A 57,671-nucleotide genomic window follows, 5' to 3' on the forward strand; every position below is an offset into this window, starting at 1 on the left:
AAAATTGATCCGCAGTTCAACCGCAACCAGACTGTTTACGTGGCGGACGCGTCCCGCGCGGTGGGTGTGGCCAGCAACCTGCTGTCTGACGAGCTGCGTCCGGCATTCGTCAAAGGCATTCAGGAAGAGTACGACAAGGTGCGCGAGCGCACCGCAAACCGCAAGCGCAATGACCCGCGCCTCACCTACAAGAATGCCCTGCAGGCGGGACCGCAATTAGACTGGGACAGCTTCGAACCCAAAGTGCCGAACAACCCTGGTCTCACCGTGCTGGATGACTTCCCACTGGAAAAACTGGTCGACACCATCGACTGGACCCCGTTCTTCATTTCCTGGGATCTGGCCGGCAAGTACCCGGCCATCCTGAACGATAAAGTGGTCGGTGAAGCAGCCACGGATCTGTTCAAAAATGCCCAGACCATGCTCGCCGACATCATCGACAACAAACGCCTTACCGCGCGCGCGGTGTTTGGCCTGTGGCCGGCAAATGCCGACGGTGACGATATTATTGTCTACACGGACGAAAGCCGTAGCGAAGAACTCGCGCGCCTGCACCAGATGCGTCAGCAGGTACAGAAGCGCGGTGGCGATGGCCTGTGTCGCTCCCTGGCCGATTTTATCGCCCCGGTGGGCTCAGGCGTGGCCGACTATATCGGTGGCTTTGCCGTAACTACCGGGATCGGCGCCGACGAGCTGGCCGCGGAGTACGAGGCCAAGCACGACGATTACAGTGCAATCATGGTCAAGGCGCTCGCCGATCGCCTCGCAGAATCGTTCGCCGAATACCTGCACCGCGAGGTGCGCCGCAACTACTGGGGATACCAGCCAGCGGAAACCCTCAGCAACGAAGAGCTGATCAAGGAAGCCTACTCCGGCATCCGCCCGGCCCCGGGATACCCGGCCTGCCCGGATCACACCGAGAAGGCCACCCTGTTCAAGCTGCTGAACGCTGAAGAAAATGCGGGGATCGAGCTGACATCGAGCTTTGCCATGATGCCGGCCGCCGCAGTCAGTGGCTGGTACTTCGCCCACCCGGAATCCAAGTACTTCAATGTGGGCAAGATCAGCCGCGATCAGCTGGAGAGCCTTGCGGAGCGTAAAGGCATGACCGCAGAGGAACTGGAACGCTGGTTGCGCCCGAACCTGGAGGATTGATCGCGGCGCATCCCAACTGGCAGGTGCCTGCCTTGCAGGCGAACCGTTATTCAGGTTCACTTCGACTGTGAAGTTCGCCTGCAAGACAGGCTCCTACTAATGGGGATTCGGAATGGACGAAGAGAAAAAACAGAAACCGTCTTTCGGCCAGGTAGTACTCAGCACCCTGGCCGCCGCAATCGGCGTACAGTCGAACAAGAATCGGGAAAGGGACTTCAAGGGCGGCAGCATCAAGACGTACGTGGCTGCAGGGCTGATTTTCACCGCCCTTTTTGTGATCACGCTTGTGCTGGTGGTCAAGACCGTATTGAGCAATATGGGCTAGCGCCCAGTTTCCATAGGGATCCTGGGGCGAGCTTTTGATCCGCTTTTGATGAAAAGCGGATCAGCAGGACCTACCCTACGCACTCCAGCCTGTTACAGACAGAGCCCGCAGGCTTTATTCAGCCCTGTGAGGCAACCCAGAAAATACAGGTGGCGACGAAAATTGCCACCAGAGCAACCGCCGCAATGGCGTCTACTGCATTATCGCTATCGTCTGATACAACTACTACATCTCGTGCTACTTGATCGTTCATCGGAATACTCCGTCACTCAAGAAATCATTATTGTTTTTAAAGGTAGCAGTACCGCTTGAAAACGCGGTTTCTCAAGTAGATCAAATCCCCGCAGGAGGCGCAATAGCACAGCAAATCGCCATTTCTCAGTCTGCCTCGCTCTTATAACCGTCGGTTACTAAGGTAGCGAAAAAAATTGTTATTTTTTGTATAAGGCGGCTGGTATGTTATGCGCCACTCAGGGTATCAGGTAGGGTCCAAAGCACCCTTCTAACGCCCCGTAGCGGCGTAAAAAAAGCAATGGAATCAAGCTCTTATGTATCGATACGACGAACAGGACCGCAAACTGGTTCGGGAACGGGTGGCCCAGTTTCGGGGTCAGACCGAACGCTATCTCGCCGGTGAGCTGAAAGAAGAAGAATTTTTGCCCCTGCGCCTACAGAACGGCCTGTATGTGCAGCGGTTGGCACCGATGCTGCGTATCGCTGTGCCCTACGGCCTGATGAATAGCGCGCAAGTGCGCCGCCTGGCCCATATCACCCGCAAGTACGACAAGGGCTATGCCCACTTCACCACCCGCCAGAACGTACAGCTGAACTGGCCAAACCTTGAGGATGTGCCGGACATTCTGGCCGAGCTCGCTGAAGTGGAGATGCACGCCGTACAGACCAGCGGTAACTGTATCCGCAATACCACCACCGACCAGTTTGCCGGCGTCGCCCGGGACGAACTGATCGACCCGCGTCCCTACTGCGAGCTGATCCGTCAGTGGTCTACCTTCCACCCGGAATTCGCCTTCCTGCCGCGCAAGTTCAAGATCGCCGTGTGCGGTGCAGAGCAAGACCGCGCAGCCATTCGCGCCCACGATATCGGCGTGCAGATCGTAAAGAATGACCAGGGCGAGACCGGCTTCCAGATACTGGTGGGCGGCGGCCTGGGCCGCACTCCGATTCTCGGTGTCGCGATCCGCAATTTCCTGCCGGAAAAACACCTGCTCTCCTACCTGGAAGCCATCGTGCGCGTATACAACCAGCTGGGCCGCCGCGACAACAAGTTCAAGGCGCGCATCAAGATTCTGGTGAAAGCACTGGGTCCGGAAGAGTTTGCCCGTCGCGTGGAAGCGGAATGGGAGCAGATTAAAGATGGCGCCGACCAACTGACACCGGAAGCAATCAGCTGGGCCCAGCGTTTCTTCCCGGAGCCCGCCTACAAAACTATCGACAGCGGGCACAGCGAAGCCGTGCTGCGCGACCAGGCCGGCGAAGATAAGGCTTTTGCCCGCTGGCTCGAGCGCAACACTTTCCCGCACCGGGTGCCCGGCTATCAGGCGGTCACCCTCAGCACCAAACCCACCGGTATTCCGCCCGGCGACGTGACTGACCGCCAACTCGAGGCAATTGCCGACCTGGCAGACCAGTACAGCTTCGGTGAAGTGCGGGTTACCCACGAGCAGAACGTGGTTCTGGCCGACGTAGAGCAGGAAAAGCTGTTCGAACTCTGGCAGGCGGCGCGCAAGCAGGGCTTTGCCACGCCGAATATCGGCACACTGACCGATATGATCTGCTGCCCCGGCGGCGATTACTGCTCCCTGGCCAATGCGAAATCCATCCCGGTTGCGGAGGCAATTCAGCGCAAGTTTGACGACCTGGATTACCTGTACGACCTGGGCGACCTGGACCTGAACATCTCCGGCTGTATGAACGCCTGCGGCCACCACCACATCGGCCATATCGGCATTCTTGGCGTGGACAAAAAAGGCGAGGAGTTCTACCAAGTACAGCTGGGCGGCAGCTCAAACGAAAAAGCCAGCCTCGGCAAGGTACTGGGCCCGAGCTTCTCCCGCGAGGAAATGCCGGAGACCATTGGCAAGATCCTCGATGTGTTCGCGGAAAACCGTCAGCCCGAAGAACTGTTTATCGACACCTACAACCGCATCGGGCTTCAGCCTTTCAAGGAGCGAGTATATGCCAAAGCCAGCTAAGTCCTCTGTAAAGAAGCCGGTGGGCGCGCAACCGGAGAACCCGGCGCAACTGATACTCGATGGTGCCGTTGCAGACAACGAATGGAACCTGTTGCCCCTGGGTGACGAAGCCGAAATCACAGCCGACAACCTGGCCCCAGGCAAGGTTATTCTGCCGCTCAGTGTATGGCTGGAATTGCGCGAAGACTTGCAGGAACGCAAGGAAGAGATCGGTGTATGGCTGGACAGCGATGAAACCGCAGACCTGGTCGGCGAATATGCCGCAGAGCTGCCGTTGATCGCCGCACACTTTCCCGCATTCACCGACGGCCGCGGCTTTACCGTGGGTCGACTGTTGCGTGAACGCTATGGCTTTACCGGTGAGATTCGCGCGGTAGGCAACTTTATCCGCGACCAGCTGACCTACCTGACCCGCTGCGGCTTCAACGCCTTTGCCTACCAGGGAGATCAACCACTGGAAGGCTTGCTGGAATCCCTGAGCGATTTCACCGACAGCTATCAGGCTGCCGTGGACCAGCCCCTTCCCATCTTCCGTCGTCGCGCACTGGCCTGAGCCACACCGCCAACGGATACGATCAATGCCCGGCAGGCTCCCTGCCGGGCTTTTTTTGTTTGTGGGCCGCAGGTTTCGCCGCAGCTGCCATCACATCCGCCATCTGCTGCAACCCTTCCATCCCCTGAATCAGGCCCCCGCGCATGGGAATTTGAATTTGCGGCAATGCGGACAGCTGCTCTGCAACCTGCGAAAGCACCACACCCTGCTGTCGATAGACACCACGCAAGAACGGCACCTGTTCAGCCTCCACAGGCAGAATGCGATTCAGCACCAGCCCGGCGACCGGAACCTGATGGCTATCCAGCGCCGCTACCGCCCTGCGGGTTTCCTGCAGGGGCAGAAGCTCCGGGGTCATGACGAAGAGAAAGCCGGTAAGCTCCGAGTCCTTCAATACGCTCGCGGCGTCGCGAAAGCGGGCCTGACGCTCAACCAGCGGCGCCAGGGCGGCTGGTGTCGCATCACTATTTCCTGGTTTTGCACCATCTTTTGCGGGCTCAAGACGAGACAAAATACCCCGGAATCGTTCCGCGTGTTTTTTCTGTTGTAGCAGGCCCGTGGCCCAGGTATTCATCAGCCCTGGCAGTGACATCAGGCGCAGAGTGTGTCCGGTGGGCGCGGTATCGAAGACAATCAGGTCGTAGTTTTCGCGCTGTTTTATCAAACGGGTAAGTGCGTCGAGTAACGCGGCCTCTTCCGCCCCGGGCGCGTGACGGGTCAGGTGTAATTGCTTTTCCAGCGGGCCGCGCATATTGAGAGAGATATGCGGCAGCATCTGCTTGCGTACGGATTCCAGGTAATCGTCCAGTACGGTATCCGGATTCAGTTCCAGCACTCGCAGGGCAATGTCTTGCCACGGCAATCGCCCTTCTCCGCCGTCACATTGACACCCGAATATGTCCGCAAGGTTGTGCGCAGGATCCGTAGAAACCAGCAGGGTTTTCTGGCCGCGCTGTGCGGCCATCAATGCGAGGGTTGCAGCGACCGAGCTCTTGCCGACGCCACCCTTGCCGCCGACCAGCAGTAGACGTCGCTTGAAAAGCGTATCGAGATCCAGTTGCTGCGCCGTTTTTTCGGCCATTTTCTGAGCCATTAGCAACACCGCATCTCATCGAGCGGAGAGCGCTCCATTCCCATTCGCTGGTGCCACTCGTGGAAGCGCTCCAGCATAAGCGGCTGCAACTCCAGGGTATAAAGACTCACCGGGTTCGGGATTCCGAGGGATTCGGCGTACACGAGCAGCATGAACAGGTCTTCTTCATCCCGCTCGGCGCGCGCCAGGGCACTGCGATAAGGGCCACTGTAATAGGCTTCCAGCTGCTCACCAATCCTGCGAAAAACCAGCTTCAGGTTTCTCGGTAATACCGCCTTGTTCGATGGTTCCATCCACGCATCCTCAACTCCGTTTATCCGACTTCAGGTTGGTCCCGACGCTTTACCCGAAGCTGTACAAGCAGGGACAGGCGAAACTACAACTCCTCGCCCACTGGCTGTTTTTCGGTTTTGCGAAAGGCGGCAACGCACTCTAGTGTCACCAGGATCGCAGCCACCAGCACAACCAGATCCAGGCTCAGCAGGAACCAGTCTTCCTTACGGTAAAACTCGTTCAGCTGGATCAGCAATGCGGCCAGAGTCATCATCAACAGAAATACCAGTGGTACCAGCGTGATCCACACCGGTCTTTTCAACCGCACCAGCATCACCGTAATCACCAGCAAAGTAAGCCCCGCCAGCAACTGATTGGTGGTACCGAACAGCGGCCAGATCAGCAGGCCACCACTGCCATCGGCACCTCCGGCACCGAAGGCGAGCAATACGCAACACCCCACGGCCATCAGCGTGGCGGGCAGCGGCTTGCCAAGCCAGCGGATACCGTAGATTTCACCAAATTCCTGGAAGATGTAGCGCTGCAGGCGCAGGCCGGTATCCATGGTGGTACCGGCAAACAGGGCCGCCATAACCGTCAATATGGTGCCGGATATCGCCGTATCGATGCCGACACCGCGATTCAGGATAACCGCACCACCGTCGACAAATGCCTGCACCCCGCCCTGTCCGAATGCGCTGTACACTGACTGCCATTCTTCAAGAGTGGCGAAGCCCGCACAGGCGGCGATGATTGCCGCCAGGGCCAGGGCGCCCTCGCCCACCGAGCCAAAATATCCCACAAAGCGGGCATCGGTTTCCCGGTTCAGCTGCTTGGAGGTCGTCCCCGAGGCAACCAGCCCGTGAAAGCCCGATATCGCGCCGCACGCAATAGTGACGAACAACAGCGGAATCAGTGGTGGCGCCCCCGCCGGCACATTGTGATTGAACATTGGCGCCACCACTTGCGGACTTCCGATCAGCACCGCGGCATACAACAGGATCAGGCCCACAAACAGCTGCAGCCCGTTGATGTAATCGCGTGGCTGAAGCAGCACCCATACCGGTAACAGGGATGCGATGGCGGCGTAGGCAAACAGAATAAGGATCCAGGCGGCGCTGGCGGAAAGCCCGGCCACCGTTTCCGGCAGGGAAACGGGCACGGAGGGGCCGATAAAGATCAGCCCGTAGAGCGCCGCCACACCAAACAGGGAGACCAGCCCGAGATTGAATTTGAAACGGTAAATAAGTTGCCCGATCACCAGCGCAACCGCAATCGCGCCCCAAATCGGAACCACGGAACCGGGGTTTTTGATCAGCAATCCTGCGATCACCACACCGAAAACCGCATTGACCATCAGCAGGACCAGGAAGATGACAATCATGAAAATACTGCGGGCGCGCTTGCCCACGACATGACCGGTCAGCGAGCCGATCGACAGACCGCGATTGCGCACACTGGCCCAGATGGCCCCGCTATCGTGTACGCCGGCGAAAAAGACAGTGCCGAATACCACCCACAAAAATGCAGGCAGCCAACCCCAGATAACGGCGATGGCGGGCCCCACAATGGGTGCAGCTCCGGCAACAGAAGTGAAGTGGTGCCCCCAGAGCACAAATTTGCTGGTGGGCACATAGTCCACCCCGTCCTCAAACTCGTGGGCCGGGGTAATGAACTCGGGATCAAAGCGATAGATACGGTCGGCAATAAACCGCGAATAGAAAAAATACCCGGCAGCCATACCCCCAAGACCGAGCACCATCAGAAGGATCGCATTCATGCCAACATTCCCTGTTATGCATTATTTCGCGGGCGCTGCGCCTTAAAGACCACGGGACAAGCCGCGCTTACAGGAGTGATACTAGCCCAGACGCGTTATACATCGCGGCAATTTGGCGCGACTCCCCCCTTCTTGGCGTGCAAATGTTCGGCTATCAGCTGCGAACTTTACACTGCATTTCTATACCGTCCGCACCCCAGGTAATTTTTGCCTCTCCCTGATGCTCCCAGATACTTTCGTTGCGACCGCGATAGAGGCTGCCACTGGCCGTGGGCTCGATGAACATCAGCGACTCCTCCCCCTTGTATTGCGCCATCGCGGCAGGTGGCTCAGTGGGATAGTAGGTCGCGGTCACTTCGCTGCCATCGCAGAGATAGGTGACGGGCCCGCGACCGGGGAGCAGCGCGTACCGCGCCTGTAAAGTCGCGATCTGTCGCTTGTAGCTGTCTTCGGTACAGGCGCGCTTGTCCTGCGCTTTCCAGCAGTCGTTGCGCCCTTTGATCCAGCCCCGCTGGCGCGCCTTGAAATAGCGGTCCTGCTGGGCTTTTTCCGTCTTGGCCGCCGCCGCAAACACCTCGGCCATCTGCTGATCCAGCAGCGCAAGGCCACTGTCTCTACATATCAGCTGCTCGATGGAACTGCTGAGCTGCTGATCGCAGTCGTAGGTCGGCTTGACGTCTTCTGGCGGAGGCGCATTTTCAGATCCAGTGGCAACCGGCTGTAGCTGTTCTGAAGCCCGACCTTCCGACGCCCCGCTTCCTGAAGTCCCGTTTTCAGAAAACTCGGGCTCGGAAGCCTGCGGTGGTACCGAGTCGCCCTTGCTGCACCCTGTCGCGGTCACCGCCGAAATCAGCGAAAGCAGGATTGCTCGTCGCAAATTGAACATGCCAGGCCTCCTGAAGAAATGAAATCAGATCACGCCGTCTCGTCTCAGTTGCGCAATATCGTCGGCACTGAGCGACAGCATGGTCTCCAGCGTTTCGTCGGTATGCGCCCCCAGTGTGGGCGGCGCGTTTTGATATTCCAGCGCGGATTCGGAAAAACCGACAGGATTGCGCACGGTTTTCACGCTGCCCGCAGTGGGGTGCTTCTGTTCAACCACCATGCCCCTCGCCAGCACCTGTGGATCGGCGAAAACCTGTTCCAGATTATTGATCGGCCCGCAGGGTACGTGGGCATCGCTCAGCTTCTCCAGCCACCAGGCCGCGGGCTTTTCCTGGGTCGCCCGCTCTATGACCGGAACCAGAGTCTCCCGCGCCCCCACCCTCGCGGAATTGGTGGCATAGGCAGGGTCCTCGGCAATGCTATCGAGCCCGGCAATACTGCAAAACTTCTTGAACTGGGCATCGTTACCCACCGCAAGCATGAAATAGCCATCACTGGCGGGCACCGCCTGGTAGGGAACAATATTCGGGTGGGCGGTTCCCTGGCGCTCCGGGCTCACCCCGGAAGTGAGAAAATTCTGGGCCTGGTTGGCCAGCCAGGCGACCTGGGTATCCAGCAGGGCAAGGTCGATCTGCTGGCCCTCACCGGTTCTGTCCCGATGAATAACTGCCGCCAGCACTCCGGAAACCGCATACATACCGGTCATCAGGTCGGCCACCGCCACGCCCACTTTCTGCGGGCCGGCTCCGGGCTGCCCCTCGGGCACGCCGGTCAGGCTCATCAGTCCGCCCATCCCCTGAATCATCGCATCGTAGCCCGCGCGCGCGGCGTAGGGCCCGGTCTGCCCGAAGCCGGTAATGGAGCAGTAGATGATTTTCGGGTTGATCGCCTTGATCGACGGGTAGTCCAGGCCGTACTTCTTGAGCCCACCCACCTTGTAGTTTTCCAGCACTATGTCGCATTGCGCTGCGAGTTGCTTGATCAGCTCCTGCCCTCGCGGTTGGGTGATATCCACGGTGATCGATTTTTTACCGCGATTGGCACTCAGGTAATAGGCAGCCTCGCCGGTATCGTTGCCATCGGCATCCTTGAGAAAGGGAGGCCCCCAATGCCGGGTATCATCCCCTTTTCCGGGGCGCTCAACCTTGATGACTTCCGCCCCAAAGTCCGCCAGTACCTGGCTCGCCCAGGGGCCTGCGAGTATGCGGCTGAGATCCAAGACTTTTAAATGTGCGAGAGGGCCGGCCATAGTTTTACCCTGCGTATGCCTGCGTGTAAGAATGAAAACGTGATCACAAATCACGAGGCGCAAACATTAACAGATTTGGAACTGATTGGTCTAAATTCGCTGGCCACTTACACTGCCAGACCACGGCCAGACAAGTGTCCTGTGTAAACCAGTGTAGGCCGCCGATGCCGCATACAATGGGACGACGCCACAATACGAACAACGAGCAGAAGAACAATCAATAGAGACAGCGATGAACAATCCCGAAACCGAATCCAGCATCCAATCCGGGGATACCCCAAAGTTCGATTCCTTCAAGGCGTTTTATCCGTTTTATCTGAAAGAACACAGCAACCTGACCTGTAGACGCCTGCACTTCATCGGCACTGCCCTGGTGATCACCCTGCTTATTGCGGCACTGGTCACACAGCGCTGGGGCCTGCTGGCCGTAATGCCCATTGCGGGCTATGGATTTGCCTGGGTGGGTCATTTTTTCTTTGAGCACAATCGCCCGGCCACCTTCAAAAACCCCTTTTATTCCCTGTGGGGCGATTTCGTCATGTTCAAGGACATACTGCTGGGCCGGATTGAACGCTAGCGCGCAGCCTGGCCCAGGCTAAGGCCAAATTTGCGTAATTTATTGGCAACGGCGGTGTGGGAAATTCCCAGCCGCTGTGCCAGCTCCCGGGTAGAGTGTCGGCCTGGACCCAGTGTTTCCAGCAGCTCTACAAGAATGGCCCGCTCCACCTTTTCCATCTGTTCCGGCAGGGTCAGACCACGCCCCCAATCCCGCCAGGGCAACTGCTCATTTGCCGGCGCCAGGGGCAAATCCTCGATACGCAGGGTAGCGCCACCACGACCCTGCACATGGGCAAGCGCCGCACTAAGACAGTCCGACAACCCCGCGAAATTCGTCGGCCAATCCTGTAACGCCAGGGCGTGGACCGCAGCGGAATCCAGGGCGACAGCCGAGTCCTCGAGTATCAATTGGATAAACCCTGCGAGTGCCGGACGCATGGCCCGGAGTGGTGGCAAGGTAATTTGCTGGGGCTCCAGCAGCTGGCGCAATGGCAACGCCAGAGCCGCAAGTGAAGTGGCGGAAAAAACCAGGCGCGGGCGAATTCTTCCCCGCAAAATACAGTCCGCAAGTGCCTGCTGCTGCGGCGCGGGCGCAAGGTCCACATCATCCAGCAACACCATGGTGTCATCGGGCATGGCCTGTAATTCTTCTAGCTGGCGCTGGCTGAAATCCATACCGGCATATTCGCGAAGCTGTCCCCGGGCCGCGATCGGGCTCAGGTAGTACGCCGCTCTCGAGAAGGTGCTCTTTCCGGTGCCCTTCTCACCGCAGATCAGCATCGGCTCATCCAGCGGCGCCATCTGCTGAAGCCGCAGGCAGCTGTCCCGGCGCCTGTCGAGATCCCACAAGATCTGTTGCGGCGGCGCCTCCTGCGCGGAGGAGTCCCCCCGCGCCTGCATAGTGAGCACCGCTCCGGCCAGGGAGGCCACCGCACCCGGGGCCTCTGCCAACGCGATGGGCGACCAATCCACTACAAATTCCTGTCCCCGCACCGTGACCGGGAACCCGTATCGCGGCGCAGTAATCCCCCGCAGCAGTTCTGCCAGCTGCAGGCGCGGTAGAAAACGCTGCAGAGCCATTCCGGCCACCTGGCTGTGACTCACCCCGAAGGCCCGTGCCGCCGCCTGATTGGCCGCCACGATAAGACCATCCCTATCCACTGACAGCACCGGGTAGGACACATGGCGGAGCAGCGTATCCAGCTCAAAGTGGCGTCGCTCCGACGGAATCAGCTCGATTCGACGCACCTGCCGCACGCCCCGCACCCGGTGCAGGGACTTCTCGATGGACTGGTACTGGGCCACCAGCAGACCGGGTGCAGACAGGTAGACCTTGTCTCCACTGTCGCCACCAATCTCACCAGATCGCACATTAACGCGGTAATCCGAGAATATTGACATTATTTCTTGCAATATTCCCACACGATCACTGCAGGTTATCTCTATTCTCATACCCGAAATGTAAACTTTAATTTACAAAAAGTGTAGCTCCAACCCCGAGGCGACATCGCATTCTGCGTCCCGCCCCCTGCCATCCAACGCCGGGAGTGTCTAAGAATAGAGAGAAGATAAAAACAGACGAGGCGGCATCTGAACCGCCCGCGCACTCAGGAGATCCTCATGAGCAGTGATAAAAAGCCCAGCAAGTACGTCGCCCGTGAACCGGACGCCAACGGCTTTATCGAGTACACCGACCTGGAGCACGACACCTGGCGACGCCTGATCGAACGCCAGCTGGAAGTGGTGCCAGGCCGCGCCTGTGACGAGTATCTGCACGGCCTTGAGCTACTCGACCTCCCCCGCGATCGCATCCCGCAACTGGCCGAGGTCAGCGATGTATTGCGCAGAGAAACGGGCTGGGAGTGCGCCCGGGTCCCCGCCCTGATCGGATTCGAAACTTTCTTCCGCTTGCTGTCCGAGCGCAAATTCCCGGTAGCTACCTTCATCCGCACGCCCGAGGAATTCGACTACCTGCAAGAACCGGACATCTTCCACGAGATCTTTGGCCACTGCGCCATGCTCACCAACCCATCGTTTGCCAATTTCACCCAGAAATACGGAGAACTAGGCCTCAAAGCCTCGCCCAAAGAGCGCGCCTACCTGGCCCGCCTCTACTGGTTTACCGTGGAATTTGGCCTGATGAACACCGAAGACGGCTTGCGTATCTACGGTGGCGGCATCCTGTCCTCCCCCAAGGAGACGCTGTACGCGCTCAGCGATGCGCCCATTCGCGCGCCCTTCGAGGTGGTCGACGCCCTGCGCACTCCATACCGGATCGACATAGTGCAGCCCATCTACTATGTGCTCGACCAACTGGAAACACTGCAGCAGCTCACCGAGATTGACCTGATGGCGCGCGTGCGCGAGGCCATGGCCGCGGGCCTCTACGAACCGCTGTTCCCACCGAAGGAAGCCGCATAAAGCTTCAGGACAATTTTCCAACATACCCCTGTTGTTTGGCCGGGCATTGCCCGGCTTTTTTGATCCCGCTATTCGCGCGCCCAAGTCCCAGAGAATAATTCCACTACTGATGCCGCAGAACTGAGATTATCGTTACCGGCAAGACAAGGGGCACGGTAAAGGATTCTTTTACAGCCTGTGAAAGTCGGATCCCGCCGTGCCCGCCAAAATTACTGGGGTATTTTGTTGCTATGGAGAGCCACCTGAACGACTCCGATGGAACCCATCCCCGCTTTTTCGGGAGATTTGTAGCACTATGTCCTCACTCGATGCGATTGATCGACAACTTCTTGCCATACTTCAATCTGATGTTAGTCTCTCCATCGAAGAGCTGGCCGAGCGCGTGGGCCTCACCAAGACCCCGTGCTGGCGCCGGATTCAGAAATTGGAGAAGAGCGGCATCATCCGCCGGAAAGTTGCCCTGCTGGATGCAGAGGTACTCGGCCTGCCGGTATCCGTGTTTGCCCAGGTAAAAACCAATCAGCACAGCGCAGAGTGGGCGGAGTCCTTTTCTAACGCGATGGCAGATTTACCGGAAGTGGTGGACTGTTACCGTATGGCCGGGGACTACGACTATATTCTCAGGGTCGTGGTCAGCGATGTGGCCTCCTATGATCGCTTTTACAAAAAGCTGATCGCCCACTCGGGGATTTCCGACGTGGCCTCCAATTTCGCCATGGAGCAGATTAAAAGCACTACGCAACTGCCCATACCGCCGGGAGATTAAAACCCGCAGCTCAATTACTGTTTTAGCCATGCCCGCGGGCGATCCCCGCGGGCACAGTAGATTGAGGTAGCCATGCACAGCCATGCACAACCGGCATCGACCACTCCCTCCAGCGATGCAAAAACCGACTCCCTGCTCCAGCAGATCCGCGACAACGTCATTGGCGAACGCATGCCAATGGATACCCCCTTCGGCCAGCGCCCACTAATTTATGCGGACTACACCGCCTCCGGTCGCGCGCTTAGCTTTATCGAAGACACCATCCGCCACAACGTATTGCCGTGGTACGCCAACACCCACACGGAAACTTCTGCCACCGGCCGCCAGACCACCGCCTTCCGCGAACAGGCCCGTGCCGCCGTGCGTAAATCCGTAAATGCGGGAGATGAACACGCAATCATCTTCTGCGGCTCTGGCGCGACTGCCGCAGTCAACCGGCTGGTGGACTGCCTGGGCTTGCGCGTGGATGGCTATGCACGCGTTGGCGGTACATCCGGAAGTATCCCGGAAGCACAAAGACCGGTGGTGTTTATCGGCCCTTACGAACACCACTCCAACGACCTGCCCTGGCGGGAGTCCATTGCGGAAGTGGTCACCATTCCGCAGGATGCATCCGGTGGCGTGGACCTTGATGCACTGCAAGAAGCGCTCGATCAATACGCAGCGCGGCCGCTGAAGATTGGCAGCTTCTCAGCCGCTTCCAACGTCACCGGTATCCGCACCGATGTCGAAGCGGTCACCCGCCTGCTGCATAAGAACGACGCCCTGTCGTTCTGGGATTACGCCGCAGCAGCGCCCTATGTCGGCATTGATGTGCAGGGTAAAGACAGCCTATCCAGCAAAGATGCCCTGTTTATTTCGCCGCACAAATTTGTCGGTGGCCCCGGCACCCCCGGGATACTCGTTGTTCGGCGTAACCTGTTACCGGAAAACCAGCCCTCGGTCACTGGCGGTGGTACCGTGTCCTGGGTAAGCGCGGCGCGGCACACCTACCTTCCCGCGGGCGAACGCCGCGAGGAAGCAGGCACGCCCGCGATTGTCGAGTCCGTGCGCGCGGGCATGGCATTTGCGTTGAAAGATCAGGTAGGTGCAGACGTCATCGAGGGTCGTGAAGCAGCCTGGATCAGCCGCGCCTTCGCCCGCTGGAGCGACAACGAAAACATCCAGATTCTGGGCGGCACCGAAGCCGAGCGCGTCAGCATTGTCTCCCTGCACCTGCTGCACGAGGATAAACCGCTGCATCACGGGTTTGTTGTAGCCCTGCTCAATGACCTCTTCGGCATTCAGGTACGGGGCGGCTGTTCCTGTGCCGGCCCTTATGGTCATCACCTGCTCCACCTCACCGACGAGCAGAGCACCGCCATCGAAAAACTGGTGAGTGAAGGCGAAAGTATTCTCAAGCCCGGCTGGGTGCGACTGAACTTCAACTACTTCCTGGATGAAGAGACAGTCGATTACCTGATCGACGCCATCGAGCTCATCGCCGAATACGGCCACCGTATGCTGCCTTACTACCAGTATGATGCCAGCCACGGTGTGTGGCGCTATCAGGGCATCGAAGCCGATGCGCCAATGCCGCTGGAATTCTCTCTGCATACATCGGCACCGGAAAAGTTGGCCACGCCTTTGCAAGAGTTTATCCATCTGGCGCGCTCGATCCTGGCTAATCCGCCGGGAGAGAAATGCGAACAGCCGATTCTTTCTCAGGAGGGTGAGAATCTACGCTGGTTCAAACTTTAAGGTGGGCATTCCAATAAGCGAAGGAAGGCAGGACGAGAGGCGGCAGGTCGGGCGCGGTGGAAGCGGCGTCCGATTGCCTCAGTGCCAGATAGCATCGCCACTTGGAGCCGCCATTGAAAAACCGGGGGTTCAGGGTCGATAATGAAAGCAACCACTATCGCCCAGTCTGCTACAAGGATGCGCAGTGCCTGAGACCTCCCTGTTCCAGTCGTTTTTCCTGATCTTCAGTGGCGCGGCTGTCGTCGCGTCACTCGCACTGTGGGGACGCCAGCCACTACTTGTAGCCTATATTGCCCTCGGCTGCCTGCTCGGCCCCTCGGGGCTTGCCGTTATCGATAACGTCAACCTGATGGCCGAGATGTCCAATATCGGCATCATCTTCCTGCTATTCCTGCTCGGCCTCGACATGCAGCCCAAGGCGCTGATTTCAGTCCTGCGCAAGGCGACCTTTGTGGGCCTGATCAGTTGCGGCATTTTCCTCGGCCTCGGCTACGGCATCGGCCACCTGTTCGGCTTCACCGATACCGAATCCTGGGTAATCGGCATGGCGATGATGTTCTCCAGCACCATCATCGGCATCAAGCTTCTGCCTACGACGGTACTGCACCACAAACACCTTGGTGAAATGATGGTCGGCCTGCTGCTGTTTCAGGACTTCGTGGCCATTACCTGCCTGATGATCCTTTTGAGCGGCAGTACCGGCTCCGTGGACTTTGCCAGGCTTGGAATGTCTTTCGCCGCCCTGCCCCTGCTGATCCTGTTTGCCTGGGCGGCTGTACGCTACGTGCTGCAACCACTGCTGAGCAAGTTCGACCGCTTCCACGAGTACGTATTCCTGCTCGCTCTCGGCTGGTGTATGGGCCTCGCAGAACTGGCGGAAATTGTCGGACTCTCCCGTGAAATCGGCGCCTTCATCGCAGGCATCACCCTCGCCACCAGCCCCATATCCCAATACATCGCCATCAGCCTGAAGCCCTTGCGCGACTTCTTCCTGATCCTGTTTTTCTTCAGCCTGGGAGCGCAGTTCCATCTGGACATGGTGCCGGAAATCGCGATCCCCGCACTGGTGGCAGCCATTGCTGTACTGGTCATCAAACCGGTGGTGTTCCGCTACCTGCTGGGACAGCAAAGCGAACGCAAGATACTCGCGTGGGATATCGGCTTTCGCCTCGGACAGATCAGCGAGTTCTCGCTATTGATCGCATTTCTTGCGGTGAGCCAGCAGCTGATTGGGAGCAAGGCCTCGCACCTGATCCAGGCCACCGCGATTCTGACCTTCCTGGTTTCTTCGTATATCGTGGTGCTGAACTTCCCCAATCCGATTGCGATCAAGGATCATTTGCGGCGGGATTAGGCATGGCTTATCAGGCTTAGCCACCACCATGATCGGCACTAGCAGAAAAGACATTAATGATCACAACCCCGGAAATGATCAGCACCATTCCAAGAATTGCAGCCATATCGAGCTTTTGTCCAAAAAAAATAAAACCAGCCACCGCGATCAGGGCAACACCCGCCCCAGCCCACACAGCATATGCAATGCCAACTGAAATAGACTTCAGGGAAATTGACAACAGGTAGAATGCGAGCGCGTACGATACGACAACGATCACGCTCGGAATTACCTTGGAGAACCCATCTGAGCTCTTCAGAAACAAGGTACCCACGACTTCCGCGACAATTGCCACTGAAAGATAGACCCAGTGTGACACGCTATCTCCTTGATTAGATGACCATCACCCGGTTGAGACCCGTGTGATTGTTTTGGCAGTACGCCCGGCAAAAGCCAGTTTATTGGTTCTCACCTATGCGTACCACATTGGGTTTTCCCTCAATTGCCCGATTCGCCGCAGCTGACAATGTACCTGCCGGCCCAATTGCCTGGTTTTTAGCACCCCGGACAGTGCCACGACATCCCGGGAAAGCGTAAGCAGCAGACAGAGAAGCAGTGACCGTTAAATAATGGTGGGCAAGGGATAGAACGGAGGCCCGCGGCCTCAGTTGGCGCGAAATCACACCCTCTATGGCGCCATACGGTGCGCTCAGGGCGACAACCGCGATTTTTCTCTGCATTTACCCCGCAAAAAAGTGATCACATTAGTGAAGTGGCGGATCTTGTTCGCTATGATGACCCGGCAAACGAACATCTGCGGGCCGCGAACTGGCCTGAACATGGCATTTTGACTCTGGAGCCACTAAGGAGTCCCGGGTCATTTGCCTAAGATTAAATAAAGATTGACCGGCTGCTGCCGATACACGGCACCTGACCGGCCACTTGAGATCCAACTTTTTCGCACGGACCAAACCATGAGCAAAAACCAGCCTTTGGCACACTGGGACGACATCCTGCTGCTGGACCGCCAGCTGAGCGACGAAGAGCGCATGATCCGCGATACCGCGCGCGAGTATTGCCAATCAAAACTGATGCCGCGGGTGCTCGAAGCCAACCGCCACGAAGTATTCGACCGCAACATCATGCGCGAAATGGGAGAGCTGGGCCTGCTAGGCTCCACCATCGAGGGCTATGACTGTGCCGGCCTGAACTACGTTTCCTACGGGCTGGTGGCACGGGAAGTCGAACGTGTCGACTCCGGCTACCGCTCCGCCATGAGTGTCCAGTCCAGCCTGGTCATGCACCCGATCTACGCCTACGGCAGCGAAGAGCAAAAACAGAAGTACCTGCCCAAACTCGCCAGCGGCGAATGGGTCGGTTGTTTCGGCCTCACCGAACCGGATGCTGGCTCGGATCCCGGCGGCATGAAAACCCGCGCAAAGAAAGTCGATGGCGGATACCGCATCAGCGGCTCCAAGATGTGGATCACCAACAGCCCGATCGCTGACGTTTTCGTGGTCTGGGGTAAAGATGACGAGGGCGATATCCGCGGCTTCGTGCTCGAAAAAGGCATGGAGGGCCTCAGCGCTCCCAAGATTGAAGGCAAGTTCTCCCTGCGCGCATCCATCACCGGCGAGATCGTGATGGACAATGTGTTTGTACCGGAGGAAAACCGCTTCCCGGATATCAAGGGACTCAGCGGCCCATTTGGCTGCCTGAACCGCGCCCGCTACGGTATCTCCTGGGGCGCCATGGGCGCTGCCGAATACTGCTGGCACGCCGCGCGCCAGTACGGCCTCGACCGCAAGCAGTTCAACAAGCCCCTGGCCCAGACTCAGCTGTTCCAGAAAAAGCTCGCCGATATGCAGACCGAGATCACCCTTGGACTACAGGGCTCCCTGCGCGTTGGCCGCCTGATGGACGAGCAGAAAGGCAGCTTCGACCCAACGATGATTTCCCTGGTCAAGCGCAACAACTGTGGCAAGGCCCTGGATATCGCCCGTGTCGCCCGCGACATGCACGGTGGCAACGGCATCGCCGACGAATTCCACGTAATTCGCCACGTGATGAACCTGGAGGCGGTCAATACCTACGAGGGCACCCACGATGTGCACGCACTGATCCTGGGACGTGCACAGACTGGCCTGCAGGCGTTTTTCTGATCTGATTTACCCTGACTTGCGGACGCTCCATAATCAACGTCCAACGATGCTCATTTGAGTAATCTGAATTTTCCGCGAAGGTACCGCTGTCGGGGGCGGCCTTGTGAGACCTTCACCGCCATGGTTGGCGGTGCAGAGCCCCCAGGGATGGGTTTACGGCGCGTCTCGCAAGGCCGCCCCCGATAGCGGTACCGCCACAGTCTCCGAAATCGTGGTATTTAACGGGCGTTATGGAACAACTACTGCACTGGTGCGACCTGATCGGTATCGCCATTTTTGCTTTCACCGGCGTACTGGCAGCAGGTCACAAGCAGATGGACCTGTTTGGCGCGGTAGTGCTGGCCTGCGTCACCGCCACCGGCGGTGGTACCCTGCGCGACATCATCCTTAACGTCCCCGTCTTCTGGCTCTCCGACAGCTACTACCTGTGGATCGCCGCGGCCACCGGGGTGATCAGCTTCTATGTGATCCGATACCTGCAAGTGCCCATGCGCCTGCTGATGGCCGCTGATGCCGCCGGTCTGGCGGTATTTGTGGTCATCGGCACCCAGAAAGTATTGGATCTCGGCCATACCCCTGCCATTGCCATTGTCATGGGAGTAATGACCGGCACCTTTGGCGGCCTGATCCGGGACATCCTGTGCGGCGACATCCCACTACTACTGAGGCGGGAAATTTATGCCACCGCGGCCTTGAGTGGCGCCGCCGCTCTGGTGATACTGGACGACATTGACGCGCTACCCGGAGAAGCCGTGGTAGCCATAGCGGTACTGGTGACGCTCGGGATACGCCTCGCGGCGCTGCGCTGGAACCTTTCAGCGCCCATCGCGCGTATCCGCCCCGAGCAATAACGCCAGCGGTCACGGATCCACTCAGACAAAACAACTATGCCCCCACGTTTTTCCGCCTTGCGCCTCGCTGCCTCACTGCCGGTACTGCTACCAGTGCTCACCGCACTGACACTACTGAATGCCGGCTGTACGAGGGATGACTCCGCAGGAAAATCTGCACAATCGGCCTCCCCCAATCGCCTGATCCCAAAGACCTGTTGGTTTGATACCGAACCCAGCTGGCCCACCAGCCAGTGCTTCATGATGGAAGTGCCGGAAAACCACGCGGAGCCCGGAGGGCGCAAGATCCAGTTCCCGGTGGTACGTTTTTATGCGGAGATCAGCGACCCGGACAAGGATCCCCTGCTCCACCTGGGCGCCGGAGGCCCTGGCGCCAGCATGGGTCTGGAACCCGAAAATGCCAGTGACTGGCTGTGGTTCAATTACGCCGGCATGTCGGTACAGGACGGGCGCGACCTGATCATCATCGATCCCCGCGGTACTGGAATGGCGCAGCCCAGGTTGGCCTGCGATGAGTTCATCAAGGACGCCGATCTCGCCTTCACTCGCAATCTCAGTACCGACGAAGAGGCCCGGGTATTCAGCTACAGCATGGAGCGCTGCTACAGTCGGCTCAGCAAAGTGGCCGACCTCGCCCAGTACAACAGCGCTACGGTGGCCCAGGATGTGGAAGCATTACGCCAGGCGCTGGGCCTACCCAAGCTGAATCTCTACGGCGTGTCCTACGCCAGCCGCTACGCCCTTACCATAGCGCGCGACTTCCCCGAGTCCGTGCGCGCCATGGTGCTGAACAGCGCGGTATTTCCGGACATTATTTATACCCAGCAGCTGCCCGATGACGTGATCGCAGCCTACCAGCGCGGTATCGATTACTGCAGCGAGGATGAAGAGTGCAACAAGCGTTTCCCTGACCTCAAGCGACGACTCGAGAGCCTGGTAGACAAGCTTGATGAAACCCCGCTCACTGTCGAAACCGGCAAAATTCATCCCGGCGAACAGTATCCCTTTGTCCTCAGCGGACAACGGCTGTTGCGGGTTCTTTTCCAGGCGTTATACAACGAGCAATTTTACGCGGAACTCCCGGCCATCATCGAGGAACTGGAATCCGATCAGGCGGAACTGCTAAAGCCATCCATCGCCAGCTTTATGGGATTGGTGCTTGATCCGAACTTTGGAGACGCAGCAGGCATCAGCCATTTCTGTTACGAAGAAGCGCCATTCGTCGACTTCGACCTGGCACGGCAAGCGGCTGCCAGCAGCGGCATTCTGGGCGGTTCGGTGCGTTCGGATATCGATATGATGCAGATGCAGTGTCGTATCTGGGCGATTCCCTCAGCCCCCCTGCTTGAGGCGCGCGCAATCAAAACACAGGTCCCGACGCTGGTGATGCACGGTGCCCTGGATCCGGTACTCGCTGCCGCGGATGCCAACAAGGCCCGCAAAAAGCTGCCCAATCATCAGTGGCTGCTATTCCCCAAGCTGGCCCACGACGTGATCTCGGCCAGCGATTGTGCTGAGCAGGCTGCCGCGCGCTTCCTGGACAGCCCGCAGCAGCCGGTGGTGGAAGCTGCCGTCGAGTGCCGCAAGCAAGAGCTCGCACAACAGGCGGAACTGGAAAAACAGATTGCCGACCTGGAGGCACAGCGGGCGCTTGAAGAAGAACAGCACCGCAGCCATAAATCCCCCGCGGGCAGTCGCTACTCGGAAGCCCACTGAACAGCCAGGCGGAATGGCAGCCACATTCCGCTTGTTACCGCATGTCCGCGTTACAATTTCCTGTAAATAGGCGCTGGACAAATGGCATCGCGGGGCTTAATTTGAGCCTTATAACGACTATAAAACGCAGTAGCTATGAACTATCAGGGTGTAATTGAAGTCTCCGAGTTGGCCGAGCTGCAGGGCCAGCAGGAGCAAGGGAATGGTCAACTGGTCATTCTTGACTGCCGCTATGATCTGGCCGATACCGACGCCGGAGACGAGGCCTACCGCGGCGAACATATTCCCGGCGCGCACTATGCCAGCCTGCACAGGGATCTTTCGGGCCCCTGTGAACGCTACGGCGGCCGACACCCCTTCCCCACAGCAAGTCAGTTCAGCGAATTTGCCCGCTCTATGGGAATCTCCAGCGACACTCAGGTGGTCGTCTATGATGACCAGCGCTTCGCTTTTGCGGCACGCGCCTGGTGGCTGCTGAGACACTTTGGTCACACTCGTGTCGCCATACTGAATGGCGGATTTACTGCGTATAAAAATGCCGGATTGCCACTCGCAGAGGGCGTAGAGGAAGCCGCTAGCACCGGAGACTTTACGGCCTCCGCCCGCGCAGACGAATTACTCCACTACGAAGACCTCTACCCCCAGCTGGACAACCCACCCTGGCAGCTGGTCGACGCGCGGGACACCCGGCGTTTTCTGGGAAATGAAGAGCCCATCGATCCCATTGCGGGACATATTCCGGGGGCGATCAACAAACCCTGGCAGGCAGTGACCGATGATGAAGGCTTTATCAAGCCGTTGCCGGCGCTGCGCGAAAACTGGCAGTCGATTCCGGCAGACGACAACATCGTATGTTATTGCGGATCCGGAGTTACCGCCTGCGTGAACCTCTTTTCCCTGCACCTTATTGGACGCAAAGCGCAGCTGTATCCCGGCAGCTGGAGTGACTGGTGCGCGCATATCCTGCATCCGCGCACCGAATCGGCCTGATCAGCGCAACAGACAGGCGCCGGTACCGGCCAGGCCACAGTAACCACCCGGGTTCTTGGCCAGGTACTGCTGGTGATCTTCCTCGGCATAATAAAACGTGGGGGCAGGCTGGATTTCCGTGGTAATCGCACCAAAGCCCTTCTCCGCCAGCGCCTGCTGGAAAGCCCGCTCAGAAGCCTGCGCCTCGGCCAGCTGCGCCTCGCCATAGGTATATATACAGGAGCGGTACTGGGTACCGAGATCATTGCCCTGACGCATCCCCTGGGTCGGATCATGCTCTTCCCAGAAATGGCGCAGCAGCTCCTCAAAGCTCACCTTGGCCGGGTCAAATACCACCAACACCACTTCTGCATGCCCGGTTCCACCACTACATACCTCCTGGTAATTCGGGTTGGGCGTGTGGCCACCGGCGTATCCCACGGCAGTGACATACACGCCGTCGATCTCCCAGAACAATCTCTCTGCTCCCCAGAAGCAGCCCATGCCAAATACCGCTTGCTGCATGCCTTCGGGAAACGGCGCAACCATGGAGTGACCGGACACGAAATGCTTGCCGCTGATCGGCATCGCCTCTGCACGGCCGGGAAGCGCCTCATCGGCGGCGGGGATCTGGGTCTTGTCGTAGTGCATCAGTTTTCACCTCTAACGTATATGCCACACAGCAAGCTGGCTATTCACCAGCGAGCATAATACAACCGCTGGCCTTCATCGGGCGCTGAGTCTGCCACTCGAAATACTGGGCGTCGAGCTTTTCCTCTGCGCGCTCGGCGAGCTGTCTGAACGGCGGACGCCCCGGGTCCACCAGCATTACGCGCCCTACTCCGGCGCGCATGGCACGGCGGGTCAGGTTGTACAACAGCCCTTCCAGTTTGTCCCAGAAGCAGATATCCGTACCGATCACTGCGTCAAACTCCGCCAGATCGGCCTGGGTTACCTTCTCGTAACGTCGCTGCCAGGTGGTAATGCTGACATTGTTGAGTTCAGCGTGGTACTCGGCGAAGGGAAATACACTGGGGTCCGCATCCAGGGAGGTGACCTTTGCGCCAAACTCTTTCGCACAGAAGATCCCCCCCAACCCCCAGCCACAGCCGAGGTCCAGCACCCTCGCGCCCTTCTTCAGCGGGTGCTTTTTCAGGTAATCCATGGTGAGGCAGGAACTCTTCCAGAATTTGTTACCGTGCAGGCTCGCATCTCCTGCCTCGCGCCGCAAACGGCGCATATCCGGGTGCGCATTTTTCCGCACGGTCAATCCAAACATCTGACGGCTGAGAGAATTGCTTTCTGCCAAGGATCTGCCCCCTCCATTCATTGGTTGCTCAGTTAGATGGCGTTTCAATCGGTTTTTTCAAGCCGGACCGCACTGAAGGTAGCACGATTCCACTGCGGAGCTTTCTACAAAAAAAAGGCAGGCTCTGCCATTTCTGCGAAGTAGAACCGATAGAGCGGACCGCGCCGGCTATCTGGTCTACTTTTGCTTGAGAGCCACTTCGGGTGAAACTACGGACAGTGCTCCCCGAAAACGTATGGCTTACCTTCTCCGGATCGGCAAGCGAGAGCACACGACATGACAAAAAGTATCCGCAGAACATTACTGGCGAGCGCCTTTGGCGCTGCAGTATTAAATGCAAATGCGGTGCCCATTTACCAATCAAACGAAGTCACGCTCTATATGGAGGGTTACTTTACCGCCCATATGGTGAACACCATGGGCAATACCAGCATGCAGAACGGCGCCTCGCGCATCCGCTTCGGTCTCAACGTACCCGCCTACGACAATTGGGACACCGGCTTCAATCTGGAATGGGGTGTAGCGGCGATCAATTCTGCCCAGAACATCGTAATTCAGGGCGATCAGCAGGCGGCGCCAGGGGACAGAAACGATTCACTATTCCTTCGCCAGGGGCATGCCTTCGCCAAACATCCAAAATGGGGTGAGTTTTCTGCAGGTAAACAGTGGGGCGTTTATTACGAAGTTACCTATATCACCGACTGGTACAACGTGTCCGGCGGCCTCGCCAGCGGGACTTATGGTCTGGGCACAGATGGTGGTGTAACCGGCACCGGACGCGCGGACAGTGCCTTCGCATGGCGAAAAGCATGGGAGTTTGAAGCGGGCGAATTCAAGATCGGTATTCAGACCGCACGGCACGTGGCTCAGCTGGAAATCGATGTCGAACTGACACCGGATACTCGACTTGTGTGTCCCCCAAGAGACTGTGAGTACGGCCTCAGCCACGGTATCGCAGCGGTTTACCGTGCCGATATCGGTGACGGCTTTTTTATCGGCGCGGCTTTCAATCGGGTGAAGCTGGATATTTCCAGCAGTGACGGCCTGCTTTACGACATCTCGGGCGATGAGCCCGTATTAATCACCGATCAATACGCGTTCAACGCCAGTAGTAACGATTGGACCTCCGCCCTGGGTATGTACTACGGCGAGCAAGCCTTCGCCAAAGGGTTTTACGGTGCAGTAGTGTTCCAGCGATCCCAGAACAACGAGCTGGCGCCTCCCGGTTCCGTTGTCGGTATCACCAACTTTTTCGATGCAAAGGGCTCGGAGTCCTTTATGAGTTACACCTGGGGCCGCGATAACTGTTATTCCGTATACGGTGGGCACAACTACCTGGTTTCCGATGATCCCGGGTTTGAGGCGGGGCTGGTACGCGGCGACAGGTACAAACTTGCCCAGTACTACCTGGGGTTCCAGTACCGCTGGAACGAACGCGTACGGCTCTACTGGGAAAATGCGATCGATTCCAGCAACGAAGTGGCACAGCCGGTGGCAGATGATTTTATGGCCGTCGGTTTTCGCATCGACATCTGATACGCTTGCGGCCTAACGTAGTTAAATCACCCGGGAGCAGCACACCTTGGGCCGCATGATCCTGTTAATTGCCGTCGGCATTTTCGCCTGGCTGGCAATCCAGAAATTCAAATACAGCCCGCCGGAACAGCGGCGCAAACTCATCATTCAGTGGGTATTGATTGCGCTGGCGCTGGCTGCTGTCTTGCTCGCCATTAGCGGGCGCCTGCACTGGGTCGGCGCCGCAGTGGCAGTGGTATTGCCGATCGTAAACCGACTCTGGCGTATGTTCGGGCGGCATCTTCCCTGGATAGCACCGTTGATCGCCAAGCACGCACAGGCCAAAGCTGAGCGAGACAAAGCCAAGCAGGATCCGGGGGGCGAACAGCAATCCCGCTCCGAAAGCGCAAGCCAAAACCCCCGCGAACCCCAATTAACTCTGGAAGAAGCACGCAAGGTCCTGAGCGTTTCCGCAAATGCGAGCCGTGAGGAAATCATCGGCGCGCACCGCAAGCTGATCCAGAAATTCCACCCGGACCGCGGCGGCAACGACTACCTCGCCTCCCGCATCAACGCCGCCAAGGCCCTGCTGCTAAAGCACCTGGACAACTGAGGACTTCACGCCCGCCGGCACAACAAGTGTATGTAGCGGGCCAGCTGCCGATAGGGATCAATGCGGGAGTACATCAGTTCCTTCTCGACAATCGCTTCTGCTGGCAACTTGTCGCGCATTTCCGGCGTCATGAAATCGTGGAAACAGCGAATACCACTGTGGGCCACCACGGACAGCCCCGCCTGCTCCACCCACCCCATTACATCCTCGGGCAGTAGCGGGTTCTTCGGGGTCAAACTGCCGGGATGACCTCCCCAGTCACCACTCTGTCGATTGCGATCCAGCTGACGCAGGCTTCCCCGCTGCAGCAAACGAAACTCCAGCGCGCGGCGATTATAAAAAGTCAGTGAAAGATATCCGGAAGGTTGGAGACTCTCGGCAAGATGCACCAGCGCCTGCTGCGGTGCCTCAAGCCACTCCAGTACCGCGTGACACAATAAAAGGTCCGCCGCGGGAATACGCGACTCCGAGGAGAGCGACTGCAACGGCAACTGCAGGGTTTGCACCCGCCCTTGGAGCGCGCGCACTCCCACCTGCTCACGGGCCAGCTCCAGCATTGCCGCCGAAATATCGGTGAGCCAGACCTTATGCCCGGCGGCTGCCAGGTCCAGGGCAAACTGCCCTTGCCCACCGCCCGCATCCACTACCTTGAGTGTCCGGCTCGCATCACCCGCCTGGTCGGCGTTGAGGATCGGCGCCAGGTCCCGGTTCAGTACCGCGAGGCGGATATCCCCTTTCAGGCCACCGTAAATCCGCTTTTTAAAGCGCTCGGCGAGGTCATCAAAGTTGCGATCACCCACGGCGCGGCCACGCGCTAACAATCTGCTTTATCACTGGCTACTTGTCCCGCACCTGATCCAGGGAGCGCCCCTCCGCGGCGAGGATGACCTGCAGGGTACGCGAACGGAACTCCCGCATATAAAGCACCCAGATAACGGCCAGATAGCCGAATACAAACAGGATGGGATGCACGAACCAGCCCATCACCGCCATGGAGAAATAGAACGATCGCAGGCCGTAGTTGTAGCTGTGCCCCGCCTGATCGATCACTTTGGCGGCACTGATCGCGTAGCGGCGGCGCTCCTCCCGGGTCACCTCCTCCTCGTCTACCGCGGGTGCCGCCCCCAGCAGCACGTTGGCAAACGAATACTGGCGCAGCGACCAGGTGAAATTGAAGAACGCAAAGATATAGATCACGATGAGCACCATGACCTTGAGCTCAAACTGCTCCACCGTGGTGGTCTGGGAAAACGGCAGGCTGCTGAGAACTTCCACCGCGGCGCTGTTGGCGGACAGTGCCGTTACCAGACCCGCCAGGATCAGGATGCTGGTGGAGGCGAAGAAGCCGATCACCCGCTCGAGGTTGCTGAGGATGGCCGCATCTGGCATACGCATATCCCGCTCCAGCATGCGCAACATCCATTCAACCCGATACCATTGCATAGAGGACGCCAGGCACCACGCCGTCTTCGCTTTGCGGCGAGCAAACACCGTATAGCCAGCCCAAGTCAGGAAAAACCCTGCCAGGCTCGCATAGTCCATCCAGTTCAACGCGCATCCCCCTTTCGACTACATTTATGGCGTCAAAGAATAAAGGCCGAAGTTTCGCACCGATGGCGCAGGTGTCAACACTCTCCTGTCAACCCTGTCATTTCGCCCATCTGGAGCGCTAAAATGGCCGCCGATTTTGCCGGGGGCCCATCCTGAGCCTGTCCCGGCAACTGCAACTTACCCACTGGAGCAGTCTTTTGAGCAACGTACACCCCGCATTTGAGCCGATTACCAGTGCCGAGATCGAATCTCTTGGCGTACGTGTGGAAGAGTACCGTCACCGCCGTACCGGCGCCCAGCACCTGCATATTGCCGCCGACAACCCGGAAAACGTATTCCTGGTTGCGCTGCGTACCGTACCGGAAGACTCCACCGGCGTCGCACATATCCTCGAACACACCGCCCTCTGCGGTAGTGACAAATACCCGGTGCGCGACCCGTTCTTCATGATGATCCGGCGCTCACTCAATACCTTTATGAACGCCTTCACCAGCTCCGACTGGACCGCCTATCCCTTCGCCAGCCAGAACCGCAAGGATTTCGACAACCTGCTGGACGTATATCTCGACGCGGTGTTTTTCGCCCGTCTCGACCCTCTGGATTTCGCCCAGGAAGGACACCGACTGGAGTTTGCTGACCCGGACAACCCCGATAGTGATCTGGTCTTCAAGGGTGTTGTATTCAACGAGATGAAGGGCGCCATGAGTTCTGTCACCTCCCAATTGTGGCAGAAACTGAGCAAATATTTGTTCCCCACCACCACCTATCACTTCAATTCCGGTGGCGAACCCGCGGATATCCCTGACCTCACTTACGATCAGCTGGTGAGCTTCTATCGCACTCACTACCACCCCAGCAATGCCATCTTCATGACCTTCGGCGATATCGAGGCGGCAGAGCATCAGGCGGTGTTTGAAGAAAAAGCCCTGCACAAATTCGACCAACTCCACAAAACTGTGGAAGTGGGACGGGAGAAACTGTACGTGGCGCCGGTCCGGGTGGAAGAAAAGTATCCGCTTTCCGGCGAAGAATCCCTGGATGAAAAAACCCATATAGTACTCGGCTGGCTCCTTGGCGACGTCACCGACCTGGAACAGGCGCTCACCGCGCACCTGCTGTCCGGTGTGCTGCTGGATAACAGTGCTTCACCGCTGATGCACCTGCTGGAAACCACCGAACTCGGCCAATCCCCTTCCCCCCTGTGCGGACTCGACGATTCCCAGCGTGAACTGGTATTCGTGTGCGGTATCGAGGGCAGCGAACGGGAGCGAGCGGATGAGCTGGAACAGCAGGTACTCAAGGTACTCGAAGACGTGGCAGAAAACGGCGTGCCCTACGACCAGGTTTCCGCCGCTCTCCACCAGCTGGAATTACAGCAACGGGAAATCGGTGGTGACGGCTACCCCTACGGCCTGCAACTGATCCTTACCGCACTCACCGGCGCCACTCACCGCGGTGATGCTATTGGCCTGCTGAACATCGATGCTGCGCTGGAAAAACTGCGCGAGCAGATTCAGGACCCCCAATTTATCGCCAATGCGGCGCGCCAGCTGCTGCTGGAAAACCAGCATCGCGTGCGCCTGGTACTCTCCCCGGATGCCGAGCTGGCTGGCCGCGAAGAAGCGGCCGAAAAAGCCCGCCTTGCGCAAGTCAAGGCGACCCTCACCGATGGGGAAAAACAGCAGATCATCCAGACAACCAAAGCCCTTGCGGAACGCCAGTTGCGCAAGGACGATGAATCCATTCTGCCGAAGGTAGGCGTAGAGGATATCCCTGCGGAGCTGCCCAAGGTCGAGGGCGAAAAAATCGAGCTGAACAATACCCGGGTGACCCGCTACAGTGCTGGCACCAATGGCCTGGTATACCAGCAGCTGGTTGCGACCCTGCCGGATTTCACCGACGAAGAGCGAATCCTGGTTCCCTACTACTGCCAAACCCTGAGCGAGCTGGGTCTCGGCGACAAGAACTACCTGGAAGTGCAGCAGTGGCAGGCAGCGGTTGCCGGTTCCCTGCACAGCTTTACCAGTCATCGCACCAAACTCGACAACCTGGACAGCCAATCGGGGCACTTTATCCTCTCCGGTAAAGCGCTGGCCGCAAACCAGGCGGGTCTGACCGAACTGATGCAGGCCACTATGGAGCAGGTACGCTTTGACGAGCTGCCACGCATCAAGGAGCTACTGCTGCAAACCCTGGCGCGCCGTGAACAATCCGTTGTCGGCAGTGGTCACGCCCTCGCCATGGCTGCCGCCAGTGCCGGATTCAACCGCGCAGCCTGGGAAGGACACGAGTCCGGCGGCCTGCTCGGCCTGCGCCAGCTCAAGGCCCTGGTCAAGTCCCTCGACAGTACCCAGGGACTGGAAGCCCTTGCAGGCAAGTTCAGCGCGATCCACCAGAAAATCCTCAATGCCAACCGCCAGTTCCTGGTGATCGGTGAAGAGGACCGCCTGTCCGACTTTACCGCGGCCCTGAGCCCGCTGGCGAAAGGCGGCGAGCCAACCACCAATCGGGAAGAAGCGCCCTTTACCCCGCGCAAAATCCAGGAAGTATGGCTGGCCAACAGCCAGGTCAACTTCTGTTCCAAAGCCTACCCGACCGTGCCGATGTCGCACGACGACGCGCCGGCTTTGGCGGTGCTCGGCGGGTTCCTGCGCAACGGTTACCTGCACCGCACCATCCGTGAACAGGGCGGTGCTTACGGCGGCGGTGCCAGCCACGACGTCAACATCGGCGCATTCCGCTTCTACTCCTACCGCGATCCGCGTATGGCAGAAACCCTGCAGGATTTCGATGCGTCGGTGGACTGGCTGCTGAACGAGACCCACGAGGAGTCACAGGTGGAAGAAGCCATCCTCGGTGTGGTGGGCAGCATGGACAAACCGGGCTCTCCCGCCGGTGAAGCGAAAAAGGCTTTCCACTCCAACCTGTATGGCCGCACCCATGCCATCCGCCAGGAATTCCGCCGCAAGGTTTCCGAAGTCAGCCTGGCTGATCTGCAACGCGTGGGAGAAACCTACCTGCAGGCGGATAAGGCCAGTACCGCGGTAGTCACCGGCACTCAGGGACGCGACGCGGGCCTGGCGCTGGACCTGCACGAAGAAAAACTGTGACGGCACACAACAAAACGAGAACCGCGAGAAAAACGCTGTGAACAAGAAAGACGATATTTTTTCCAAACCGCTGGGGGAAGTCGCCGGCTTCAGCTTTGATCAGTCGGTGGTGGAAGTCTTTCCAGACATGATCCAGCGTTCGGTGCCCGGTTACACCACTATTGTGGCCATGATCGGCACCCTCGCCGAGCGCTACGCCCAGGCTGGCAGCCGCTGCTATGACCTGGGCAGCTCCCTGTGTGCGGCGACGCTGGCGATGCGTCACCGCATCCCGGCAGCAGACTGCGAGATCATCGCCGTGGACAACTCACCGGCAATGATCGAGCGCGCCCGCACGGTGCTCGCGGCGGACAGCGCGCAAATCCCGGTTCATCTGGTTTGCGACAACCTGCAGAATGTGGATGTGGAAAATGCGTCTGTCGTGGTGCTGAACTTTACCCTGCAGTTCATTCCCACCAGTGAGCGCGAAGAAATCTTGCAGAAAATATACGAAGGGTTGCGTCCGGGTGGCGTACTGATCCTCTCGGAAAAAGTGGCCTTCTCGGACAGCGATCATCAGGAACTGATGATTGACCTGCACCACTCGTTCAAGGCCGCCAATGGCTACAGCGCACTGGAAATTGCCCAGAAACGCAGTGCGCTGGAGAACGTACTTATCCCTGAGACCCTGTTCGATCATCGCACCCGACTGAAAAATGTCGGCTTCAGTAGCGTCGATGTCTGGTTTCAGTGTTTCAATTTCGCATCCCTGATCGCCATCAAACAGCGGGATGCCTGAGCAGTACCCATGATTGACTACACACCGCTCTATGCCGGGCTGCAGCATATCCCAGCCCTGCGCCCCTGGCTCACCTCCCTGCCCCAACAGATCGCCGACAACTTGAACCCGGCGCGCTGGGGCGACCTGCCCGACTGGCAGGCGGCACTGGAAGCACTCCCAGATATGCTGCCATCGACCACAGAGGTCGGCAGCGAAGTGCGTATCGGTACCGGTGCAGACGCAACGGCCGAACAGAAGGCCTTGCTCGAATCCCAGCTGCACAAGCTGCATCCATGGCGTAAAGGACCCTGGACGGTGTTTGATATTTTCATCGACACCGAGTGGCGCTCGGACTGGAAGTGGGACCGGGTGGCCCCCCACCTGGATGACCTAAATAACCGGCTGGTGCTCGATGTCGGCTGCGGCAGCGGCTATCACTGCTGGCGACAGTTCGGGGCCGGTGCGCGACGGGTAATCGGTATCGATCCCTCCGCCAAGTTTGTAGCGCAGTTTTACGCACTGAAAAAATACCTTGGCCTGGACAAGCCGGTGGATGTGCTTCCCGTTGGAATTGAAGCTCTCCCGGCCAATCTGCGCGCATTCGACACCACCCTGTCCATGGGGGTGCTGTACCACCGCCGCTCTCCCCTGGATCACCTGCGCGAACTGAAGGAAACGCTCCGCCCCGGCGGCCAGCTACTACTGGAAACCCTGGTTATCGACGGCGGGCTTGGCGAATGCCTGGTCCCTGAAGGTCGCTACGCCAAGATGCGCAATGTGTGGTTCTTCCCCAGCACTGCCACCCTGGAGAGCTGGTTGCGCAAAACCGGCTTTGTAGATGTGAAAACCGTGGACCTGGACCGAACCAGCCTTGAGGAACAGCGCAGTACCGACTGGATGCGGTTTGAATCCCTGGCGGACTTTCTCGACCCGTCGGATCCCAACAAGACCATCGAGGGGCATCCCGCACCACTGCGCGCCACAATCACCGCCATCGCCCCCTGACACCAGCATTCCCTGCGTCAGCCGGCAACAAACCAGTGATTTGTTGCACGGCCCGCAGGCTGCACCAAATAAAATCTCGATTTCCCGCCCCCGTATTGCACAGTCCAGGCCCTTCGGCGAACGTGTACGCCATCGTTTTGCCACGCACGTTTTGCAGGGCACAGCGGCCCCATAACTACACTTATATCTGACCCTGTCGGCGCGGTTTCCGCGCGGGCACTTCTGGCGAGAATTTTCAGGATCCCCATGAGCATCAGTGTTTTCGAACTGTTCAAAATTGGCGTTGGCCCCTCCAGTTCCCATACCGTCGGCCCTATGGTGGCTGCTCGCCAGTTCGTATGTGACCTGGAAGAACGCGGCGACCTGAGCAAGACCGAACGTGTCGAAGTCCACTTGTACGGCTCCCTGGCCCTCACCGGGGTGGGCCACGGAACCGACATGGCAGTACTGATGGGGCTTGAAGGCGAAGCCCCGGACACCATCGATGTGGACGGGATTGAGGGGCGGCTCGCGGGCATCGACAAGCACCAGCAGCTGATCCTGAACGGGCTGCGCGCCATTCATTTTGAACGGGACCGCGATCTCCTGTTCCACAAGGAAGAATTCCTGCCGCAGCACTCCAATGGCATGACCTGCAAGGCCTTTGCTGGAGAGGAAATGCTGTTTGAGCGCAGCTATTTTTCCATCGGCGGCGGCTTTGTCCTGTCGGACGAGGACTTTGAAAACCGGGAACAGATCGCCACCCTGCTGCCCTATGACTTCAGCTCCGCCGAAGAGTTAATGTCACTGTGCGAGCGACACGGCTGGACCATTGCGGAACTGGCCATGGAAAACGAAAAAGCCTTCCGCAGTGAGCAGGAAATCAAGGATGCCCTGTGGCATATCTGGGAAGTGATGGAAGCATCGATAGAGCGGGGATGTCACCAGAGTGGCGTTTTACCCGGGGGACTGGGTGTGCGCCGACGCGCCGAGGAGCACTACCGGGAGCTCTCCAAGCAAAGCGATGAAGAACGACGCCAGGGGTTATCGATCCTGGACTGGGTGAGCCTGTACGCACTGGCGGTGAATGAGGAAAATGCAGCGCGCGGCCGTATTGTTACCGCGCCCACCAATGGCGCCGCCGGGGTGATTCCGGCGACCATCGCCTACTACGTACACTTTGTGCACGACCCTCAAGAGCACGGCGACCTCAAGGATCAGGTTGTTGAATTCATGCTCACCGCTGGCGCCATCGGCATGCTGTTCAAAAAGAATGCGTCGATTTCCGCTGCGGAAGTAGGCTGCCAGGGAGAGATTGGCGTGGCCTGCTCCATGGCCTCCGCGGGGCTGGCCGCCGTTCAGGGCGGCAGCAACCAGCAGATCGAAAATGCCGCCGAGATCGGCATGGAGCACAACCTCGGGCTGACCTGCGACCCCATTGGCGGGTTGGTCCAGGTACCCTGCATCGAGCGCAATACCATGGGTGCAGTGAAAGCCATCAATGCCGCACGCCTCGCTCTGCGCGGCACAGGTGCGCATATCGTGCCACTGGACAGCGTGATCGAAACCATGCGCCAGACGGGCATCGATATGCAGAGTAAATACAAGGAAACGTCCCTTGGTGGACTGGCGGTAAATGCCGTTAACTGCTGACGTACAGCCTTGCTACCGCACAAGCCAGCCACTCGGAAAGGCTAACCCGGTACTCCGTGCCGGGTGTACACATCAAAGCGCCCGGACTTCCCCTCGAAGCGCAGATTCGGTTTTGCTTCCGCCAGATCTGGCGCCAGGCGCGGTCGCTTGACCACCGTGCGGTAAAAGCAGGCAGCGAGCGCTGGCGCCAGCAGAGCGTCGGCGTCTTCATCACTGCCTACCAGCTGGTGGAACGCGACCATTTCCTTTTTTACCTTTGCGCTTTTGTCACGACTGGGAAACATCGGGTCCAGGTAAATGACCGGTATCGATTCGGCGCCCTGCCCTGCCAGCCAGGCAGCGGCACTTTCCACACGCGGCTCCAGCCGCATCAGCCCGGCAATGGGGGCCAGCTCTCTGTCGGTTTGCGCCGCTTGCTGCAGGCGACGCAGGCCGTCTTCCAGCAGCGCATAAACCACCGGGTTCCGCTCCAGCATACGCACCTCACAACCCAGTGAAGCGAGCACAAAAGCGTCCCGCCCCAGACCCGCGGTAGCGTCCAGTACCTGCGGGTAAAAACCGCTGCGCACCCCGATCGCCTTGGCGATCTGCTGGCCCTTGCCACCGCCAAACTTCCGCCGGTGCGCAGCGGCACCGGTCACGAAATCCACGGCAACCGGCCCCGGTGCCTTGCGCCCGGTCGCACACAGTTGCAGCTGCTCCCCACACTTGAGAACAAAAGGCCGGTCTTCGATCCGCTTTTCCGGCAATTCACCGAGAAACGGCAGCTCAAACTGAGCCGCGAGGGCTTCGCCGCTCGCACAGAATTCCGACGTCGCGGCTGTCACAGCCAACTGCATGTTATCGGGCGTGGTGGGAGGCATGCTGGAGGGTATCCATCGCTAAAAGCGGGGAATTTAACCGGGATGGCTCAACCATTCCAGTGCTGCGGCTTCATCCTCGACGGGAAACGGACGTACTTCTGCCGCTACAAAGTGATTCAGCAGTTGCGGCATAAAGCCCAGCAATGTGCTGTCTGAAAGCACCGCTATACGATGCAGGTGACGGTGCTGGTTGCGGGTAAACACACAATGGGAAACCAGTGCGGCAAAGTTTTGCCAACCCCGGTAGTGACGGGCGTCAATCAATAGTCCCTGGAGATATCCGTGCTGGCAGATCACCGGATCCACCTGTGCTGCCAGTGCCCGAAACTCTGCCGGCCTCAGGTCCGCCACCGGGCGGATCTCCAGGATATCGTGGTCGTGATGCCAACAGTGCTCGATCATCGCCTGACACAAATTCGTAACTACTTTATCAATGGTAGAAAAGAAAAAGGCCGCGAACCAGTCGCGGCCTTGTCTTCAGGTGACGTCCAGCAATGAGAGGGATTACTGCTGGGGCTCCTCGTCCGTTTTTTCCTCGTCGCCACGAAGTTTATCCATGGCGTCCTCGGCGGCATCTTTTGTCGCTTCACCCGCGTCTTTCAATGCGTCACCGGCATCATCGGCGGCATCCTTGATCACATCACCAGCGTCTTCCGCCGCGTCCTTGACCGCCTCGCCGGTATCCCGGGCAGCGTCTTTGGTTTCATCCAGCAAACTGCTGTCTGAGCCTTGCGGATCGTCGGTGGTTGGCGCCACGTCATCACTCTCCTGAGGCATGGTCGGATCTGAGTCCATGTCCGGTGGGGTGGACGAATCTGGCATGGTGCTTTCGTTGGCGGGCTTCTCCATATTGTCGTAGGCATCACCGACGGAGTCGTCCGATTTCTGCGACATAAAGTACCCGATGATCAACAGCAGAATAATCAGTGGTAACAGTAATTTCTTCATATACCCAATGACCCCTGGTCGGTTGTAGAGAGTTCAGAACGAGTGGGCTCAACCGTTCGGTTGCACCGGAACCAGTCCGGCTGCGTATAGCCCTGCGGCTATTGGGCCCTATCGCTACTGGTTGACGCTGCTACAGGTTTCGCAAAAACCATCATCACGGAAGAAGGCGGCGCCAATACTGATAAGAATAATCTTCAACTGGCGCAATTCAAGGAACAATGTTCCGGTATTCAAGTATTTATTGTTCTATCTAGACCGAGGCATATTTGGAGGAAGTCTATATCGACTGGCGCCGGGGGCACGAAATGGACGATTAAAGGCAGTATCCGACTGGCTACCCCTGGTAATAGCGGTCCAGTTGCCCCAACAGGCCGGCTGCATCGGCACCAGCCACCGCGGCCTCGCAGCTGGCCAGCTGCAGGCGCCCCTGGGTATCCGCTTTGGCAAAGATCAAATAGTGTTCGCCACGCTCGAGTTTGCGGTCGCAGTCATCCAGGGTCAATCGAAACGCGACAACATTGGTGGGCGCCCCCTTCCAGATTTTTTCCGCAACACCGGAATATACATAACCGAGAATGGCCACCATACCCGGTTCAGAAAGCGCGTTATCGATCATGCGGTGGACCCCGGTGATTTTCACCTGCGCTACCAACTCCGAGGTTGCAATGCGGTCCTGGACCGCGGAATCCAGCGACTCCGATCCATCTTCGTATGTGCCACTTTCCGCATCGGACTGATGGGAACCGCTGGCGAGCGCCGCAGAGGAGGCCTCGGTATCTACGGGGTCAGCATGTAATGCCACTGTTGGCGAAAGCAGGCTCAGCAGTAGAGCAAATTGGAGTGCGAGTCTCGCCGAACCCCAACCCCGAGCTAGGAAGGACATACCCGGCATAACTTTCCCCTGTCATGAATTCCGCACAATAAAAAAGGGCGCCGAAGCGCCCTCTTATCTTGCTACTGAAGCGGAAGTAATTCCAGCTCCACACGACGGTTGGCCTGACGACCGGCGTCGGAATCATTGCTTGCGATCGGGTAACGCTCACCGTAGCCCACTGCCTGTATCCGGCCGGCGGCAACGCCACGGGTAGAAAAGAAGTTGGCAACAGATTCGGCGCGACGCTCACTCAGAGTCTGGTTGGTTACGTCGGAGCCAGTGCTATCGGTGTGGCCGCTTACGCGAATTGCAGTCTTATCAAACTCCTTCAGTACCAGCACCACGGAATCCAGGGTGTCGTAGAAATCGGAGCGGATTTCGAAGCGGCTGGTCGCGAAGGTAATGTTGCCCGGCATGATCAGGCGGATGTTGTCGCCCTCACGCTGAACGCGTACACCAGTGCCTTCCAGACGCTGACGCAGAGCCATTTCCTGGCGATCCATGTAGTAGCCGATACCACCGCCGATGGCCGCACCGCCCAGTGCGCCAGTGATGGCACCCTTCTTGCGATCGCTCTTGCTGGAGGTTGCCGCACCAATAATGGCGCCAGCGACAGCACCAGCACCTGCACCTTTAGCTGCATTACTGGTTTTACTTTCCTGGGTGTACGGGTCCAGGGTGGTACAACCAACCAGTGAGCCCAGGGCAAGAATTGCTACCCATTTTTTCATTTAAGCTTCTCCTAACGCTTTTATTGATAACGGGGAAATATCCGGCTATTGATCCCAGTATCACTCGCAGTAACTGACTGTAAGCTGAACCGGGTTCGCCATGGGCACGAAGACTATGCGCAAAGTCTCTACAGGTCTACTGCCTATTTCCCAAATTTGACGTGTTGTGCATTCTGGCCGTGGCAGCTACAACAGCACACACTTTTATTCACCCACTACGATGACGACTAACACACTCATGTGAAGTTCTCTGGGGTATTCACGCTGGTGATTTCGAGCTCTGGTGCCACGCACCCTGCACTATTGGTGTAATCCGGTGTAATTCACTCTTCCACAGGATCTGTGGATAACTTTGTGCATGGATCTCGAAAAGCTTACCCCAAGCCGCACAAACGCTTGCCCCCAGCAATTTGGGCACTTTTTGGCCCATCGCTTTTACCCCTTTAAAATCAGTACTTTACGGGATTTTTCGACCTTTCCGTACCAACTAAACGGGCCGTGTCGGATAAATTCACAGCCCCCCTCTCCATGTGGAAAAAAACTTGTCAAGGCTTGACGAGGGCTGAAAAAACGAAATTTCGGGGTTTTCCAGAAATTGAGGTAGAAAAACGCGCATCGTTGAAAAAGTGGGAAGCACAAATAATGAATCCGGCCGAAAAATACGCCAACGCCTTAATAGTGTGGTGGCTTTTCGTCTCCCGGATTGCCGCCCTTCTGCACCTCAAATGACAGATCCTGATATTTTTCTGTCATCTCTTTCATCCTCCCTACCAGGGCACGAATCTGCGCATCCTGGGCAGCGATCACATCATTAAGCTCGGCCAGGGTGTCTTCCTGAAAAGCGAGCCGGGTCTCAAGCTCGTCCACGCGCGCAGAGAGCTGTTCGTAATCTGTACTCATTGTTCACCTCTTGGGTACCTAAGCCCGCTTAAAGTAGGCTGTACAGGCAGTTCTTCAATCCAACCGCACGCTGATCCATAAACAGGCTCTGCCCCATGCGGGACGTGACATATCCAAATCCCAACTCTGCACGCGGGTCGGCAAAGCCGACGCTACCGCCGGCCCCCGGATGTCCGAAGCCGGCTTCGCTGCCAAAGTGCAGATCTTCAGCGCCTGCGGATTTCAGGAAACCGCAGCCAAAGGCGACCTCGGCCTGCAAGATGGCGTCCTGCCCGCGGCTCTGCTCCGCGGTTGCCTCACGCAGAAGGGGCTGCGGGAGCATGCGGGGATCCTCAGCGGCAAGGTCACCGTAGACGGTCGCCAGGTCTTTGGCACTGAAGTGGCCGTTGGCCGCGGGAATCAGCGCGCCGCGCCACTGCTCACCGTTGGTGCCCATCATCAGCGATACCGGGTTGGTAAACGCAGTGGCCACTGGCCCCTGGCGGTCTTCCTTGATGGAGCGGCCGATGGCGTTATCGCGCAATTCCGGTAGTGGCTTCTTGAGGGGGCCAACGTCGGCAATTTCGGCGGAACGGTGGCCGACGGCACCGAAGCCACCGTCCAGTTCCAGCGGATCCGCGATACCGGCACGGTAAAGCGACATCAGTGGCTGGCCGCTGGCTTTTTCAATCAGCCCCCCGACCGTCCACCCGTAAAGGAAGGGTGCATAGCCCTGCTGGCTGCCGGGTTCCCACCAGGGTTCCGTGGCGGCGACCTGCTCCAGTGCCGCGGGCCAATCGTAAATCAGGTCATCCTTCACCCGCTCGCGGAACGCGATCACCCCGGCGCGGTGACAGAGCAGCTGGCGCCCGGTGATCCCGGACTTGCCGGCAGCCGCGAACTCGGGCCAGTAATATGCAACCGGCAAATCCAGGTCCAGGTTACCCGCGGCAACCTGCTGCAGAGCGATCAGCGCGAGAATCCCCTTGGAAGAGGAAAACACGTTCGCGAGGGTATCTTCCTCAAACGCCCGTGTACCGGCGCGATCTGCACTTCCCGCCCACAGCGACGCAATCACCTCCCCCTGATGCACGGCACAGAAGGAGGCGCCGACATCGCCGTGATCGCGAAAATTGGTGGCGAAAGCATCGTATAGGGCTTCGAAGCCCGGAGCGCAGTATCCCTGTATATCCATTGGGGTCAGCTACCAGTATCTGTAGGAGTTGATGGCGGAGTGGCCTCTGGAAGGAGGCGGTGGGTTGAACGGGGCGCAAGGATAGCGGATAGCAGCGGGGCTGTTAAGGCAGCCCCGGGACTATCACCGGTCGCTCCGCTCCAGGGCGCAGAGAATTTGCGCGGGTCGGTCAATCTTCTGTAATTGGCTCAAAATCTTCCAGCTTGTATCCACAGTGCTTGCAGAACTCGGAATCGGCATCGTGCCCCGCCCGCCCGCAATTGTGGCATCGCGCCAGTTGCTTTTCCCGACCCAGCTCGTGCGCCAGTTCGGCAGTGACGATACCGGTTGGCACCGCGATAATTGAGTAACCGATCAACATGGTCATGGACGCAATCGCCTGCCCTAGCGTGGTCTGGGGGGTAATATCGCCGTAGCCCACGGTGGTGATGGTAACGATCGTCCAGTAGATACTTTTGGGGATGCTGGTGAACCCGTGCTTGGGCCCTTCCACAATAAACATAATGCTGCCGAAAATGATACACAGCACAAGCACACTGGAATAAAACACCAGTATCCGTCGACGCGCCTGCCACAGGGAGCGCACCAGCAGGTTGGCGTCACTCAGATAGCGCACCAGCTTCAGAACCCGGAAGATGCGCAGCACCCGCAACAGGCGGATCACCATCAGGTAAGTGGCGCCGGTAAATATCAGCGCCAGATAACTGGGGAGGATTGCCAGCAGGTCTACAACACCATAAAAGCTGAATACGTAGGCCCGACGGTCATTTGCACAGTAAATCCGGGTCAGGTACTCCACCGTAAACAGCGCGGTGAAAAACCACTCCAGGCGAAAGAAGATCTCCCCGTAGCGCACCCACCAGCTCTCCACCGACGCGAGCAGGACCAGCGCCACACTGAGCAGGATGGTCCAGATAAGCACCACATCAAAATACTTCCCGGCCGGCGTGTCGGTGCCGAATATCACTTCATTGAGCCGCTTGCGGACACCTGTCAGGGCCATTCAGTCTTTTCCTTGTGTCTTTGAATGGAGGAATTCCCGTCATTTTAGCCGACCGGGCCCGGGTTCCATCAACCTTGTTCTGCATAGTCTACGCAGGTGACTGCTCACGGAGCCTTTATCTGCCCAGCGCGCTTCGGCTATCCTTGCGCGGCAAGAAAGTAACCGATACCTGTAAAGCACGATTATGAGTGACAAAAACCGGCTTGTTTATTCCACCGACCGCGGCCGCATCAAGGAATCCGCACCGGCAGAAAAACGCCATCAGGGCGACGGCATCGTCCGTATCCAGAGAGAAACCAAGGGCCGTAAGGGTAAAGGCGTGACCTGTGTCAGGGGCGTAGAGGGCACTGACAGTGAGCTGAAACTGCTACTGGCCGAGCTGAAGAAGCGGTGTGGTTGCGGTGGCGCCCTGAAGGATGGCGTCATTGAAATACAGGGCGATAAACGGGATGAGATCAAGGCGGTTCTGGAGGCCAAGAGCTACAAGGTAAAGCTGGCCGGAGGCTGATTGCCCCCGGTCAGGAAGCCGGCTTCCCGTGTAAGGCGTCGCGGATTACAAGGTTCCGGCGAGCCGCAGGGGCTTCACCTTGCGGCGCGCCTCCTCTGCCAGGCACAGCTGCAACAGCCGCGCCAATGCCAGGTGATATCCCTCGCACACCACGGCACTGGCATTTTTACAGCGCAGCTCTATCGCCTGCAGCTCTCCCGCCAGGTCTCCTCCGCGGGACTCGGCCACACCGTTCGCATCACCAGCGCCACAGGCCGCGAGTTTCTCAAGCAGCGGTGCCGGCAGAAGCGCAGGCGCATCGCCAGCAATCCTGAGAACCTCACGGATCTGCTGTACCGCCAGCTGGGTGTATTTCTGCAGCAGCGACGCGGGAATCTCATTCCCGGGCAGGCATTCAATCAGCTCGCACACCAGATCACCGTAGCGGTCGAGACTGCTGAGCGGCTCGCGTATACGCTCAAAGTCCTGTAGCTGCGCCAGCGCAGCATCCGCATCACTGCGCTCCCCGCCGCTCAAACCAATCACCGTCCCCTGGACACGCTGAAAGAACATCTGATGTAACTGCTGACGCTGTTGCAGGCACTCCTGGATCCGCGCGCGATTGTCTTTGCGGGAAGCTTCTGCAGCGGAAGGAGTGGTTCCGCTCAGTTCGAAGCGGCGCGGATCCACGCGCACATTGGCCCGCACCAGTGCCGCGCCCAACTGGATCCGCGAACCACTCAGCTGCAGTTGCGCCAAGCGCTGTTCCTGCTCCTGAAGATCCACCAGGCGCGAGCGCAGCCAGTCGATGGTGTCTTGCAGCCCAAGTTCCGCCAGCTCCGCATTTTGCGGGCCCTGCATCGGCAGGAAGTCCCGCGGGATCACCCGGTTAAAGTACTCTGACAGCACCTGCTGCGCTTCCTCGGTTTCCTTGCTTGCCGTCAACAGCAGACTGTTTTCCACCGCGCGACAACTCTCCTCCGTTCCAATACGGCTTGCGCGCGCGCACAGCTCGTCGAAATCGGTAAACAGTTTCTGCACCGAAAAGTCGACTCGCTGTAACAGTGCCGACAGCTGCCGCGCCTCTGCCGCGGCGATTCGGTCGTGTCCGGCAGGCTCGGCCGGCAGCCAACAGTCGGTATCTTCAGCCATTGCCATATCGATACTTGTGCGAGTGGCCTCTTCCAGGTTGCGGTAAAGCCAGCGTATAGCACGTGGAATATCTGCCAGTCGCTTGCCGGTAACCTGCGCTTCACGGTTGATCTCACCGCATATCAGGTCGGCGTGCACCAGTTGATTCCATCGCTCGGCAAACTGCGCAAATTCTTCGCTGCCAATCATTTGCGCCGCGGCGAGATCCGCGCGGGCTTCCAGCCTGCGGGCAACCGCGCCACTGGTCACGCGGTGAACCCCCTGCAAGCGATCCAGCAGCGGCACCAGCGCCAATCCGCAAGCGGACAGCAGTTTATGCAAAGGTTTGAGCGCCGAGATACGCGGGGCAGTCGGCTCATCCTCGGCGCTGAGTAAGGTTACTTCCCGCTCCAGCGCGTCCTGCCAGGATTTCAGCCGCTGCGCCGTCGTCATTGAAAGATACACACAGGTGCGCATCAGCGCCCCCTGGTGATAGGACAGTGCACGTGCAACCAGCGCCACAACGTCACCGCCATTCAGTGTCGCCACCGCTCCGAGCCCCAGTCGCAGGGTGCGCGGCCCACCGGGCTTAAGGGTCACTTCAATTTCCGAACCGGCCGTCACCTCAAGCGGAGTACTTTTTGCCCCCGGCGCAGCAGCGAGGTTTTTCGGTCCCGGCTGCTTGCCGGCGATACTCAGTCCGGATCTTGCCTCCAGTACCTCAAGCAGCAGGAACAAACCGGGCGCTTCAGATTTGCGAATGCTGACCGCAGCAGTATGTTCGGACTCCGCCAGCGCCCGCCAGCGAGCGGTAAAAAACGGATACACCAGCAACGTGCCTACAAACCCCGTAAGCAGGAGCTTGATCAATACGCTGATAACGGTGCCCGCGCCGAAAGTGCCATCCATAACGGCGGCAGGTAGTGCCCACAGCGCCATTCCTATGGAATAGATACAAAAGAGCAACAAAGCGGTAAACAGGGCCGGTACCACTGCCGCGCTGACGAGGCCCGGGAGCAACGCCAGCCGCTGTGCCATGGAATCGAAACCGGCGCTTTCGCTGGTGAATAGCTCTTCCAGTTGCGCACGGGCCGCGGAGGCCTGACGCTCGCGAGGTGCCGGCGTATCGCTGGTTGATTGGGGTGGTTTTTGGGGGGGCTCAGGCCGAACTTCCGCTTGCGCAGCTGGCGCCACCTTTTTGCCGGAATTTTGAACAGGCGTTTGCGCGGTCTTTTGCGCAGATTGTTGCCGGGCTATCTCTTGAGTCGCCGGCTTCGCATCACCGGAGCGCCCGCCTTGAGCAGCGGACTCTTTGCGCGCCTTGCGCTTTTGCGCAAATTGCAGACGGGCCAGGATGGCGCGGTTGTCGAACTTGCCGGCGGGGTGAACTTCGATTTTCAAGCCGATCTGTTGTAGCTGGGTGCGATACTGGACCACCTGACCTGGAGAGAGTTGATCCTTGATCACCCACCCTTTCAGGAAAAGCTTGCGCGCCTGTTCGGCACTGACCGAGAAGGTGCTGGCCACCTCCTGCAATACTTCCGCAGGTGCTTTCGCACGCAGGGTTTTACCTGCAGATACAATCTGGAATTTTTGTTGGCCTGACATGAAATACTCACCGCGCGAGGTTGGCTGTTAACCCAGCGGTGAGCCTAAAAGATTCATCAGCGGCGGAGTGCGCACTGGTTCTCAGTGAATTCGGCAATATGGGACATATTTCCGGTTTACCAACCAGGATCACAGTCACTGGCGGAACAATGTCTCATTAGCCCGGGATAGAGGGCCGACGCCCCTACTCCATGTGCTCTCCCGGGGTATGTGGCCCACCCTGCCAAACATCCGGTTCTATCCCGGGGATATCGTGCTGTCGAGCATCAAACACCGGCTCAGTAATTCCGCGATTCCGCTGAGTTTCGTAGTCCGCGAACACCTTGATCGCCACCCCGGACAACAACAGAATCGCGAGCAGGTTGGCAGAAGCCATAAAGCCCATGGACATGTCCGCCATATTCCACAGCAACTGGAAGTTATCGGAACTCCCGCTCCAGGCCACCCAGGCGCCGAACAGGATAAAAACGATATACAGGAACCGGTAGCAGAATATGGATACCCGCGTATGCCAAAGATAGAAAATGTTGGTTTCGGCATAGTAGTAGTTGGCGATCACCGAGGTAAACGCAAAGAAAATCAGCGCGATCGCGATAAAGCTGCTCCCCCAGCTGCCCACCTCACTGGCCAGCGCCGCCTGGGTAAGCGTCACCCCCTCCATGGCGCCACTCAGTTCGACGTTACTCAGCAGAATAAGCGCCGCTGTGGCGGTGCAGATCAGCATGGTATCGAGAAATACCGAGGCCATCTGCACATACCCCTGCACTACCGGGTGTTTTACATCGGCAACCGCGCCCACGTTTGGCGACGAACCCATACCCGCCTCATTGGAAAAAAGACCCCGCTTGATACCGTTGGCCACCACCGCGCCAAACGCGCCCGCCCCCGCCTCCTGCATACCAAAGGCATTGGCAAAGATCAGGCTGAAGACCTCGGGTATGCGCGAGATATTGGTGGCAATCACAAACAACGCGATGGCAATGTAGGCCAGCGCCATGACCGGAACTACGATACCGGCGAAGCGACCGATCGATTTGATCCCGCCAAACACAATCAACCCCGCCAGAACGGCGATTAGCACGCCCACAACAAGCGGGTTGATCCCCCAGGCAGAGTGGATCGCCTCGGACATGGCATTGGCCTGCACAGCGTTGAAGAAAAAGCCAAAGCAAATAATCAGGAAGACAGAAAAGACAATGGACAGCCATTTCCAGCGCTTGCCCAGCCCCTTGTCGATGTAATACGCAGGGCCGCCGCGAAAGGTGCCCGCTACCTCGCCCTGCTCCTTGAAGACTTGTGCGAGGGTGTTCTCCACCAGACTGGTGGCCATCCCCACCATGGCCACCAGCCACATCCAGAAGATGGCTCCTGGCCCACCGGCGGTAATTGCTACCGCTACACCGGCGATATTGCCAGTGCCCACGCGGGCTGCCGCGCTGGTGGCGAAGGCCTGAAATGACGATACTGCGTCATCATGCTCCTTGTGGAAACTGTGCCCCATCACCCGCAGCATGTGGCCGAAACAGCGAAACTGCACAAACCCCATGCGCACCGTGAAATACAGGCCCGCAGGCAGTAGCGCCGCGATCAGGATGCCCAGCCACCAGTATCCGCCCAGGCCGCCCCAGGTGAGGCTGTTTCCCCAACCGATCAGAGATGCCAAGCCGTCCAATAACCCCTGCATACCGCTCTCCGCCATAGTAATCCATCCCCGGGTTTCTCCCAGGGGCGGCTGGCGCCGAATGACGCGACTACATTAAGACTAGCAGCCGATTAGAACCGTGTTGCGCGCAGTCGCGGCATTTGCCGCACTCGCGAGCCAGCGTACAATGCGTTCATTCACGCCAGCAGGATGTATTTCAAGGCGACAGGAGAGATGACGTTGACCCCACTGGATACCCCATCACATAACGCACCGGAACAGGCGCCATACGGCAGCTGGCGCTCTGCGATCAGCGCCGATTTACTCACCGCCGGCAACGTTCGCCTGAGCGAATCGCGCCTGTTTGAAAACCGCGCCTACTGGCTCGAATCCCGGCCAGCAGAAAAAGGCCGTTCCGTACTGGTGGAGTATGATCCGCAATCCGGGCGCCGCGATCTGTTGCCTGCGCCACTCAGTGTGCGCTCCAAGGCGCATGAATACGGCGGAGGCAGTTATACCGTTGCCGATGGCTGGGTCTATTTCGTCCTCGCGGCGGATCAACGAATCTACCGTATGCCATTAAATGGCGAGGTGCCCGAACCGCTTACCGCGGAAGGCAATATCCGCTATGCCGACCTGATCGTCGACCGGGCCCGTCAGCGACTGATCTGTGTACAGGAAGACGAGTCACAAAGCGACCGTGAGGCAATCGCCCGTATTATCGCTATCGACCTTCGAAGTTCTGATACCGCAGATGAAGCGGCCCCCTTCGAAATCATTGCCGAGGGTGCAGATTTCTACTCCAACCCGGCAATCAGCCCGGACGGCAAACAGCTCAGTTTTCTGCAGTGGCATCACCCGGACATGCCGTGGGACGCCACGGAGCTGATGCTTGCCGACCTCGATGCCAAAGGCCTATTTGGCGAGGCCCGCCGTGTCGCCGGGGATGGCAACGAATCCATTTTCCAGCCGCAGTGGTCCCCCGGCGGCGACCTCTATTACGTTTCCGACCGCAGCAACTGGTGGAACCTCTACCGCCTGGGTAGCGATGCCCCTATCTGGGAAAAACCGGCGGAATTCGCCACACCCCAGTGGGTGTTCGGCATGTCCACTTACGGTTTTGTTTCCGAGGAACAGATTTTCTGTACCTTCACCCAAAACGGGCTCTGGCAACTGGCCATCATCGATCTGAAAAACGGAACATCGGAACTGGTGCCGCACCCCGGGTGCGATTTCGAGAGTATCAGCTGCACACCGGGCAAAGCCCTGATGATCGCAGGCAGCGCAGACTCGCTACCGGAAATTACACTGTATTCCGTGGAAACCGGGCAGTTTCAATCCATTGCCCAAAGCGGCAACCTCGCCCTGCCGACATCCACCTTTGCACGTGCAGAACCGGTCAGCTTCCAAGTCGCGGACCGGGAAGTACACGGGTTTTACTACCCACCCACCAACCCCGGGTTCAACGCACCCGAGGGTGAGCTGCCGCCGCTGATCGTGTTCAGCCACGGTGGCCCCACTGGCGCCACTTCCGCCGCACTCAACCTCAAGATCCAATACTGGACCAGCCGCGGTATCGCCATTCTGGATGTCAATTACTCCGGCAGCACCGGCTACGGCCGCGACTACCGCGACCGACTGGCAGACAACTGGGGAATTATTGATGTAGAGGATGTGTGTGCCGGGGCTGAATACCTGGTAAAGAAAGGCCTTGCAGACCCACAGCGCCTGCTGATCAAGGGTGGCAGTGCCGGCGGCTACACTGTACTTGCGGCCCTCGCGTTCCACGATACCTTTTCTGCCGGTGCCAGCCACTACGGTATCGGCGACCTCACCACACTCGCGCGGGATACCCACAAGTTCGAGTCCCGCTACCTGGACAAACTGGTTGGCCCCTGGCCGGAAGCCGAATCCGTATACCGAGAGCGCTCGCCCATCGAGCACATCGAAAAGCTCAACTGCCCGGTAATCTTTTTCCAGGGTATGGAAGACAAGGTAGTGCCGCCGAACCAGGCCGAGGCTATGGTCGACGCACTGAAAGATCGCGGTCTGCCGGTGGCCTACATCACCTTCGCCGAAGAGGGACACGGATTCCGCAGCGCCGACAGCATCAAGATGGCTCTGGAAGGAGAGCTGGAATTTTACAGCCGAATCTTTGAATTCCCCCTGCCCTCACCCGGCCCCGGTATCGATATCCATAACCTCAAGGATACCCCCTGATGGGACGCTGGAGACCGCCGCGCCCGCGCGGCTCACGTTACATTACCCCGGAAGGCGCACAGCGTATGCGCGCGGAAGTGAAGTTCCTGTGGGAACAGGAACGCCCACGCGTTACCCAGGCGGTGAGTGATGCCGCCAAGCTCGGGGATCGCTCGGAAAATGCGGATTACATCTACGGCAAGAAACGCCTGCGGGAAATCGACAGCCGGGTACGCTTTCTGACCAAACGCCTTGAAGAGATTACGGTGGTGGACCGGATTCCAGACGACCGCGACAAGGTATTCTTCGGTGCCTGGGTGACGCTGGAAGACGAAAACGGCAAGGAAGTGAAATACCGTATCGTCGGCCCGGATGAGTTTAATGTGAAGGAAGGTTTGATTTCGATGGATTCGCCAGTCGCGCGCGCCCTGCTTGGAAAGCGGATCGACGATGAGGTGGAAATCCAACAGATGGAGCAGTGGGTTACCTATTACATCTGCGAGATCGAATACCCGGACACTGCACCGGAAAGTTAATTTCACCTTTACAACTGTGCACGCCAGTTTTCCAGCCCCTGTCGGGTGTCGATATCTATGGCAGCGCGTGGCATTGGGCATTCTATGATCGGCAGCTCGCCGCTATTTAGCAAAAGGCGAGCCCCCCTGTCTCCGTCAAGTTTTTGCAACAAAGACAAGTGCGGTGCCCCGAAAACTGCGGGTACCCCGCGTCGATCGGCATATACGCCACAGACAATACTCTGACCATCAAACTGCGAAAGCAGTGCCGCAATATCTTCTCGCTGGATCGCCACCTGATCTGCCAACAGTATCATTACACCATCAAATTTTGAGGCCAGCGCAGCGACCCCTACCGCAATGGAGTGGCCAAGTCCGCGCCGCCACGCATGATTGTGAATCAACTGCAGTCCGCGCAACTCGCCATCCAGTACTGCTTCCTCAATCTCGTTATGCCAGGCACCGGTTACCGCATACGTCTTCGCCACCATGCCATGGACCTGGTTGACGACCCCCTGCAACATCGGCGCGTCGTCAATCATTGCCAGATGCTTGCAGCCGCGAAACCGGGAAGACTCTCCGGCGGCCATAATCAACGCGGCAATGTTCATGTCATGCATGAGGAAGAATTCCGCTGATCGAGCGACCACTCCCCTGGTTCAGCACCGCCTGACACTCAGCGAGAATTGAAAGGGCGATGGTTTCCGGCAGATCGGCGGCAATCTCCAGCCCGGCGGGACCGGCAATTGTCGGAGATTGTCCGGTCAGGTCAATCCCGGCTTTGGTAACGATGCGATCGCGGCGACTACGGGGACCGAGAAGGGCAAGATAATGGAGCGCTGTGCCATGCAGCACTGACAATGCGCTGGCATCCAGCTCAATGTTATGGCTCATCAAGACTGCAGCGTTCACTTTCTGGCTAGGTACAAATTCCGCCAGCGAATCCACTGGACAGTTCAGCAATTCGTCCGCAAGGGGGAAATACTCACGCCGGGCATTGGCCGGGCGTGGATCCCATACGCTGATCCTCCACCCCAGCTGATGCCCCATCGCCGCCAGAGGTCTGGCGTCAATGCCGCCGCCAACGATCAACAAATGGGGCGGCGGTGTTATACCGGTACACAACCAAAGGCTCTCGCCCTCCTCTATCAACCGGGCGCGTACACGAAAGGATTCGACAGCCGACGAATCATTCTCCGTAAAATGTGTCTGGCTTTCATCGCCAACAACGTCGGCTTGGTTGTCAGGGATATATTGATAGTAGGAACCTGAGCGAAACTCCCGAAGTGCGGCATACACACGATCCAGTTCAAGATACTGGTTTGCAGCGTGCACGGGCTGCAACAGGATATGTACCGTACCGCCACAGCCAATTCCCAATTGAAAGGAAAGATCATCCTCGTCACTGCCGTCATAGGTCAGGGTGATCACTTGACCGCTGTGCATCACCCGGCGAGCCTGCTGATGTATATCGGATTCCAGGCACCCACCACTCAACATGCCGAGTTGATGGCCGTCCGCACTGAATAACATCATGGCTCCCGACTTGCGATAGCAGGGACCTTCGGTTCTGTATACGGTACCCAATACCCAGTCGGTTTTATCCCGCAGCGGATGCCACGTTCTGAGCAACGCAATCAGATGACTCGACATTTATTTATCTAAAACCCCTGATCATCACACCTTGATCGGCAGCGAGTAGTAGCGCTTACCGGTAGCCGCTGCCAGCGCGTTAGCTACTGCCGGAGCAATCGGCGGCACGCCCGGTTCACCGACACCCGTGGGGGGCTCGGTCGAAGGCACGATGTGAACTTCCACATCCGGCATCTGATTGATGCGCAGCACCTGATAGTTATGGAAATTGGACTCGACAACTTTTCCATCCTTGAAAGTAATTGCGCTGAACAGCGCCGGCGCCAGGCCAAAGCCAATGCCCCCTTCCATCTGTGCACGGATGACATCAGGGTTAATCGGAACGCCGCAGTCCACCGCGCACACCACCCGCTCAACCTTGAACTTGCCGTCTTCCGCTACGGACACCTCCGCGACCTGAGCCACATAAGAATTGAATGATTCGTGCACCGCGATGCCACGTCCCCAGCCCTTGGGCAATGCCTTCCCCCACCCGGCTTTATCCGCCGCGAGCTTCAGCACTCCCTGCCAGCGCGGGTGCCCATCAAGCAATTTCATCCGCAGGTCAACCGGGTCCTGCCCGGCCTTGGCGGCCAGCTCGTCAATAAACGTTTCCGTAGAATAAGCGGTATGCGTATGCCCTACGGAACGCCACCACAGCACCGGCACTTTTTCTTCGGTTGAGGTGACATCCACGCGGATATTGGAAATGGCGTAAGGCAAGGTGCTGGCGCCCTCAACAGACGAGTGATCAACACCATTCTTGATGCCCTGCCCAAATGGCGTTCCCGTCAGAATAGACTGACCGACGATATGCTGCTCCCAACCGACGATATTGCCCTCGGCATCCAAACCACCGCGTACCCGGTGTACATACGCCGGACGGAAGTAGCCGGCATGCATGTCATCTTCGCGGGACCACACCAACTTGATAGGTGTGCCCATTTTTGCCTTGGCAATATGCACCGCCTCAACCAGATAGTCCGAAGCCGGGTTGGCGCGACGGCCAAAACTGCCGCCGGCAAACAGCATGTTCAGCTTCACCTTCTCGACCGGAAGCCCCAGCAGCTTGCCGATATTCATCTGGTCGATCGACTGGAACTGTTCGCCATTCCAGATTTCACAGCCATCTTTATTGACTAGCGCAACGCAGTTCATTGGCTCCATGGCTGCATGCGCGAGGTAGGGAAACTCATAGGTAGCTTCAATCACGGTATCCGCGCTGGCGAGCGCATCACTTGCACTACCGTCATTGCGCACCACACTGCCCTTTTTTTTGGACTGCGCGCGGTACTCTTTCATGATCTGCTCGCTACTCCTGGACATTGCCTGGGATTGATCCCACTCAATGTCCAATTTGTCGCGTGCGACTTTTGCACTCCAGTAGTCCTGGGCAATCACGGCTATGCCGGTGGGAATCTCAATGACATCCACCACCCCGTCAGAAGCTTTGGCCGCTTTGGCATCGAAGCTTTTAACGAATGCGCCAAAACGCGGTGCGTGGGCTACCAGTGCGGTCAGCATGCCATCCAGCTGCACATCCTGCGTGAAAACTGCCGTCCCGTCTGTTTTTCCCAGGTCCTTTCTCGGCAACGATGTACCGATATGGGTGAATTCGGTGGGATCTTTGAGGGTTACCTTCTCGGCATCCGGTACCGGCTGAGTCGCCGCGAGCTCGGCCAGGTCGCCAAAACTGGCTTGCTTGCCGCTAGCATCATGGCGCACCACCCCCTTGCTTACGGAAATTTCCGCGGTAGGCACACTCCAGCTTTGTGCCGCCGCGGCAACCAGCATCGCTTTAGCCGTGGCCCCAGCCATACGCATCTGCTGAAAGGAATTGGCGATGGCGGAACTGCCACCTGTACCCTGCATGGGGCCCCAGTTGAGATTGTTGTAGCGTTTTCCATCGGCAGGTGCGCCGACAGAATCAATCTGATTCCAGTCTGCGTCCAGCTCCTCTGTAACCAGAGTGGCCAAGCCAGTATAGGTGCCCTGCCCCATTTCCACATGCTTGATAACCACCGCCACACGGTTGTCCGCGCCTATACGAACAAATGCGTTGGGAGCAAAGCTTTCCGCCGCGCCTTCGGCACCAGCCATCGCTCTTGATGCGTTTTTAGCTACAACTCCGGGACTATTGATAGCCAGGGTGAGGCCGGCCCCGACACCGCCGATTACTTTGAGAAAATTTCGTCGACTACTATTACTGCCCAATGGGTTATGACCCGTATCCTGAAATTGCTTTTCCAGATTCTTACGTGTATCGCTATCTATCCAGCGCATAATTTTCCCCTCCGGTTCGCCCTAACTTTTAGCCCAGTTTTTCAGATGCATCTTTGATAGCACCGCGAATGCGGTGATAGGTATTGCACCGACAGATATTGCCGGACATGGCGGAATCGATGTCCGCATCGGAGGGATTGGGATTTTTTTCAAGCAGTGCGATTGCAGACATGATCTGGCCAGATTGGCAGTAGCCGCACTGAACCACTTGCGATTCGTTCCACGCCTGCTGGACAACCTTGGCGATAGGCGAGCCAGCAGGAGAAGACACGCCTTCGATAGTAGTGATTTTTTTACCCGCAGTGGCCTGTACAGGCATCGAGCAGGAGCGGATAGGTTGGCCATCCATGTGTACCGTACAGGCACCGCACATGGCCATGCCGCAACCAAACTTGGTTCCAGTCATTTTGAGGTGGTCGCGAATTGCCCAGAGCAGAGGCGTATCCGGCGCAGCATCCAGCTCGTGATCGGCGCCATTGACATTCAGCGTGATAGGCACGGTATTGCTCTCCCTTTTCGATTTATTGGAAACCACGGCGCATAACAGCGGTATCGTGCCGAAATACTACGCCGCGACCAAAGGGAAAACCAGCTGGATACTTTTGAATTATTGCCTTTTTCTATTAAACGACGGCTAAATGAGAAGCGGCGGCACTTGCCGCTGCACTATTCGATTCACCGGTTCCGGCCACAGCTGCGAGCAGCCCGCTAGGCAACAACACGGGCCAGCAGAATGACGCCGCCGTATACAATCACGCCGACAAATACCGGCCAGCCCAGCGATTGAGTGCGCTTCCACACCAGATAAGTAATTAACGTACCGATCGCAGTGGCCGACCAGGCCTCCGCACTGCCTGATGACGGCACCAGTGACACACCAAACATCGCCGCGATCATTAGCGGCCCGAGCACCGTGAGCCAGGATGGCATGGCATCCAGAGAATCACTGGCCTGCTTGCGGACCAGATGGCGCTGCATCCACAGAAACGGCAGTGAGCGCATCATCAAGGTACCGATGGCTGTCGCCAGCAGCGCAATCCAGAGTTCACTGTCCATTTTACTGCCTCCCTCCCCGCTGCGCGCGGTCCCGAACCAGGGCGTTCAAACCGTAATACACCAGCGCACCACACACCGCGGCGATCGGGATTGCTGCGTTCTTCATTCCGTAAACTGCGAATAGCAGAGCGACGATCACCGTACTGCCTAGCGTGAGAGCCCAGAGTCTCGTGGCAAATCTCGGAGCCAATAGCACCAGAAACAGAGCCGGCAACGCGAACGGCATAATCTCCCCGAGCAGCGGCCAGCGCTGGGTAAGCTCTTTGCCGGCAACGGCGCCCAATGCCGTACCACCGATCCAACTGAACCAGGCGACAATCGACGCGCCGATATACCAGCCCATGCGCTCGCGCTCATGAAGCTGCGGTAGACGCACGAGCGCCAACGCAAAGATCTGATCCGTAAGACCGTGCATCAGCCACGGCCACCAGCGGCTTTTATTCAGCCAGGGGGCGATATTCGGCCCATATACGACATGGCGCGCGTTAATCAAAAGCGTCATTACCACCACAAACCACAACGGCGCACCGGCGGCGACCATCGCCACAAACAGAAACTGCGATGCTCCGGCGTACACCAGCGTTGAAATGAGCACCGTTTCCCAGCCGCTGAAGCCGGACTGAATCGCGATGAGGCCAAAAGAAATCGCAACCGGAATATATCCACCCAGCAACGGAATGGCCTCGCGAGCGCCCAGCAGCCACGAACTATTTTCGGCGGGGGCAATCTGTGAACTCAAGAAACTGATCCTTTACGCGTTGGGGTGACTAAAGAGAGTCCGTATAAAACATAAAGCCCCAGAAGCCACTTCTGGTGACGACTGAGGCTTTGTCCCGATCCAGAATGCGGTCGGCGTGTCCGAATCAGCGAACGCCATCCAGCAGATGCCGCGCGATAATCAGTCGCTGAATTTCGCTGGTGCCTTCATAGATCGTGGTGATGCGTACGTCCCGCGCCATGCGCTCCAGCGGAAACTCGCGGGTATAGCCCACGCCGCCGTGCATCTGCAGTGCTACGTAACAGGCTTCGTTGGCCTTTTCCGCGGCATAGAGCTTGGCCATGGATGCCGCCGGCCCGAAGTGCTCGCCCGCTTCTTTCTGCCAGGCCGCCTGCATCAGTAACAGGCGCGCGGCTTCCAGCTCGGTGTACTTGTCCGCGAGCTGCCATTGCAGTCCCTGGAACTGGGCCAGGGGTTTGCCGAACTGCTCGCGCTCCTGCAGATAGGCGCGGGCGCAGTCCAGCGCTTCCAGCCCGATCCCCAACGCCAGGGAACCGATGCCGATACGGCCACCGGCCAGCTCACCGGCAGCAATGCGGAAGCCGCGATTTTCCTCGCCCAGCATATTGGCTGCAGGGATGCGGCAATCCTCGAAAGATACCTCATTGGTGACAGAGGCCTTCTGCCCCATCTTCTCTTCCGCCTTGCCGACCACCAGGCCGGGGGTACCGGCTTCGACCAGGAAACACGAGATGCCCTTGCCTTTTGTCGCGCTGCTGTCGGTCACCGCCCACACTACGAAAATACCAGCGAATTCTGCGCTGCTGATAAACAGCTTGCTGCCATTCAGAACAAAGTCGTCGCCATCTTTGACCGCGCGGGTGCGCATGGCGGCGGCATCCGATCCGGAACCGGACTCAGTCAGGCAGAAAGAGCCCGCCGGGTATTCACCACTACAGATTTTGGGCAGGTAGCGGGACTTCTGCTCGTCGGTCCCTTTTGCCTGAATAACTTCCGCCACCATATTAGTGACCGACGTGGTAGTTGCTGTGGATGCACAACCGCGGGCGAGCTCGGTGATGGCCAGGCTGAATGCAACGGTACCGGCCCCGGTACCGCCGAATTCGGGGTCGATATTGATTCCCATAAAGCCGAGCTCGGCCAGCTGCTTCAGCTTTTCCAGAAACAGCGCCCGGTTCCCGGTTTTGTCCAGCTCTGCGGCAACCGGCTTCAGCTCACTTTCAGCGAACTGGCGCGCGGCGTCCTGGATCATTTGCTGCTCTTCACTCAGGGCAAAATTCATGGTGCTCTCACCTCTTTTCTCGCAGGTAATTCTCGCCCACTACTCTGGTGTGCGATTCGTTATTGGTTTTATCGTGATCGTTTCAACAGCAGCCGTTTCAAAGCGCCCTGCTGTATCGCCACGCCCAGCAGGATCAGTGCGAGGCCGGCAATGGTGGCAAGCTGGATCTTTTCACCCACCAACAGTGCAATCAACAGCAGCGACAGCGGAGGCGAAAGGTAAATAAAATTGCTGATCCGGGCGGTATTGTCACAGGTCATCATGGCCGCTTGCCATAGCAGGAATGCGACACCCATTTCGAACAACCCGACATAGATGGCCCCGAGCCAGCCCGCCAATGGTGGCCACTGCCAGCTCTCTCCCCAGCCCTGCCAAAGCAGCGTAGCGGCGAGCCACGGCAGACCGCAACAACAGGTGAGGAACAGGTTCACCGCCGCATTGCCACCGATACGGGTATTCAGCAGCCAGTAACAGGACCAGATCAGGGTGCTGAGCAATGCCAGCGCCACACCCCAGGGCTGGTCGAACTGCAGATCGAGCAAATTGCCGCTGGTGGCGATAACCAGTACGCCGGTGTAACACACAAGTCCGGCGAGGAGGTCCTGACGGCGCAGCTTTTGCTTGAGGAGTGGTACTGACAATAGCGCCAGCAGAACGCCCCAAGTGTAATTCAGCGGCTGGGCCTGTTGCGCGGGCAGCAGCTCATAGGCGTTAAACAGCGTCAGGTAATAAAGGTATGGATTGCAAAAACCGAGCGCGACATACCAGCGGTAGTTTGCCTTCCAGCTGCGACCAATTTCAGCGGTGCGCCCCTGCCAGAGAATGGCACCAAGCATAAACACGGCAGAAACGACCGAAGCGATACTGACTAACTGTAACGGCGTCAGATACTGGAGTGAAAGCTTGAAGGCGCTCGCCACGGTAGACCAGCACAGGACAGCGGCCAGCGCCAGCAGCGTGGCGCGGCGATTGGCCGCGCTGGTGGCGGGCAAGGATGTCACTCGATCCACTAGACTCGATCCGGGTACAACATTGGTTTCTCAGGCCTTGTGCCGGGCTATCGCTTACCGGACTTGGGTTCAGGATCCGGCACAGCGACAGACGTATCGGTCTTCACTTCCTGCATGACAACGTAGGTATGGGTTTCGCGCACCCCAGGTACCGATGCCAGCTTTTCGCCAAGGAATCGACGGTAGCCGAGCATATCCTTAATACGGATTTTCACCAGGTAATCGAAACCACCGGCAACCATATGACATTCCTGAACCTCTTCGAGACCGGAAACATGCTTGTTGAACGCCTCAAGCGTCTCAGTGGCGGTATCCGACAGGGATACCTGGATATACACAACAAGGCCCGCATCCACTTTCAGCGGATCCAGCAGCGCAACGTATTCCTGAATAAACCCCTCGCGCTCAAGGCGCTTCACACGCTCGAGACAGGGCGTGGGGCTCAGGTTAACCCTACGGGCCAGCTCAACGTTGGGCAGGCGGCCAGCGCGCTGCAGAATGCGCAGAATCTGGCGATCAATGCGGTCCAGATCTTCCAATTTCCGAGACATAACAAAATACCCTACTGGTGATTAACCGAATAAGCCCTATATTTAACCACACTCCGTGGAAGAATGGCGATTAATTCTGGGACATTTACCACATAATCCGGTTTTTTATCCTGCACCTTATTTTAGTCTGGGAGTACACATGTCTACACGGTTCGCCGGCCAATTGACCGAAGAGTTGCACAACGCCCGCCAGAAGGCCCGCCAGTACCTGCATGCCGACGAAAACCAGTGCGTCAGCGAGCTACTGGCCGCACCGCGCCCGGGAGAGGCCCTGCGGGAGAAGATCCTCGCTACCGCCAGCGAGCTGGTGGTCAAATCCCGGGAGCAGCGCAGTAAGCGCGGCACTCTCGATGCCTTCCTGCAACAGTTCGGCCTTTCCAATAAGGAAGGCGTGGCGCTGATGTGCCTGGCCGAGTCCCTGTTGCGGGTGCCGGACGCGGACACTGCCGACAAACTGATCGCCGAGAAAGTGCACTCCGGCAACTGGTCCAGTCACCGCGGGCAGTCAGACTCCCTGTTCGTGAATGCCTCGACCTGGGGACTGATGCTGACCGGCAATATCGTTGAGCTTGACCCGGATATTACGGAAAAGCCCTCCACCTGGATGAAGCGACTGGTCAGTCGCATGGGCGAACCCATGGTTCGCACCTCCATGATGCAGGCCATGAAGATCATGGGCGGCCAGTACGTCCTTGGCCGTACTATCAAGGAAGCACTCAAGCGCGGCCCGGCGGAAAACAAGCCCGGCACCCGCTTCTCCTTCGACATGCTCGGCGAAGGCGCGCGCACCATGGCGGACGCTCAGCGCTACTTCGACGCCTACATGATGGCCATCGAAGCCATCGGCGCGGACAACACCAAACGCGATGTTGTCGAGGCCAACGGTATTTCCATCAAGCTCTCTGCCCTGCACCCGCGCTACACCGAACTGCAGCGCGACCGCGTGATGAATGAACTCCTACCCAGGGTGAAAGCACTCTGCGCGGCGGCAGCAAAATACGATATGGGCCTCAATATTGATGCCGAAGAAGCCGACCGCCTGGATATCTCCCTGGACGTATTTGAGGCACTGGCCCGCGACCCGGAACTGAAAGACTGGCAGGGTCTCGGCTTTGTTCTGCAGGCCTACCAGAAGCGCTCCCCGCACGTGGCAGACTGGCTGATTGCCCTGGGCCGCGATACCGGACGCAAGCTGATGGTGCGCCTGGTAAAAGGTGCCTATTGGGATACCGAAATCAAACACGCCCAGCAGATGGGCCTAACCGACTACCCGGTGTACACCCGCAAGTGCCACACCGACCTGTCTTACCAGGTGTGCGCGAAAAAACTGCTGGATGGCCGCGATGCCATCTACCCGCAGTTTGCCACCCACAACGCCTACACCGTGGGCCTGATCCTGGAACTGGCGGGCGACGCCAACGACTATGAATTCCAGCGCCTGCACGGCATGGGCCACTTGCTCTACGATCAGATCGAAGCAGTACACGGCAAGCGCGTCCCGGTCCG

Annotated in this window: 54 protein-coding genes (2 of these 54 cut by a window edge); 23 read left to right on the forward strand and 31 right to left on the reverse strand. The window is 58.2% G+C overall.

From position 1 onward, the window contains the following. Nucleotides 1-1,155, forward strand: partial view of a methionine synthase gene (gene metH / locus HUW35_RS16360; protein WP_255463350.1) — the 3' end only. Its footprint begins 2,553 nt before the window's first position; only the last 1,155 of its 3,708 coding nucleotides appear in the window; its start codon lies off the left edge, out of view; it ends in the stop codon at nt 1,153-1,155. 112 nt (nt 1,156-1,267) lie between these two features. Next, entirely contained in the window at nt 1,268-1,480 is a 213-nt protein-coding gene (locus HUW35_RS16365; RefSeq protein ID WP_078085915.1) for a DUF2970 domain-containing protein, read from the forward strand. A gap of 118 nt (nt 1,481-1,598) precedes the next feature. On the opposite strand, the gene HUW35_RS18920 is transcribed toward HUW35_RS16365, so the two are convergent. Further along, the gene (locus tag HUW35_RS18920; RefSeq protein ID WP_255463351.1) at nt 1,599-1,733 is read right to left on the reverse strand and encodes a hypothetical protein; all 135 of its coding nucleotides are present in this window, start codon (nt 1,731-1,733) and stop codon (nt 1,599-1,601) included. A 295-nt stretch (nt 1,734-2,028) separates the two neighbouring features. Between HUW35_RS18920 and HUW35_RS16370 the strand changes: the two genes are divergently transcribed. Together HUW35_RS16370 and HUW35_RS16375 are read left to right on the forward strand one after the other, a co-directional pair. Beyond that, nucleotides 2,029-3,693, forward strand: coding sequence for a nitrite/sulfite reductase (locus tag HUW35_RS16370; protein WP_181253281.1), 1,665 nt, complete (start codon nt 2,029-2,031; stop codon nt 3,691-3,693). After that, nucleotides 3,677-4,246, forward strand: coding sequence for a DUF934 domain-containing protein (locus tag HUW35_RS16375; RefSeq protein ID WP_181253282.1), 570 nt, complete (start codon nt 3,677-3,679; stop codon nt 4,244-4,246). Before HUW35_RS16370 ends, HUW35_RS16375 begins: the two co-directional genes overlap by 17 nt. 22 nt (nt 4,247-4,268) lie before the next feature. Here HUW35_RS16375 and HUW35_RS16380 read toward each other — a convergent pair whose 3' ends face one another. The 5 genes from HUW35_RS16380 to HUW35_RS16400 form a co-directional block, all read right to left on the reverse strand. Next, on the reverse strand, nt 4,269-5,339 hold the full coding sequence (locus HUW35_RS16380) for an ArsA family ATPase (protein ID WP_181253283.1): 1,071 nt from the start codon (nt 5,337-5,339) through the stop codon (nt 4,269-4,271). Then, nucleotides 5,339-5,632 carry a cory-CC-star protein gene (locus tag HUW35_RS16385; RefSeq protein WP_219932612.1) on the reverse strand — a complete coding sequence of 98 codons (294 nt, stop codon included), beginning with the start codon at nt 5,630-5,632 and terminating at the stop codon, nt 5,339-5,341. The genes HUW35_RS16380 and HUW35_RS16385 overlap by 1 nt, the downstream gene beginning before the upstream one ends. Before the next feature lie 83 nt (nt 5,633-5,715). Continuing rightward, nucleotides 5,716-7,392, reverse strand: a complete 1,677-nt coding sequence (locus HUW35_RS16390) for a carbon starvation protein A (RefSeq protein ID WP_181253284.1) — start codon at nt 7,390-7,392, stop codon at nt 5,716-5,718. A gap of 154 nt (nt 7,393-7,546) precedes the next feature. Further along, nucleotides 7,547-8,278 (reverse strand): MliC family protein, encoded by a 732-nt coding sequence (locus tag HUW35_RS16395; RefSeq protein WP_181253285.1) that lies wholly within the window; start codon nt 8,276-8,278, stop codon nt 7,547-7,549. Nucleotides 8,279-8,302: 24 nt separating this feature from the next. After that, nucleotides 8,303-9,526, reverse strand: a complete 1,224-nt coding sequence (locus HUW35_RS16400; RefSeq protein WP_181253286.1) for a CaiB/BaiF CoA-transferase family protein — start codon at nt 9,524-9,526, stop codon at nt 8,303-8,305. 232 nt (nt 9,527-9,758) lie between these two features. Between HUW35_RS16400 and HUW35_RS16405 the strand changes: the two genes are divergently transcribed. After that, entirely contained in the window at nt 9,759-10,103 is a 345-nt protein-coding gene (locus tag HUW35_RS16405; RefSeq protein ID WP_181253287.1) for a DUF962 domain-containing protein, read from the forward strand. Here the strand turns inward: HUW35_RS16405 and HUW35_RS16410 are convergent. After that, nucleotides 10,100-11,485: a TyrR/PhhR family helix-turn-helix DNA-binding protein gene (locus HUW35_RS16410; protein WP_181253288.1), complete on the reverse strand. Its 1,386-nt coding sequence runs from the start codon at nt 11,483-11,485 to the stop codon at nt 10,100-10,102. The two genes, HUW35_RS16405 and HUW35_RS16410, sit on opposite strands and share 4 nt — an antisense overlap. Before the next feature lie 219 nt (nt 11,486-11,704). On the opposite strand from HUW35_RS16410, the gene phhA reads away from it, so the two are divergent. From phhA to HUW35_RS16430, 4 genes are all read left to right on the forward strand, one after another. Next, nucleotides 11,705-12,505, forward strand: a complete 801-nt coding sequence (gene phhA, locus HUW35_RS16415) for a phenylalanine 4-monooxygenase (protein WP_181253289.1) — start codon at nt 11,705-11,707, stop codon at nt 12,503-12,505. Nucleotides 12,506-12,800: 295 nt separating this feature from the next. Next, nucleotides 12,801-13,271, forward strand: a complete 471-nt coding sequence (locus HUW35_RS16420; RefSeq protein WP_078085925.1) for an Lrp/AsnC family transcriptional regulator — start codon at nt 12,801-12,803, stop codon at nt 13,269-13,271. Nucleotides 13,272-13,343: 72 nt separating this feature from the next. Then, nucleotides 13,344-15,011, forward strand: coding sequence for an aminotransferase class V-fold PLP-dependent enzyme (locus HUW35_RS16425; RefSeq protein ID WP_181253290.1), 1,668 nt, complete (start codon nt 13,344-13,346; stop codon nt 15,009-15,011). Nucleotides 15,012-15,195: 184 nt separating this feature from the next. Next, nucleotides 15,196-16,365, forward strand: a complete 1,170-nt coding sequence (locus HUW35_RS16430) for a cation:proton antiporter (protein WP_181253291.1) — start codon at nt 15,196-15,198, stop codon at nt 16,363-16,365. 16 nt (nt 16,366-16,381) lie between these two features. On the opposite strand, the gene HUW35_RS16435 is transcribed toward HUW35_RS16430, so the two are convergent. Further along, nucleotides 16,382-16,723: an SMR family transporter gene (locus HUW35_RS16435; protein ID WP_181253292.1), complete on the reverse strand. Its 342-nt coding sequence runs from the start codon at nt 16,721-16,723 to the stop codon at nt 16,382-16,384. Between the two features lie 595 nt (nt 16,724-17,318). Between HUW35_RS16435 and HUW35_RS16440 the strand changes: the two genes are divergently transcribed. From HUW35_RS16440 to HUW35_RS16455, 4 genes are all read left to right on the forward strand, one after another. Then, nucleotides 17,319-18,506 carry an acyl-CoA dehydrogenase gene (locus HUW35_RS16440; RefSeq protein WP_181253293.1) on the forward strand — a complete coding sequence of 396 codons (1,188 nt, stop codon included), beginning with the start codon at nt 17,319-17,321 and terminating at the stop codon, nt 18,504-18,506. 230 nt (nt 18,507-18,736) lie between these two features. Further along, nucleotides 18,737-19,357 carry a trimeric intracellular cation channel family protein gene (locus HUW35_RS16445; RefSeq protein ID WP_181253294.1) on the forward strand — a complete coding sequence of 207 codons (621 nt, stop codon included), beginning with the start codon at nt 18,737-18,739 and terminating at the stop codon, nt 19,355-19,357. A gap of 36 nt (nt 19,358-19,393) precedes the next feature. After that, a complete protein-coding gene (locus HUW35_RS16450; protein ID WP_255463352.1) occupies nt 19,394-21,073 on the forward strand; it encodes an alpha/beta hydrolase in 1,680 nt (559 codons plus the stop codon). 135 nt (nt 21,074-21,208) lie between these two features. Beyond that, nucleotides 21,209-22,063 (forward strand): sulfurtransferase, encoded by an 855-nt coding sequence (locus HUW35_RS16455; protein WP_181253295.1) that lies wholly within the window; start codon nt 21,209-21,211, stop codon nt 22,061-22,063. Here HUW35_RS16455 and msrA read toward each other — a convergent pair whose 3' ends face one another. Both msrA and HUW35_RS16465 read right to left on the reverse strand, forming a co-directional pair. Further along, the gene (gene msrA / locus HUW35_RS16460; protein WP_181253296.1) at nt 22,064-22,693 is read right to left on the reverse strand and encodes a peptide-methionine (S)-S-oxide reductase MsrA; all 630 of its coding nucleotides are present in this window, start codon (nt 22,691-22,693) and stop codon (nt 22,064-22,066) included. A gap of 40 nt (nt 22,694-22,733) precedes the next feature. Continuing rightward, nucleotides 22,734-23,351 carry a methyltransferase gene (locus HUW35_RS16465; protein WP_181253297.1) on the reverse strand — a complete coding sequence of 206 codons (618 nt, stop codon included), beginning with the start codon at nt 23,349-23,351 and terminating at the stop codon, nt 22,734-22,736. A gap of 276 nt (nt 23,352-23,627) precedes the next feature. Between HUW35_RS16465 and HUW35_RS16470 the strand changes: the two genes are divergently transcribed. Together HUW35_RS16470 and HUW35_RS16475 are read left to right on the forward strand one after the other, a co-directional pair. Continuing rightward, nucleotides 23,628-24,887 carry a porin gene (locus tag HUW35_RS16470; RefSeq protein WP_181253298.1) on the forward strand — a complete coding sequence of 420 codons (1,260 nt, stop codon included), beginning with the start codon at nt 23,628-23,630 and terminating at the stop codon, nt 24,885-24,887. A 55-nt stretch (nt 24,888-24,942) separates the two neighbouring features. Then, complete coding sequence (locus HUW35_RS16475) at nt 24,943-25,479, forward strand: molecular chaperone DnaJ (protein ID WP_255463624.1); 537 nt, start codon at nt 24,943-24,945, stop codon at nt 25,477-25,479. Nucleotides 25,480-25,484: 5 nt separating this feature from the next. On the opposite strand, the gene HUW35_RS16480 is transcribed toward HUW35_RS16475, so the two are convergent. Continuing rightward, a complete protein-coding gene (locus tag HUW35_RS16480) occupies nt 25,485-26,279 on the reverse strand; it encodes a methyltransferase domain-containing protein (RefSeq protein WP_181253300.1) in 795 nt (264 codons plus the stop codon). 37 nt (nt 26,280-26,316) lie between these two features. Beyond that, nucleotides 26,317-27,021 carry a DUF599 domain-containing protein gene (locus HUW35_RS16485; RefSeq protein WP_181255768.1) on the reverse strand — a complete coding sequence of 235 codons (705 nt, stop codon included), beginning with the start codon at nt 27,019-27,021 and terminating at the stop codon, nt 26,317-26,319. 206 nt (nt 27,022-27,227) lie between these two features. Between HUW35_RS16485 and HUW35_RS16490 the strand changes: the two genes are divergently transcribed. From HUW35_RS16490 to HUW35_RS16505, 4 genes are all read left to right on the forward strand, one after another. Further along, on the forward strand, nt 27,228-30,140 hold the full coding sequence (locus tag HUW35_RS16490) for an insulinase family protein (RefSeq protein WP_181253301.1): 2,913 nt from the start codon (nt 27,228-27,230) through the stop codon (nt 30,138-30,140). 37 nt (nt 30,141-30,177) lie between these two features. Continuing rightward, on the forward strand, nt 30,178-30,918 hold the full coding sequence (gene cmoA, locus HUW35_RS16495; protein ID WP_181253302.1) for a carboxy-S-adenosyl-L-methionine synthase CmoA: 741 nt from the start codon (nt 30,178-30,180) through the stop codon (nt 30,916-30,918). A gap of 9 nt (nt 30,919-30,927) precedes the next feature. Continuing rightward, on the forward strand, nt 30,928-31,905 hold the full coding sequence (gene cmoB / locus HUW35_RS16500; protein ID WP_181253303.1) for a tRNA 5-methoxyuridine(34)/uridine 5-oxyacetic acid(34) synthase CmoB: 978 nt from the start codon (nt 30,928-30,930) through the stop codon (nt 31,903-31,905). 246 nt (nt 31,906-32,151) lie between these two features. Continuing rightward, nucleotides 32,152-33,537 (forward strand): L-serine ammonia-lyase, encoded by a 1,386-nt coding sequence (locus HUW35_RS16505; RefSeq protein ID WP_181253304.1) that lies wholly within the window; start codon nt 32,152-32,154, stop codon nt 33,535-33,537. A gap of 41 nt (nt 33,538-33,578) precedes the next feature. Here the strand turns inward: HUW35_RS16505 and HUW35_RS16510 are convergent, their stop codons facing one another. The 8 genes from HUW35_RS16510 to HUW35_RS16545 form a co-directional block, all read right to left on the reverse strand. After that, nucleotides 33,579-34,400, reverse strand: coding sequence for a class I SAM-dependent methyltransferase (locus tag HUW35_RS16510; RefSeq protein ID WP_255463353.1), 822 nt, complete (start codon nt 34,398-34,400; stop codon nt 33,579-33,581). 33 nt (nt 34,401-34,433) lie between these two features. After that, nucleotides 34,434-34,802 carry an STAS/SEC14 domain-containing protein gene (locus HUW35_RS16515; protein WP_181253305.1) on the reverse strand — a complete coding sequence of 123 codons (369 nt, stop codon included), beginning with the start codon at nt 34,800-34,802 and terminating at the stop codon, nt 34,434-34,436. Nucleotides 34,803-34,904: 102 nt separating this feature from the next. Then, nucleotides 34,905-35,348 carry a hypothetical protein gene (locus HUW35_RS16520; protein WP_181253306.1) on the reverse strand — a complete coding sequence of 148 codons (444 nt, stop codon included), beginning with the start codon at nt 35,346-35,348 and terminating at the stop codon, nt 34,905-34,907. 334 nt (nt 35,349-35,682) lie between these two features. After that, nucleotides 35,683-36,150: a hypothetical protein gene (locus HUW35_RS16525; RefSeq protein ID WP_181253307.1), complete on the reverse strand. Its 468-nt coding sequence runs from the start codon at nt 36,148-36,150 to the stop codon at nt 35,683-35,685. A 152-nt stretch (nt 36,151-36,302) separates the two neighbouring features. After that, nucleotides 36,303-36,953, reverse strand: coding sequence for an OmpA family protein (locus HUW35_RS16530; protein WP_181253308.1), 651 nt, complete (start codon nt 36,951-36,953; stop codon nt 36,303-36,305). A 672-nt stretch (nt 36,954-37,625) separates the two neighbouring features. Then, nucleotides 37,626-37,853 (reverse strand): SlyX family protein, encoded by a 228-nt coding sequence (locus HUW35_RS16535; RefSeq protein WP_181253309.1) that lies wholly within the window; start codon nt 37,851-37,853, stop codon nt 37,626-37,628. A 28-nt stretch (nt 37,854-37,881) separates the two neighbouring features. Further along, entirely contained in the window at nt 37,882-39,027 is a 1,146-nt protein-coding gene (locus HUW35_RS16540) for a serine hydrolase domain-containing protein (RefSeq protein ID WP_181253310.1), read from the reverse strand. A 169-nt stretch (nt 39,028-39,196) separates the two neighbouring features. Next, nucleotides 39,197-40,030 carry an ion transporter gene (locus HUW35_RS16545; protein ID WP_181253311.1) on the reverse strand — a complete coding sequence of 278 codons (834 nt, stop codon included), beginning with the start codon at nt 40,028-40,030 and terminating at the stop codon, nt 39,197-39,199. A gap of 184 nt (nt 40,031-40,214) precedes the next feature. On the opposite strand from HUW35_RS16545, the gene yciH reads away from it, so the two are divergent. Further along, nucleotides 40,215-40,538, forward strand: a complete 324-nt coding sequence (gene yciH / locus HUW35_RS16550) for a stress response translation initiation inhibitor YciH (RefSeq protein WP_181253312.1) — start codon at nt 40,215-40,217, stop codon at nt 40,536-40,538. Nucleotides 40,539-40,583: 45 nt separating this feature from the next. Here yciH and HUW35_RS16555 read toward each other — a convergent pair whose 3' ends face one another. Both HUW35_RS16555 and HUW35_RS16560 read right to left on the reverse strand, forming a co-directional pair. Then, nucleotides 40,584-43,256 carry a hypothetical protein gene (locus HUW35_RS16555; RefSeq protein WP_181253313.1) on the reverse strand — a complete coding sequence of 891 codons (2,673 nt, stop codon included), beginning with the start codon at nt 43,254-43,256 and terminating at the stop codon, nt 40,584-40,586. A gap of 184 nt (nt 43,257-43,440) precedes the next feature. Next, entirely contained in the window at nt 43,441-44,940 is a 1,500-nt protein-coding gene (locus tag HUW35_RS16560) for a sodium:alanine symporter family protein (RefSeq protein WP_181253314.1), read from the reverse strand. A gap of 192 nt (nt 44,941-45,132) precedes the next feature. On the opposite strand from HUW35_RS16560, the gene HUW35_RS16565 reads away from it, so the two are divergent. Both HUW35_RS16565 and greB read left to right on the forward strand, forming a co-directional pair. Continuing rightward, nucleotides 45,133-47,118: a S9 family peptidase gene (locus HUW35_RS16565; RefSeq protein ID WP_181253315.1), complete on the forward strand. Its 1,986-nt coding sequence runs from the start codon at nt 45,133-45,135 to the stop codon at nt 47,116-47,118. Continuing rightward, nucleotides 47,118-47,633, forward strand: a complete 516-nt coding sequence (gene greB / locus HUW35_RS16570; protein ID WP_181253316.1) for a transcription elongation factor GreB — start codon at nt 47,118-47,120, stop codon at nt 47,631-47,633. Before HUW35_RS16565 ends, greB begins: the two co-directional genes overlap by 1 nt. A gap of 8 nt (nt 47,634-47,641) precedes the next feature. Here the strand turns inward: greB and HUW35_RS16575 are convergent, their stop codons facing one another. From HUW35_RS16575 to HUW35_RS16615, 9 genes are all read right to left on the reverse strand, one after another. Continuing rightward, on the reverse strand, nt 47,642-48,232 hold the full coding sequence (locus HUW35_RS16575; protein ID WP_181253317.1) for an NTP transferase domain-containing protein: 591 nt from the start codon (nt 48,230-48,232) through the stop codon (nt 47,642-47,644). Continuing rightward, nucleotides 48,225-49,265 carry an XdhC family protein gene (locus tag HUW35_RS16580; protein WP_181253318.1) on the reverse strand — a complete coding sequence of 347 codons (1,041 nt, stop codon included), beginning with the start codon at nt 49,263-49,265 and terminating at the stop codon, nt 48,225-48,227. The genes HUW35_RS16575 and HUW35_RS16580 overlap by 8 nt, the downstream gene beginning before the upstream one ends. A gap of 24 nt (nt 49,266-49,289) precedes the next feature. Beyond that, nucleotides 49,290-51,344: a xanthine dehydrogenase family protein molybdopterin-binding subunit gene (locus HUW35_RS16585; protein ID WP_255463354.1), complete on the reverse strand. Its 2,055-nt coding sequence runs from the start codon at nt 51,342-51,344 to the stop codon at nt 49,290-49,292. Between the two features lie 211 nt (nt 51,345-51,555). Next, entirely contained in the window at nt 51,556-52,020 is a 465-nt protein-coding gene (locus tag HUW35_RS16590; protein ID WP_219932729.1) for a (2Fe-2S)-binding protein, read from the reverse strand. 215 nt (nt 52,021-52,235) lie between these two features. After that, nucleotides 52,236-52,583, reverse strand: coding sequence for an AzlD domain-containing protein (locus HUW35_RS16595; RefSeq protein WP_181253321.1), 348 nt, complete (start codon nt 52,581-52,583; stop codon nt 52,236-52,238). A 1-nt stretch (nt 52,584) separates the two neighbouring features. Beyond that, entirely contained in the window at nt 52,585-53,322 is a 738-nt protein-coding gene (locus HUW35_RS16600) for an AzlC family ABC transporter permease (protein WP_181253322.1), read from the reverse strand. 124 nt (nt 53,323-53,446) lie between these two features. Then, complete coding sequence (locus HUW35_RS16605; RefSeq protein ID WP_181253323.1) at nt 53,447-54,604, reverse strand: acyl-CoA dehydrogenase family protein; 1,158 nt, start codon at nt 54,602-54,604, stop codon at nt 53,447-53,449. A 68-nt stretch (nt 54,605-54,672) separates the two neighbouring features. Further along, nucleotides 54,673-55,605 (reverse strand): DMT family transporter, encoded by a 933-nt coding sequence (locus HUW35_RS16610; protein ID WP_181253324.1) that lies wholly within the window; start codon nt 55,603-55,605, stop codon nt 54,673-54,675. A gap of 56 nt (nt 55,606-55,661) precedes the next feature. Beyond that, nucleotides 55,662-56,165, reverse strand: coding sequence for an Lrp/AsnC ligand binding domain-containing protein (locus HUW35_RS16615; protein ID WP_078085813.1), 504 nt, complete (start codon nt 56,163-56,165; stop codon nt 55,662-55,664). Nucleotides 56,166-56,304: 139 nt separating this feature from the next. Between HUW35_RS16615 and putA the strand changes: the two genes are divergently transcribed. Continuing rightward, nucleotides 56,305-57,671 carry the start of a bifunctional proline dehydrogenase/L-glutamate gamma-semialdehyde dehydrogenase PutA gene (gene putA / locus HUW35_RS16620; protein ID WP_181253325.1) on the forward strand. 1,792 nt of this gene lie beyond the right edge of the window, so only the first 1,367 of its 3,159 coding nucleotides appear in the window; its start codon is at nt 56,305-56,307; the stop codon falls past the right edge of the window.

It is taken from the genome of Microbulbifer sp. YPW1 (assembly GCF_013367775.1).
Lineage (GTDB): Bacteria > Pseudomonadota > Gammaproteobacteria > Pseudomonadales > Cellvibrionaceae > Microbulbifer.

Coding starts and splice junctions, on each gene's coding strand:
- HUW35_RS16365 (WP_078085915.1), top strand. CDS start 1,268: ATGGACGAAGAGAAAAAACAGAAACCGTCTTTCGGCCAGGTAGTACTC.
- HUW35_RS18920 (WP_255463351.1), bottom strand. CDS start 1,733: ATGAACGATCAAGTAGCACGAGATGTAGTAGTTGTATCAGACGATAGC.
- HUW35_RS16370 (WP_181253281.1), top strand. CDS start 2,029: ATGTATCGATACGACGAACAGGACCGCAAACTGGTTCGGGAACGGGTG.
- HUW35_RS16375 (WP_181253282.1), top strand. CDS start 3,677: ATGCCAAAGCCAGCTAAGTCCTCTGTAAAGAAGCCGGTGGGCGCGCAA.
- HUW35_RS16380 (WP_181253283.1), bottom strand. CDS start 5,339: ATGGCTCAGAAAATGGCCGAAAAAACGGCGCAGCAACTGGATCTCGAT.
- HUW35_RS16385 (WP_219932612.1), bottom strand. CDS start 5,632: ATGGAACCATCGAACAAGGCGGTATTACCGAGAAACCTGAAGCTGGTT.
- HUW35_RS16390 (WP_181253284.1), bottom strand. CDS start 7,392: ATGAATGCGATCCTTCTGATGGTGCTCGGTCTTGGGGGTATGGCTGCC.
- HUW35_RS16395 (WP_181253285.1), bottom strand. CDS start 8,278: ATGTTCAATTTGCGACGAGCAATCCTGCTTTCGCTGATTTCGGCGGTG.
- HUW35_RS16400 (WP_181253286.1), bottom strand. CDS start 9,526: ATGGCCGGCCCTCTCGCACATTTAAAAGTCTTGGATCTCAGCCGCATA.
- HUW35_RS16405 (WP_181253287.1), top strand. CDS start 9,759: ATGAACAATCCCGAAACCGAATCCAGCATCCAATCCGGGGATACCCCA.
- HUW35_RS16410 (WP_181253288.1), bottom strand. CDS start 11,485: ATGTCAATATTCTCGGATTACCGCGTTAATGTGCGATCTGGTGAGATT.
- phhA (WP_181253289.1), top strand. CDS start 11,705: ATGAGCAGTGATAAAAAGCCCAGCAAGTACGTCGCCCGTGAACCGGAC.
- HUW35_RS16420 (WP_078085925.1), top strand. CDS start 12,801: ATGTCCTCACTCGATGCGATTGATCGACAACTTCTTGCCATACTTCAA.
- HUW35_RS16425 (WP_181253290.1), top strand. CDS start 13,344: ATGCACAGCCATGCACAACCGGCATCGACCACTCCCTCCAGCGATGCA.
- HUW35_RS16440 (WP_181253293.1), top strand. CDS start 17,319: ATGAGCAAAAACCAGCCTTTGGCACACTGGGACGACATCCTGCTGCTG.
- HUW35_RS16445 (WP_181253294.1), top strand. CDS start 18,737: ATGGAACAACTACTGCACTGGTGCGACCTGATCGGTATCGCCATTTTT.
- HUW35_RS16450 (WP_255463352.1), top strand. CDS start 19,394: ATGCCCCCACGTTTTTCCGCCTTGCGCCTCGCTGCCTCACTGCCGGTA.
- HUW35_RS16455 (WP_181253295.1), top strand. CDS start 21,209: ATGAACTATCAGGGTGTAATTGAAGTCTCCGAGTTGGCCGAGCTGCAG.
- msrA (WP_181253296.1), bottom strand. CDS start 22,693: ATGCACTACGACAAGACCCAGATCCCCGCCGCCGATGAGGCGCTTCCC.
- HUW35_RS16470 (WP_181253298.1), top strand. CDS start 23,628: ATGACAAAAAGTATCCGCAGAACATTACTGGCGAGCGCCTTTGGCGCT.
- HUW35_RS16475 (WP_255463624.1), top strand. CDS start 24,943: ATGATCCTGTTAATTGCCGTCGGCATTTTCGCCTGGCTGGCAATCCAG.
- HUW35_RS16485 (WP_181255768.1), bottom strand. CDS start 27,021: ATGGACTATGCGAGCCTGGCAGGGTTTTTCCTGACTTGGGCTGGCTAT.
- cmoB (WP_181253303.1), top strand. CDS start 30,928: ATGATTGACTACACACCGCTCTATGCCGGGCTGCAGCATATCCCAGCC.
- HUW35_RS16505 (WP_181253304.1), top strand. CDS start 32,152: ATGAGCATCAGTGTTTTCGAACTGTTCAAAATTGGCGTTGGCCCCTCC.
- HUW35_RS16510 (WP_255463353.1), bottom strand. CDS start 34,400: ATGCCTCCCACCACGCCCGATAACATGCAGTTGGCTGTGACAGCCGCG.
- HUW35_RS16515 (WP_181253305.1), bottom strand. CDS start 34,802: ATGATCGAGCACTGTTGGCATCACGACCACGATATCCTGGAGATCCGC.
- HUW35_RS16520 (WP_181253306.1), bottom strand. CDS start 35,348: ATGAAGAAATTACTGTTACCACTGATTATTCTGCTGTTGATCATCGGG.
- HUW35_RS16530 (WP_181253308.1), bottom strand. CDS start 36,953: ATGAAAAAATGGGTAGCAATTCTTGCCCTGGGCTCACTGGTTGGTTGT.
- HUW35_RS16535 (WP_181253309.1), bottom strand. CDS start 37,853: ATGAGTACAGATTACGAACAGCTCTCTGCGCGCGTGGACGAGCTTGAG.
- HUW35_RS16540 (WP_181253310.1), bottom strand. CDS start 39,027: ATGGATATACAGGGATACTGCGCTCCGGGCTTCGAAGCCCTATACGAT.
- HUW35_RS16545 (WP_181253311.1), bottom strand. CDS start 40,030: ATGGCCCTGACAGGTGTCCGCAAGCGGCTCAATGAAGTGATATTCGGC.
- yciH (WP_181253312.1), top strand. CDS start 40,215: ATGAGTGACAAAAACCGGCTTGTTTATTCCACCGACCGCGGCCGCATC.
- HUW35_RS16555 (WP_181253313.1), bottom strand. CDS start 43,256: ATGTCAGGCCAACAAAAATTCCAGATTGTATCTGCAGGTAAAACCCTG.
- HUW35_RS16560 (WP_181253314.1), bottom strand. CDS start 44,940: ATGCAGGGGTTATTGGACGGCTTGGCATCTCTGATCGGTTGGGGAAAC.
- HUW35_RS16565 (WP_181253315.1), top strand. CDS start 45,133: ATGACGTTGACCCCACTGGATACCCCATCACATAACGCACCGGAACAG.
- greB (WP_181253316.1), top strand. CDS start 47,118: ATGGGACGCTGGAGACCGCCGCGCCCGCGCGGCTCACGTTACATTACC.
- HUW35_RS16575 (WP_181253317.1), bottom strand. CDS start 48,232: ATGCATGACATGAACATTGCCGCGTTGATTATGGCCGCCGGAGAGTCT.
- HUW35_RS16580 (WP_181253318.1), bottom strand. CDS start 49,265: ATGTCGAGTCATCTGATTGCGTTGCTCAGAACGTGGCATCCGCTGCGG.
- HUW35_RS16585 (WP_255463354.1), bottom strand. CDS start 51,344: ATGGCTGGTGCCGAAGGCGCGGCGGAAAGCTTTGCTCCCAACGCATTT.
- HUW35_RS16595 (WP_181253321.1), bottom strand. CDS start 52,583: ATGGACAGTGAACTCTGGATTGCGCTGCTGGCGACAGCCATCGGTACC.
- HUW35_RS16605 (WP_181253323.1), bottom strand. CDS start 54,604: ATGAATTTTGCCCTGAGTGAAGAGCAGCAAATGATCCAGGACGCCGCG.
- HUW35_RS16615 (WP_078085813.1), bottom strand. CDS start 56,165: ATGTCTCGGAAATTGGAAGATCTGGACCGCATTGATCGCCAGATTCTG.